This window comes from Maritimibacter sp. 55A14 (genome assembly GCF_003122205.1).
In the GTDB taxonomy this organism is placed as follows: domain Bacteria; phylum Pseudomonadota; class Alphaproteobacteria; order Rhodobacterales; family Rhodobacteraceae; genus QEYE01.
Window position 1 is genome coordinate 53,805 of the sequence record NZ_QEYE01000013.1, and the last position, 52,843, is coordinate 106,647.

53 protein-coding genes, 1 tRNA gene and 1 pseudogene (1 of these 55 running past the window's edge) are annotated in these 52,843 nt (G+C 67.0%); 30 read left to right on the forward strand and 25 right to left on the reverse strand.

Features of this window, described 5'->3' with window-relative positions:
* Positions 1 to 83: the 3' end of a hypothetical protein gene (locus tag DDZ14_RS12470; protein ID WP_146193134.1), read on the forward strand. The gene continues 172 nt to the left of window position 1, outside the view; only the last 83 of its 255 coding nucleotides appear in the window; its start codon lies beyond the left edge, outside the window; the stop codon is at positions 81 to 83.
* Positions 84 to 138: 55 nt separating this feature from the next.
* The gene (locus DDZ14_RS12475) at positions 139 to 618 is read left to right on the forward strand and encodes a copper chaperone PCu(A)C (protein ID WP_109425313.1); all 480 of its coding nucleotides are present in this window, start codon (positions 139 to 141) and stop codon (positions 616 to 618) included.
* A 20-nt stretch (positions 619 to 638) separates the two neighbouring features.
* Here DDZ14_RS12475 and DDZ14_RS12480 read toward each other — a convergent pair whose 3' ends face one another.
* Positions 639 to 1,343, reverse strand: coding sequence for an NAD-dependent deacylase (locus DDZ14_RS12480; RefSeq protein ID WP_109425314.1), 705 nt, complete (start codon positions 1,341 to 1,343; stop codon positions 639 to 641).
* An 87-nt stretch (positions 1,344 to 1,430) separates the two neighbouring features.
* On the opposite strand from DDZ14_RS12480, the gene DDZ14_RS12485 reads away from it, so the two are divergent.
* The gene (locus DDZ14_RS12485) at positions 1,431 to 1,901 is read left to right on the forward strand and encodes a low molecular weight protein-tyrosine-phosphatase (RefSeq protein ID WP_109425315.1); all 471 of its coding nucleotides are present in this window, start codon (positions 1,431 to 1,433) and stop codon (positions 1,899 to 1,901) included.
* A gap of 16 nt (positions 1,902 to 1,917) precedes the next feature.
* On the opposite strand, the gene DDZ14_RS12490 is transcribed toward DDZ14_RS12485, so the two are convergent.
* Positions 1,918 to 2,229: a hypothetical protein gene (locus DDZ14_RS12490; protein WP_233252567.1), complete on the reverse strand. Its 312-nt coding sequence runs from the start codon at positions 2,227 to 2,229 to the stop codon at positions 1,918 to 1,920.
* Between the two features lie 181 nt (positions 2,230 to 2,410).
* Here DDZ14_RS12490 and lepA point away from each other — a divergent pair, with 181 nt between their 5' ends.
* Both lepA and DDZ14_RS19395 read left to right on the forward strand, forming a co-directional pair.
* Positions 2,411 to 4,210, forward strand: coding sequence for a translation elongation factor 4 (gene lepA / locus DDZ14_RS12495; RefSeq protein WP_109425316.1), 1,800 nt, complete (start codon positions 2,411 to 2,413; stop codon positions 4,208 to 4,210).
* Between the two features lie 21 nt (positions 4,211 to 4,231).
* The gene (locus DDZ14_RS19395) at positions 4,232 to 5,278 is read left to right on the forward strand and encodes a hypothetical protein (RefSeq protein WP_146193135.1); all 1,047 of its coding nucleotides are present in this window, start codon (positions 4,232 to 4,234) and stop codon (positions 5,276 to 5,278) included.
* A gap of 176 nt (positions 5,279 to 5,454) precedes the next feature.
* Here the strand turns inward: DDZ14_RS19395 and DDZ14_RS12500 are convergent, their stop codons facing one another.
* The 12 genes from DDZ14_RS12500 to secG form a co-directional block, all read right to left on the reverse strand.
* Positions 5,455 to 6,819 (reverse strand): glutamine synthetase family protein, encoded by a 1,365-nt coding sequence (locus tag DDZ14_RS12500; protein ID WP_109425317.1) that lies wholly within the window; start codon positions 6,817 to 6,819, stop codon positions 5,455 to 5,457.
* 1 nt (position 6,820) lies between these two features.
* Complete coding sequence (locus tag DDZ14_RS12505; protein ID WP_109425318.1) at positions 6,821 to 7,519, reverse strand: type 1 glutamine amidotransferase; 699 nt, start codon at positions 7,517 to 7,519, stop codon at positions 6,821 to 6,823.
* Between the two features lie 109 nt (positions 7,520 to 7,628).
* On the reverse strand, positions 7,629 to 8,975 hold the full coding sequence (locus DDZ14_RS12510) for a glutamine synthetase family protein (RefSeq protein ID WP_109425319.1): 1,347 nt from the start codon (positions 8,973 to 8,975) through the stop codon (positions 7,629 to 7,631).
* A gap of 6 nt (positions 8,976 to 8,981) precedes the next feature.
* Positions 8,982 to 9,821 (reverse strand): ABC transporter permease, encoded by an 840-nt coding sequence (locus DDZ14_RS12515; RefSeq protein ID WP_109425320.1) that lies wholly within the window; start codon positions 9,819 to 9,821, stop codon positions 8,982 to 8,984.
* Positions 9,818 to 10,699 (reverse strand): ABC transporter permease, encoded by an 882-nt coding sequence (locus DDZ14_RS12520; RefSeq protein WP_109425321.1) that lies wholly within the window; start codon positions 10,697 to 10,699, stop codon positions 9,818 to 9,820. The genes DDZ14_RS12515 and DDZ14_RS12520 overlap by 4 nt, the downstream gene beginning before the upstream one ends.
* 48 nt (positions 10,700 to 10,747) lie before the next feature.
* The gene (locus DDZ14_RS12525; protein WP_109425322.1) at positions 10,748 to 11,476 is read right to left on the reverse strand and encodes a transporter substrate-binding domain-containing protein; all 729 of its coding nucleotides are present in this window, start codon (positions 11,474 to 11,476) and stop codon (positions 10,748 to 10,750) included.
* A 41-nt stretch (positions 11,477 to 11,517) separates the two neighbouring features.
* Positions 11,518 to 12,303 (reverse strand): ABC transporter ATP-binding protein, encoded by a 786-nt coding sequence (locus DDZ14_RS12530; RefSeq protein ID WP_109425323.1) that lies wholly within the window; start codon positions 12,301 to 12,303, stop codon positions 11,518 to 11,520.
* Between the two features lie 80 nt (positions 12,304 to 12,383).
* Positions 12,384 to 13,172 carry a PhnD/SsuA/transferrin family substrate-binding protein gene (locus tag DDZ14_RS12535; protein ID WP_109425324.1) on the reverse strand — a complete coding sequence of 263 codons (789 nt, stop codon included), beginning with the start codon at positions 13,170 to 13,172 and terminating at the stop codon, positions 12,384 to 12,386.
* Entirely contained in the window at positions 13,169 to 13,615 is a 447-nt protein-coding gene (locus DDZ14_RS12540) for a TerB family tellurite resistance protein (RefSeq protein ID WP_109425325.1), read from the reverse strand. The genes DDZ14_RS12535 and DDZ14_RS12540 overlap by 4 nt, the downstream gene beginning before the upstream one ends.
* Positions 13,616 to 13,662: 47 nt before the next feature.
* Positions 13,663 to 13,959, reverse strand: a complete 297-nt coding sequence (locus DDZ14_RS12545) for a DUF1330 domain-containing protein (protein WP_109425326.1) — start codon at positions 13,957 to 13,959, stop codon at positions 13,663 to 13,665.
* Between the two features lie 75 nt (positions 13,960 to 14,034).
* Complete coding sequence (locus DDZ14_RS12550) at positions 14,035 to 15,678, reverse strand: CTP synthase (RefSeq protein WP_109425327.1); 1,644 nt, start codon at positions 15,676 to 15,678, stop codon at positions 14,035 to 14,037.
* 167 nt (positions 15,679 to 15,845) lie between these two features.
* Entirely contained in the window at positions 15,846 to 16,208 is a 363-nt protein-coding gene (secG, locus tag DDZ14_RS12555; protein WP_109425328.1) for a preprotein translocase subunit SecG, read from the reverse strand.
* A gap of 262 nt (positions 16,209 to 16,470) precedes the next feature.
* On the opposite strand from secG, the gene DDZ14_RS12560 reads away from it, so the two are divergent.
* Entirely contained in the window at positions 16,471 to 17,763 is a 1,293-nt protein-coding gene (locus DDZ14_RS12560) for an adenylosuccinate synthase (protein WP_109425329.1), read from the forward strand.
* A gap of 3 nt (positions 17,764 to 17,766) precedes the next feature.
* Complete coding sequence (locus DDZ14_RS12565) at positions 17,767 to 18,000, forward strand: DUF2842 domain-containing protein (RefSeq protein WP_109425330.1); 234 nt, start codon at positions 17,767 to 17,769, stop codon at positions 17,998 to 18,000.
* A 92-nt stretch (positions 18,001 to 18,092) separates the two neighbouring features.
* Here the strand turns inward: DDZ14_RS12565 and DDZ14_RS19710 are convergent, their stop codons facing one another.
* Positions 18,093 to 19,673 (reverse strand): hypothetical protein, encoded by a 1,581-nt coding sequence (locus DDZ14_RS19710; RefSeq protein ID WP_158275520.1) that lies wholly within the window; start codon positions 19,671 to 19,673, stop codon positions 18,093 to 18,095.
* A gap of 307 nt (positions 19,674 to 19,980) precedes the next feature.
* Between DDZ14_RS19710 and DDZ14_RS12580 the strand changes: the two genes are divergently transcribed.
* On the forward strand, positions 19,981 to 20,661 hold the full coding sequence (locus tag DDZ14_RS12580) for a thiamine diphosphokinase (RefSeq protein ID WP_109425332.1): 681 nt from the start codon (positions 19,981 to 19,983) through the stop codon (positions 20,659 to 20,661).
* Here the strand turns inward: DDZ14_RS12580 and DDZ14_RS12585 are convergent.
* A complete protein-coding gene (locus tag DDZ14_RS12585; protein ID WP_233252568.1) occupies positions 20,624 to 21,571 on the reverse strand; it encodes a DMT family transporter in 948 nt (315 codons plus the stop codon). The genes DDZ14_RS12580 and DDZ14_RS12585 overlap by 38 nt on opposite strands.
* A gap of 92 nt (positions 21,572 to 21,663) precedes the next feature.
* The gene (locus DDZ14_RS12590) at positions 21,664 to 23,037 is read right to left on the reverse strand and encodes an L-serine ammonia-lyase (RefSeq protein WP_109425334.1); all 1,374 of its coding nucleotides are present in this window, start codon (positions 23,035 to 23,037) and stop codon (positions 21,664 to 21,666) included.
* Positions 23,038 to 23,211: 174 nt separating this feature from the next.
* On the opposite strand from DDZ14_RS12590, the gene rpiA reads away from it, so the two are divergent.
* From rpiA to DDZ14_RS12620, 6 genes are all read left to right on the forward strand, one after another.
* Entirely contained in the window at positions 23,212 to 24,000 is a 789-nt protein-coding gene (rpiA, locus tag DDZ14_RS12595) for a ribose-5-phosphate isomerase RpiA (RefSeq protein WP_109425335.1), read from the forward strand.
* Positions 24,001 to 24,005: 5 nt separating this feature from the next.
* Positions 24,006 to 25,361, forward strand: coding sequence for a glutathione-disulfide reductase (gene gor, locus DDZ14_RS12600; protein ID WP_109425336.1), 1,356 nt, complete (start codon positions 24,006 to 24,008; stop codon positions 25,359 to 25,361).
* A 63-nt stretch (positions 25,362 to 25,424) separates the two neighbouring features.
* Entirely contained in the window at positions 25,425 to 26,570 is a 1,146-nt protein-coding gene (gene hflK, locus DDZ14_RS12605) for an FtsH protease activity modulator HflK (protein ID WP_109425337.1), read from the forward strand.
* A complete protein-coding gene (hflC, locus tag DDZ14_RS12610) occupies positions 26,570 to 27,466 on the forward strand; it encodes a protease modulator HflC (RefSeq protein ID WP_109425338.1) in 897 nt (298 codons plus the stop codon). The genes hflK and hflC overlap by 1 nt, the downstream gene beginning before the upstream one ends.
* Positions 27,466 to 27,660: a DUF2065 domain-containing protein gene (locus DDZ14_RS12615; protein ID WP_109425339.1), complete on the forward strand. Its 195-nt coding sequence runs from the start codon at positions 27,466 to 27,468 to the stop codon at positions 27,658 to 27,660. The genes hflC and DDZ14_RS12615 overlap by 1 nt, the downstream gene beginning before the upstream one ends.
* 195 nt (positions 27,661 to 27,855) lie before the next feature.
* On the forward strand, positions 27,856 to 29,280 hold the full coding sequence (locus DDZ14_RS12620; protein WP_109425340.1) for a DegQ family serine endoprotease: 1,425 nt from the start codon (positions 27,856 to 27,858) through the stop codon (positions 29,278 to 29,280).
* A gap of 73 nt (positions 29,281 to 29,353) precedes the next feature.
* Here the strand turns inward: DDZ14_RS12620 and DDZ14_RS12625 are convergent, their stop codons facing one another.
* Positions 29,354 to 29,743, reverse strand: coding sequence for an OB-fold nucleic acid binding domain-containing protein (locus tag DDZ14_RS12625; RefSeq protein ID WP_109425341.1), 390 nt, complete (start codon positions 29,741 to 29,743; stop codon positions 29,354 to 29,356).
* A 129-nt stretch (positions 29,744 to 29,872) separates the two neighbouring features.
* Between DDZ14_RS12625 and DDZ14_RS12630 the strand changes: the two genes are divergently transcribed.
* Positions 29,873 to 30,196: a 2Fe-2S iron-sulfur cluster-binding protein gene (locus DDZ14_RS12630; RefSeq protein ID WP_109425342.1), complete on the forward strand. Its 324-nt coding sequence runs from the start codon at positions 29,873 to 29,875 to the stop codon at positions 30,194 to 30,196.
* A 173-nt stretch (positions 30,197 to 30,369) separates the two neighbouring features.
* Here DDZ14_RS12630 and purD read toward each other — a convergent pair whose 3' ends face one another.
* Positions 30,370 to 31,632, reverse strand: coding sequence for a phosphoribosylamine--glycine ligase (gene purD / locus DDZ14_RS12635; protein ID WP_109425343.1), 1,263 nt, complete (start codon positions 31,630 to 31,632; stop codon positions 30,370 to 30,372).
* A gap of 72 nt (positions 31,633 to 31,704) precedes the next feature.
* On the opposite strand from purD, the gene xseA reads away from it, so the two are divergent.
* Positions 31,705 to 33,243 carry an exodeoxyribonuclease VII large subunit gene (xseA, locus tag DDZ14_RS12640; RefSeq protein ID WP_109425344.1) on the forward strand — a complete coding sequence of 513 codons (1,539 nt, stop codon included), beginning with the start codon at positions 31,705 to 31,707 and terminating at the stop codon, positions 33,241 to 33,243.
* Between the two features lie 177 nt (positions 33,244 to 33,420).
* Here the strand turns inward: xseA and DDZ14_RS12645 are convergent, their stop codons facing one another.
* On the reverse strand, positions 33,421 to 34,860 hold the full coding sequence (locus DDZ14_RS12645) for a pyridoxal-dependent decarboxylase (RefSeq protein ID WP_109425345.1): 1,440 nt from the start codon (positions 34,858 to 34,860) through the stop codon (positions 33,421 to 33,423).
* Between the two features lie 196 nt (positions 34,861 to 35,056).
* On the opposite strand from DDZ14_RS12645, the gene DDZ14_RS19715 reads away from it, so the two are divergent.
* Together DDZ14_RS19715 and thpR are read left to right on the forward strand one after the other, a co-directional pair.
* Complete coding sequence (locus DDZ14_RS19715) at positions 35,057 to 35,209, forward strand: hypothetical protein (protein WP_158275521.1); 153 nt, start codon at positions 35,057 to 35,059, stop codon at positions 35,207 to 35,209.
* 9 nt (positions 35,210 to 35,218) lie between these two features.
* Positions 35,219 to 35,761, forward strand: coding sequence for an RNA 2',3'-cyclic phosphodiesterase (gene thpR / locus DDZ14_RS12650; RefSeq protein ID WP_109425346.1), 543 nt, complete (start codon positions 35,219 to 35,221; stop codon positions 35,759 to 35,761).
* Between the two features lie 10 nt (positions 35,762 to 35,771).
* Here the strand turns inward: thpR and DDZ14_RS12655 are convergent, their stop codons facing one another.
* A complete protein-coding gene (locus DDZ14_RS12655) occupies positions 35,772 to 36,755 on the reverse strand; it encodes a threonine dehydratase (protein WP_109425347.1) in 984 nt (327 codons plus the stop codon).
* Positions 36,756 to 36,953: 198 nt separating this feature from the next.
* Between DDZ14_RS12655 and DDZ14_RS12660 the strand changes: the two genes are divergently transcribed.
* The 3 genes from DDZ14_RS12660 (at position 36,954) to DDZ14_RS12670 (ending at position 38,754) form a co-directional block, all read left to right on the forward strand.
* On the forward strand, positions 36,954 to 37,337 hold the full coding sequence (locus tag DDZ14_RS12660; protein ID WP_233252569.1) for an MbcA/ParS/Xre antitoxin family protein: 384 nt from the start codon (positions 36,954 to 36,956) through the stop codon (positions 37,335 to 37,337).
* Positions 37,324 to 38,043 (forward strand): RES family NAD+ phosphorylase, encoded by a 720-nt coding sequence (locus DDZ14_RS12665; RefSeq protein WP_158275522.1) that lies wholly within the window; start codon positions 37,324 to 37,326, stop codon positions 38,041 to 38,043. Before DDZ14_RS12660 ends, DDZ14_RS12665 begins: the two co-directional genes overlap by 14 nt.
* A 108-nt stretch (positions 38,044 to 38,151) precedes the next feature.
* Positions 38,152 to 38,754: a methyltransferase domain-containing protein gene (locus DDZ14_RS12670; protein WP_109425349.1), complete on the forward strand. Its 603-nt coding sequence runs from the start codon at positions 38,152 to 38,154 to the stop codon at positions 38,752 to 38,754.
* Positions 38,755 to 38,787: 33 nt separating this feature from the next.
* Here DDZ14_RS12670 and DDZ14_RS12675 read toward each other — a convergent pair.
* Positions 38,788 to 38,861, reverse strand: a tRNA-Cys gene (locus tag DDZ14_RS12675).
* 133 nt (positions 38,862 to 38,994) lie between these two features.
* On the opposite strand from DDZ14_RS12675, the gene DDZ14_RS12680 reads away from it, so the two are divergent.
* From DDZ14_RS12680 to DDZ14_RS12695, 4 genes are all read left to right on the forward strand, one after another.
* Positions 38,995 to 39,648, forward strand: a complete 654-nt coding sequence (locus tag DDZ14_RS12680) for a protein-L-isoaspartate O-methyltransferase (RefSeq protein WP_109425350.1) — start codon at positions 38,995 to 38,997, stop codon at positions 39,646 to 39,648.
* A gap of 45 nt (positions 39,649 to 39,693) precedes the next feature.
* A complete protein-coding gene (locus DDZ14_RS12685; protein WP_109425351.1) occupies positions 39,694 to 41,058 on the forward strand; it encodes a TolC family outer membrane protein in 1,365 nt (454 codons plus the stop codon).
* Positions 41,059 to 41,129: 71 nt separating this feature from the next.
* Positions 41,130 to 42,194, forward strand: a complete 1,065-nt coding sequence (locus DDZ14_RS12690) for a hypothetical protein (RefSeq protein ID WP_146193136.1) — start codon at positions 41,130 to 41,132, stop codon at positions 42,192 to 42,194.
* Between the two features lie 48 nt (positions 42,195 to 42,242).
* Positions 42,243 to 42,815 carry a cobalamin biosynthesis protein CobQ gene (locus DDZ14_RS12695; RefSeq protein WP_109425353.1) on the forward strand — a complete coding sequence of 191 codons (573 nt, stop codon included), beginning with the start codon at positions 42,243 to 42,245 and terminating at the stop codon, positions 42,813 to 42,815.
* Here the strand turns inward: DDZ14_RS12695 and DDZ14_RS12700 are convergent.
* From DDZ14_RS12700 to DDZ14_RS12710, 3 genes are all read right to left on the reverse strand, one after another.
* Positions 42,802 to 43,833, reverse strand: coding sequence for a DUF2235 domain-containing protein (locus DDZ14_RS12700; RefSeq protein WP_369914992.1), 1,032 nt, complete (start codon positions 43,831 to 43,833; stop codon positions 42,802 to 42,804). The genes DDZ14_RS12695 and DDZ14_RS12700 overlap by 14 nt on opposite strands.
* The gene (locus DDZ14_RS12705) at positions 43,820 to 46,117 is read right to left on the reverse strand and encodes a xanthine dehydrogenase family protein molybdopterin-binding subunit (protein ID WP_199221339.1); all 2,298 of its coding nucleotides are present in this window, start codon (positions 46,115 to 46,117) and stop codon (positions 43,820 to 43,822) included. The genes DDZ14_RS12700 and DDZ14_RS12705 overlap by 14 nt, the downstream gene beginning before the upstream one ends.
* Before the next feature lie 71 nt (positions 46,118 to 46,188).
* The gene (locus DDZ14_RS12710; RefSeq protein ID WP_109425355.1) at positions 46,189 to 47,325 is read right to left on the reverse strand and encodes an alanine racemase; all 1,137 of its coding nucleotides are present in this window, start codon (positions 47,323 to 47,325) and stop codon (positions 46,189 to 46,191) included.
* 136 nt (positions 47,326 to 47,461) lie between these two features.
* Between DDZ14_RS12710 and DDZ14_RS12715 the strand changes: the two genes are divergently transcribed.
* The 5 genes and pseudogenes from DDZ14_RS12715 to DDZ14_RS12730 all read left to right on the forward strand — a co-directional run.
* On the forward strand, positions 47,462 to 47,893 hold the full coding sequence (locus DDZ14_RS12715; protein ID WP_109425356.1) for an Lrp/AsnC family transcriptional regulator: 432 nt from the start codon (positions 47,462 to 47,464) through the stop codon (positions 47,891 to 47,893).
* Positions 47,894 to 48,003: 110 nt separating this feature from the next.
* Positions 48,004 to 51,033 carry a valine--tRNA ligase gene (locus tag DDZ14_RS12720; protein WP_109425368.1) on the forward strand — a complete coding sequence of 1,010 codons (3,030 nt, stop codon included), beginning with the start codon at positions 48,004 to 48,006 and terminating at the stop codon, positions 51,031 to 51,033.
* Positions 51,034 to 51,144: 111 nt separating this feature from the next.
* The gene (locus DDZ14_RS12725; RefSeq protein WP_109425357.1) at positions 51,145 to 51,966 is read left to right on the forward strand and encodes an alpha/beta fold hydrolase; all 822 of its coding nucleotides are present in this window, start codon (positions 51,145 to 51,147) and stop codon (positions 51,964 to 51,966) included.
* Between the two features lie 75 nt (positions 51,967 to 52,041).
* Positions 52,042 to 52,653 carry a hypothetical protein gene (locus DDZ14_RS19400; protein WP_146193137.1) on the forward strand — a complete coding sequence of 204 codons (612 nt, stop codon included), beginning with the start codon at positions 52,042 to 52,044 and terminating at the stop codon, positions 52,651 to 52,653.
* A 77-nt stretch (positions 52,654 to 52,730) separates the two neighbouring features.
* A pseudogene (locus tag DDZ14_RS12730) lies at positions 52,731 to 52,843 on the forward strand (IS5/IS1182 family transposase); the annotation flags it as partial.

A 52,843-nucleotide genomic window follows, 5' to 3' on the forward strand; every position in this document is an offset into this window, starting at 1 on the left:
CGATCGTCTGGCCACATCTGCACCAGCGTGCGGTTTCGCGGGATAGGGCCTCGGTGCGCGTGCGGGGACCGCCGCTGGGCTGAGTGCCCGCCCTCCGGGCCAATGGCCTCGACCCGCGAAATTCCAAGGATTATCAAGATGATACGACCGCTTCACGTCGCCGCCGTTCTGGCGGCTGGTTTCTTTTCCATGCCCGCTCTTGCTGGCGATATCGCGATCAGCGACGCCTATGCACGCGCCGCGACGCCCACCGCGAAGACAGGCGCGGCCTTCATGACGATCGCCAATAGCGGGTCCGAACCCGACCGGCTGATCGGCGTGACGACCGAGGCCGCCGCGAAGGCGGAACTCCACACACATACCCAAACCTCCGACGGCATGATGCAGATGCGCGCCGTCGAGGACGGATTCGCGATCCCCGCCGGCGGCATGCACATGCTCGCGCGCGGCGGAGACCACGTAATGCTGATGGGCCTCACGGCGCCGCTGAGACATGGCGACGAGATCGAGATGAAGCTGCGCTTCGAGAAGGCCGGCGACATCGCCGTGACGATCCCGGTCGATCTGGAGAGGATGCCCGAGCACGGTGCGGGCATGGAGCACGGCAAGGCCGACTGAGCCGGCCAGGCGCGGGCGCCTCAGGGCTCGGCCTGCGCCAGCACCTCCGCCACCCAGGCGGGCACGAGGTCGCTGGCCTTGCCCAGGCGGGCCTCGTCGAAATCGCTGATGCCGGCCGAGGGTTCGAGATTGAGTTCCAGCGTACGCGCGCCCGCCCGCCCCGCATCCTGCACGAAGGCCGCCGCCGGATAGACCTGCCCCGAGGTGCCGATCGCCACGAAGAGCGTGGCGGCGCGCAACCGCTCCCAGATCTCGTCCATCCGGTGGGGATATTCGCCGAACCAGACGACATCGGGCCGCGTGGCGTGGGCCGCGCAGGCCGGGCAGGTGTCCTGCGGATCCATGAAATCGGGGGCGTCCCACCTGTACCCGCAGGCCGCGCAGAGCGCGCGCGCCAGGCGCCCGTGCATATGCCAGACGGCACGCGACCCCGCCCGCTCGTGCAGGTCGTCCACATTCTGCGTGACGACCAGAACGCGGCCCAACCCCTCCCGTTCCAGCCGCGCCAGCGCCAGATGCGCCGCGTTGGGCGTGGCGGCGCGGCAATTGGCGCGCCGGGTATTGTAGAATTCGTGGACCAGCGCCGGGTTACGGGCGAACCCATCGGGCGTGGCCACCTCCTCAAGATCGTAGCGCGTCCAGAGCCCGTTCACGTCGCGGAAGGTGCCAAGCCCGCTCTCGGCGGAAATACCCGCCCCGGTCAGTATCACGATATCCTCGGTCATGGGGCGAAGCCTAGGACGCGGCGGCCGCGATGGAAAGACAGGCCGTGCCCCTTGCATGGCGGCGGACCGCGAGGCAGGCTCCCGCCCATGACCGAACGCATCCTTTTCGTCTGCCTGGGCAATATCTGCCGTTCCCCCACGGCCGAGGCCGTGATGCGCCGGATGGCCGGGGAGGCGGGGCTGCGCCTGACGCTCGACAGCGCGGGCACCGGCGACTGGCATCTGGGCGAGCCGCCATATGGCGCGGCGCAGGCCGCCGCCGCGCGCCGCGGCTATGACCTCTCGCCCTTGCGGGCGCGCCGGGCCGTGGCGCAGGATTTCGAGCGGTTCGACCTGATCCTGGGCATGGACGCGGACAATGTCGCTGCGCTGGAACGGCTGCGCCCGCCCGGCAACGCCACGGCGCTGCGGCTGATGCTCGACTATGCGCCGCAGGCGGGGCTGCGGGATGTGCCCGATCCGTACCTGACGCGCGATTTTGACCACACGCTCGATCTGCTGGAGGCGGCTTCTCGCGGGCTGCTCGACCAACTCCGCGCTGCTGCACCGCCGGCCTGAGTCCCGCTCTCCCGCCTCAGACCTGCCGGACGCATCGGGCGGCGGCGGCCGCGCCGAAGGTCTTGTAGCGTTCCCAGAACCGCTCGTCGCCCGGCCGGTCAGACTGGCGCAATTCCTGGGACAGGTGCGGATCGGCGAAGAACCGGGCGGCACGGCGCTGCTCGGGCGGGCTGAGCATCCCGTCGGCCACGTGCTGAATGCAGCGGCAGAGCGCCGGGTCCACCTCCGTCCGGTCGGAGGCCCGGCAGGCGCGCTCCAGCGTCCCCGCATAGGCGCTCGCCGTCATGCCCAGCAAAAGCGCGACTGTGGCGGCATGAATTTTCGGCAAGGCGTCCACTCCCCGATCCGGCCCCGAAATCTCCTCGATCCCATTCTATGCCCGTCCGCGAGGCGGGCCGCAATCCGTCGCCGCGCCGCCGGAAAATTGATCGCGCGGCGGCGTAGGCCAGCGGCGTCTCGCACGCGCGGGGCATCTTGCTCTGGCTCTCGATCCGGGGCATATCCGGCGCATGACAGATCTCGCTCATATCCGCAATTTTTCGATCGTGGCCCATATCGACCACGGCAAGTCCACGCTGGCCGACCGGCTGATCCAGCTCACCGGGACGGTCAGCGAACGCGACATGAAGGAGCAGCTTCTCGACGCGATGGATATCGAGCGCGAACGCGGCATCACGATCAAGGCCAACACTGTCCGGATCGAGTACAAGGCGAAGGACGGGGAGACCTATATCCTCAACCTGATCGACACGCCGGGCCATGTCGATTTCGCCTATGAGGTCAGCCGTTCGATGCAGGCGGTGGAGGGCTCGCTGCTGGTGGTGGACGCCACCCAGGGGGTCGAGGCGCAGACGCTGGCCAATGTCTATCAGGCGCTCGACGCGGACCACGAGATCGTGCCGGTGCTCAACAAGATCGACCTGCCCGCCGCCGAGCCCGCGCGGGTGGCCGAGCAGATCGAGGACGTGATCGGCATCGACGCCTCGGACGCTGTGCATATCTCGGCCAAGACGGGGCTGGGCATTCCCGACGTGCTGGAGGCCATCGTCACGCGCCTTCCTGCGCCCAAGGGCGAACGCAACGTGCCGCTAAAGGCGATGCTGGTCGATAGCTGGTATGATGCCTATCTGGGCGTCGTGGTGCTGGTGCGGATCATGGATGGGGTCCTGAAGAAGGGCGACCGCATCCGGATGATGCAGACCGGCGCGATCCACAATGTCGACAAGCTGGCGGTGCTGCGGCCCGGCATGGTCGATGTGGCCGCACTGGGACCGGGCGAGATCGGCATTTTCACCGGCTCCATCAAGCAGGTGCGCGACACGCGGGTGGGCGACACGATCACCCACGAAAAGCACAGCGCGCAAAAGGCCCTGCCGGGCTTCAAACCCTCGGTCCCGGTGGTCTTCTGCGGGCTCTTCCCGGTCGACAGCGCCGAGTTCGACGACCTGCGCAACGCGATCGAGAAACTGGCGCTCAACGACGCCTCCTTCTCCTACGAGATGGAAAGCTCCGCCGCGCTGGGCTTCGGTTTCCGCTGCGGCTTCCTGGGCCTCCTGCATCTGGAGGTGATCCGAGACCGGCTGGAACGGGAATGGGGCATCGACCTGATCACCACCGCGCCCTCGGTCGTCTACAATGTCTACCTGAAATCGGGCGAGATGATCGAGCTGCACAACCCCGCCGACATGCCCGACCTGACCTATGTGGACCATATCGAGGAGCCGCGCATCACCGCGACGATCCTGGTGCCCGACGAGTTCCTGGGCGATGTGCTGAAGCTTTGCCACGACCGGCGCGGCATCCAGAAGGATCTGACCTATGCCGGCTCGCGCGCGATGGTGGTCTACGACCTGCCGCTCAACGAGGTGGTCTTCGACTTCTACGACCGGCTGAAGTCGATCACGCGGGGCTATGCCAGCTTCGACTACCAGATCGACAGCTACCGCGCCGACAACCTAGTGAAGATGCAGATCCTGGTGAACGACGAGCCGGTGGACGCGCTCTCGATCATGGTTCATCGCGACCGGGCCGAAAGCCGCGGCCGGGCGATGTGCGAGAAGCTCAAGGAGCTGATCCCGCGCCACATGTTCAAGATCCCGATCCAGGCGGCCATCGGCGGCAAGGTCATCGCCCGCGAGACGCTCGCCGCGCTACGCAAGGACGTGACCGCGAAGTGCTATGGCGGGGACGTGACGCGCAAGAAGAAGCTTCTGGAAAAGCAGAAGGCCGGAAAGAAGAAGATGCGCCAGTTCGGCAAGGTGGAGATCCCGCAGGCGGCGTTCATATCGGCGTTGAAAATGGATGGGTGAGGAAAAGGGTTAATTGGTGACGTGGTAAGGCGAATCACATTTGTAGTTGGTGCCGGTGCAAGCGCAGAATTTGGGTTGCCGACTGGCAGAAAGCTTGCAGAGCAGATTGTTAAATTTGCCGATATTAGGCTAGACGAATTTGGCGGAATTTCTAAAGGCGACAAGAAGCTTTTTGAGGTATGCAAACTTCTGGATAAATCTGCCCGAGGAGATGGTGCGGAACCTAATCCCAGTTACGAGATGCAGAGAATTGTATCTGGTGTGCCGCTTGCCCCTTCTATTGATAACTATCTACACGCGCATGCGAAAAATGAATTTCGCCTTAAATTTGGGAAGGCTTTAATATTGCGTTCGCTTTATCAAGCGGAAAGGGACAGCCAACTATTCTTCGATCCGGATAACATTTATAGGGAGTTTGAATTCTCTGAATTGGGGAATACTTGGTTGGCCGCCTTATTCAAAATTCTTGCGTCGGCTGGCACCTTGGAGACATTTTTGTCTCGATTAGAGAGTTTTTCCTTTGTCGTATTTAATTATGATAGAGTTATTGAGCGCTTCTTTTTTCTCGCGCTTCAAGTCTACTTTGATCTTTCTGAAGACGAAGCCGCGCAGAAATGTCACGAAAGTCTCTATGTGATACATCCGTATGGCGACCTTGGAGAGCTACAAGGCAAGAGAAATGATTCAGGTTTTGGTGCAGATGTCAGCTCAAGAGAAATTTTCTCAAAAATATCAAGAATCAGAACGTTTACTGAAGGAGGTGAAAAGAGAATTAAAAGCGCACTTGTTAAGTGCATTGATGACTCGCAGGCGATTTTCTTTTTGGGATTTTCTTTTCTCAAGATAAACATGGATTTACTACACCTGTCCCATCGATCTGATTTTGACGGTATGTTTGGCACATTGAGGGGCGTCTCGGATTTCAATGCGAGTCTTGCAATGCAGAGGTTGAAATCGTGGAGCTCCGATAGTGAACTTGGTCGAGTCAATGATTTTTCGCGCTGCGACTGTTGGGAATTAATTTCGAATTACTCCGGTTACATTGCCGGTGAAGATATGAGTTTTTAGAGATTTTGTAGCCATCCGCTATCTGTTCCCGCCCGGTGCCTCGCACCGGGCAGCGCCCGACCCGCCCCCACGGGGCGGGCGCTACTCGCCCACCCCTCGGGTCGGGCGCTGCCCTCTGTTTTGCTGATGTATCCTCGAACGGCTCCAGCCCATGCCCCGCCAAACGGGACACCCGCTCACACGTTCAGCAGCAGGTGCTCGCGCTCCCAGGGGCTGATGACCTGCAGGAACTCGGAATATTCCAGGTTCTTGACGATCCCGTAGACCCGGCAGAATTCCGGCCCCAGCGCCTCCTGCACCGCCTTGTCGGCGTCGAAGAGCGCCAGCGCGTCGCCCAGCCCGCGTGGGATTTCCTCGGCCCCGATATAGGCGTCGCCGCGGAACTCGTCCTTGGGCTGCGTGCCCTCCATCAGGCCCAGATAGCCGCAGGCCAGGCTCGCCGCGATGCCCAGATAGGGGTTGCAGTCCATCCCCGCCAGCCGGTTCTCCACCCGCCGCGCCTCTGGGTCCGAGATCGGCACCCGGATGCCCGTGGTGCGGTTGTCGCGGCCCCATTCCAGGTTGATCGGCGCGGCGAAGTCCGGCACGTAGCGGCGGTAGGAATTCACATAGGGCGCCAAAAGCGCGATGGCGCCCGGCAGGTGGGTCTGCAACCCGGCGATGAAATGCAGGAAGGCCGGCGTCTCGGCCCCGTCCGCGTCGGAGAAGATGTTCTGCCCGTTGGCGATATCGATGACCGAATGGTGTATATGCATGGCCGAGCCGGGCTCGCCCTCGATGGGCTTGGCCATGAAGGTGGCGAAACAGTCATGCCTGAGCGCGGCCTCGCGGATCAGCCGCTTGAAGAAGAAGATCTCGTCGGCCAGCTTCACCGGGTCGCCGTGGCGCATGTTGATCTCGACCTGGCCCGCGCCGCCTTCCTGGGTGATGCCGTCGATCTCGAAGCCCTGCGCCTCGGCGAAATCGTAGATGTCGTCGATCACCGGGCCGTATTCGTCCACCGCGCTCAGCGAATAGGCCTGACGCGCCGCCGCCCGCCGCCCCGAGCGGCCCATCGGCGGCTGGATGGGCTGGGTCGGGTCGATGTTGCGGGCCACCAGGAAGAACTCCATCTCCGGCGCGACGATGGGCGACCAGCCCTGCGCCTCATAAAGTCCGATCACCCGCTTGAGCACGTTGCGCGGCGCGATCGGGATCGGCACGCCGGCGCGGTCCATCACGTCATGGATGATCTGCAGCGTGATGTCGGCGGTCCAGGGCGCGGCGGTCGCGGTTTCGTAATCGGGGATCAGCGTCATGTCGGGCTCGGTGAAGCCCTGTTCGCCCGCGGCCTCGGCCCAGTCGCCGGTGATGGTCTGGAAGAAAATCGAATCGGGCAGGTGGAAGCGCGTCGACTTGGCGAATTTCGAGGCCGGCATGGCCTTGCCGCGGGCCACGCCCGCAAGGTCGGGTACCACGCACTCGATCTCGTCCAGCCGGCGCCCGTCGATATAGTCCAGCGCCGCCTGCGGCAGCTTCGCGGTCAGTTCCTCGTCGGCCATGTCACCGGCTCCCCTGTTTTGCGCGCGCCCGTTTGAAGAAGGCGGCGATCTGTTCACCGGTTTCGTCGCTTGCGATGGGCTTGCCGATCTCCTGCCTGGCCTGTTCCAGCAGCGGTTCGGGCACTACGCCCTTGCCGCGGGTGCGGATCAGCCCCTCGATGAAGGCGTCGTCGAATTCCGGGTGCCACTGGACGGAAAAGACCCGGTCGCCGTAGACCGTCGCGGCGTTCTGGCAGAAATCCGAGCGCGCGATCACCTGCGCGTCCTCGGGCAGGGCGGTCACCTGGTCCTGGTGCCAGGCGTTGTAGGCGCGCGCGCCCTGGCCCGAGACCTCATAGCTCTGCCGACCGACGGACCAGCCGCCGTGGTATTTCTCCACCTTGCCGCCAAGGGCCTGCGCGATGATCTGGTGGCCAAAGCAGATGCCCGCCAGCGGCACCTGTGCGGCATAGGCTTCGCGGATGAACGCCTCCAGCGGCGCGATCCAGGGCAGTTCCTCGTAGGTGCCGTATTTGGAGCCGGTGATCAGCCAGCCCTCGGCCGCGCGGATGTCCTCGGGGAAGACGTTGTCGAGCACGGGCCAGTTCTCGAAGGTGAAGCCATGCCCGGCCAGCAGACGCTCGAACATGTCGGGATACTCCCCGTGCGCCTCCGCCAGCTCCGCAGGGGCATAGCCGGTTTGCAGGATGCCGATTTTCATGAATGTCTCATCAGGTTGGTCGGGCAGAGACTAGCAGAGCCTTCGAGCCCCCGGCAAGTGGGCGCGCGGTCGGTCGAAATTCACGCGCGCCACCGAAACGCCTGCGGGGTCAGACAGTCTCCAGATAGGTGGCGAATTCGAAATCCGTCCAGCGTTCCTCGAACCGCTTCAGCTCCTGGCGTTTGCACACCACGAGGTTCGCCACCATGGTGGGGCCGAAAACCCGTTCCATCAGCGGGCTTTCCTCGAAGAGCGCGATCGCCTCGCGCCAACTGAAGGGAAGCTGCTCGAAGGGCTGGTCGTAGGCGTTGCCGGTCATCGGGGCCGGGGGCTCGGCCGCGTCCTCGATGCCGATGAGCGCGGCGCCGAGCACGCCGGCCAGCACCATGTAGGGGTTGGTGTCGCCGCCCGCCACGCGGTGTTCGACCCGGCGCGCCGCCGGGGCGCCGCCGGGGATGCGGATCGCGGCGGTGCGGTTCTCGTAGCCCCAGCAGATCTGCGTGGGCGCGTGGGAATTGGGCGTCGCGCGGCGGTAGGAGTTCTTGTGCGGCGCGAAGAGCAGCGCGCTGTCGCGCATTGCCGAGAGACACCCCGCAACCGCGTGGCGCAGCGTGTCCGAGCCCTTCTCGGTCCCGTCGTCGAAAATGTTGCAGCCCTCGGCGTCGAGCACCGAGAAATGGATATGTAGCCCGTTGCCGGCATGTTCGCCGTAGGGCTTGGCCATGAAGGTCGCGGCCATTTCGTGCTTGCGCGCCAGCCCCTTGACCGTCTGCTTGAAGAGCCAGGCGTCATCGGCTGCCTTCAGCGCGTCGGCCTCGTGCATCAGGTTGATCTCGAACTGTCCCTGGCCGCTTTCGGAAATTGCGCTGTCGGCGGGAATACCCATCGCCGCACAAGCCTCGTAGAGCTCGGTGAAATAGGCGTCGAAGACATCGAGCCCGTTGAGCGCCAGAACCTCGCGCGCCTGGACCTGGCGGCCGGAATAGGGATTGATCGGCGGTTCGGGACGCTCTGAGCCGTCATCGACCAGGTAGAATTCCAGCTCTGTCGCGACCACCGGCGTCCAGCCGCGGGCGCGGTAGCGTTCCAGCACCGCGGCCAGCGCGTGCCGCGGATCGCCCGGGAAGTGGGTGCCGTCCTCCTGGTACATCCACATCGGCAGCAGCGCCGAGGGCGCACCCAACCAGGGCATCGGTACCAGGCCGCGCTCGGTCGGGCGCAGCATTCCGTCGGCGTCGCCGCTCTCGAAGACCAGTGGGCTGTCCTCGATATCGTCGCCCCAGATATCGACATTGTGGGTCGAGAGCGGCATCCGCGCGCCGCCCTCCAGCGCCTTGCGCGCACTGGCCACGGGCAGCCGCTTGCCGCGAGGCTGGCCGTTGAGGTCCGACACCGCGATGCGCACGGTCTTGATCTCGGGATGGGCGTCGAGCCAGGCCTGTTGCTGCTCTGTCATGGGTCCTCAGCGGATGAATTGCGGGCGGTACCGGATGCGCCGCCGCGTCTCGACGGGAAGATGCCTGTTCAGACGGCGGTTCACCAGCCCGAAAAGCCCGATCACCAGCAGCGTCAGCACGATGAAATAGCCCGCCAGGATCGGGTAGGGCACGAACGGGTTGAAGGTCTTGTCGGCGAAGTAACTCGCGTAATAGAGCGCGTCGCCCTTCTGACGCCAGGCCGGGAAGCCCGAAAAGAAGACCAGCGTGGTGGCGTGGAAGAGGAAGATCGCCTCGTTGGTGTAGGACGGCCAGGCGAGCCTCAGCATGGTGGGCCAGACGATGCGCCGGAACTTCATCCAGCCCGACATCCCGTAGGCGTCCGCCGCCTCCACATCGCCCTTCGGGATCGAACGCAGCGCACCATAGAATATCTCGCCCGAATAGGCGGCGGTGTTGAAGAAGAGCACGATCAGCGCACCCAGCGCGGCCTTGGTCAGCATGTCGGTGCCGGCGGTGACGGTGACGACGCCCAGCGGGATCGACAGGCCCGCGTCCGGCAGGATCACGAAAAGCTCGTAGGCGAAGAAGAACTGGATGAAAAGCGGCGAGCCGCGGAAGACGAAGATGAACCATTCCGCCGGCTTGCGCATCGCGGGGTGTGCGCTGGCCTTGCCGAGCGCCAGCGCGGTGGCCAGAAAGAAACCCATCGCCAGCGCGAGCGCGCCGAAATAGACGTTCCAGATCATGCCCGAGCCGATCAGCACCACCTGATCGCAGAGTGTGAAGTCGGAGCGCGGCAGCAGCCGCTCGCCGATGCCCAGCGAGCGCAGCCCGTAGTCCTGAATGGTCTGCCAGCAGCTCATGCCGGCGCCTTTCGCTGGGCTTCGCCGCCCATCGTCGCCTGCCCGTGGGTGAGCCGCAGCATCAGCCGCTCGAACACCACTTCCGAGAGCTTGGTGAAGGCCAGGTAGAAGACCAGCAGACCAAGAAAATACCATAGCCGCCAGTCGCCGTGGGGATAGGCGAAGGCGCCGGTTTTCATGCCGCCCAACTCCCGCGCCCAGTAGACGATGTCGGTGATGCCGAGGATGAAGAGGAGTGGCGTGGCCTTGATCAGGATCATCCAGAGATTGGACAGACCCGGCAGCGCGTAGACCCACATCTGCGGCACCAGGATTCGCCGGAAAACCTGGGCGCGGGTCATGCCATAGGCTTCGGCCGTTTCGAGCTGGCCGTGCGGCACCGCGCGCATCGCCCCCACCAGCACATTGCCCGCGAAGGCGCCGAAGACGACCGAGAAGGCCACCACAGCCAGCGCGAAGCTATAGGCGTCATGGACGCTTTGCGGGCTCGACGAGAGCGGCAGTTTGGCCTGCGCGCAGACCACGAAATCGTTTCCCTGCCGGATCGGCGCGGTCCAGTCGGGGCAGAGCGTCTTGTGCCGCAGCCATTCCAGCGCCTGGTCGAGTGCGATCGGCACGAAGAGAAAGAAGGCGATGTCCGGCACACCGCGCACCATGGCGATATAGCCCTTGCCCAGCAGTCCGAGCGGCGGGAAATGCGACCGCGCCGCCATCGCGCCGGCGAAGCCGAACGCCATCGCCACCGGCGCGGTGATCGCCAGCAGCAGCAGCACCGTCCCGAAGGAGGCGTAGAAACCCATATGCTTGCCCGTCGTCAGGTAGCAGGCAAACCACTGCCAGTCCGGCAGGACGGATGGATCGGAGCAGAAGGAGAACATGCAGAAGGCGCGGCCGGGCGGGGCGCGTGGCCCCGCCCGAAACGGCGCTTATTCCCAGATCGTGGCGTCTTCGCCAAACCACTTGACGATCATCGGGTTGATGAGGTTCTCCTCCTTCATCTCCGAGATCATCGTGTCGAACGTGTCGCGCAGTTCCGCGTCGGATTCGCGGATGCCCATGCCGATGCCGTCGCCCATTGCCACGTCGTCGCCCAGGAACACGAACTCGCCGCCGGATTCGGCCACGATCGGCTCCAGATAGGCCTTGTCGGCCATCACCGCGTCGGCCTCGCCGTTGCGGACCGCCGCGATGGTTTCGTCGGGCGTGGCGAATTCGACAAGCGTGGCACCGATATCTGCAATGTAGCTGGCCTGGATCGTGCCCGCCTGCGCCGCGATCACGCCCTCCGCCACGTCGATATCGGTGCCGGGCAGCGCCATGAAGGCAGACGGATCGGGCGGCAGGTAGGGCTGGGTGAAGTCGATCACCTCGTCGCGTTCGTCGGTAATCGACATGCCCGCAATGATGGTGTCGTAGTTGCCCGAGACGAGGTTGGGAATGATCGAATCCCAGTCATTCGTCACCCATTCGCAGGTGAGCTGCGCGCGTTCGCAAAGGGCGTCGCCCAACTCGCGCTCGAAGCCGTCGACTTCGCCATCGTCGTTGATGAAGTTGTACGGAGGATAGGCGCCCTCGGTGCCCATGCGGATGGTCTGGGCATGGACCCCGCCGGCGGTCAGCGCCAATATGGCGGCGCCAAGGATCAGCTTTTTCATTTGTCGGTCTCCCTTGTTGTCGTTGGTCGAAGCGGTTTCGCTCAGGCGGCCTTGGTGGAGCTCAGAAAGCCCCGCAGCCGTTCTGTCTTGGGCTGCCCGAACAGTGTTTCGGGCGGGCCTTCTTCCTCGATGCGGCCCTGGTGCAGGAAAATGACATGGTCGGACACATCCGCGGCCAGCCGCATGTCATGGGTCACGATCAGCATGGTGCGGCCTTCCTCGGCCAGCGCCTTGATGACCTTGACGACCTCCTGCTCCAGTTCCGGGTCGAGCGCCGATGTGGGCTCATCGAAAAGCAGCGCGTCGGGCTCCATGCAGAGCGCGCGCGCGATTGCGGCGCGCTGCTGCTGCCCGCCGGAAAGCTGCGCCGGATAGGCATCGCATTTGTCGCCGATCCCGACCTTGTCGAGATAGCCGCGCGCGGCGCGTTCCACCTCGGCCCGGTCGCGGCCCAGGACCGTCACCGGCGCTTCCATCACGTTTTGCAGGATGGTCATATGCGCCCAGAGGTTGAACTGCTGGAACACCATCGAAAGATTGGTGCGGATGCGGATCACCTGCTGCTTGTCGCCGGGATGCCGCCCGGCGCCGGAGCCGCGCCAGATCACCGGCTCGCCATCGAAGAGGATATCGCCTTGTTGGCTGTCTTCCAGAAGGTTGGCGCAGCGCAGGAGCGTCGATTTGCCTGACCCCGACGATCCGATCAGCGAGACCACGTCACCGCGACGGGCGACCAGGTCGACGCCCTTGAGAACCTCCAGTTGCCCATAGGCCTTGTGAAGGTCCCGGATTTCTATGACCGGTGGTTCTGTCGTCTTTCTAGGCACGCCTTGGCAGCTTTCCCTGTTTCCCCGATGGCGGAGTAGGGCGCAAAAAATGGAGGATTGCAACGGAGAATCGGCGGCATTCACGGGTGCCGCAGGGGCAGATCGCCGCCCGTGCCGGGCAATTCGCCGGGTCCGGGCGGGATGGGCAGCGCCAGATAGGTGCGCGGCGAAAACGCCACGAAGCCCCGGATGCCGAGCGTCGCGCGGCTATCCGTGTCGAGCGTCTCCGCCGCTGCCTGCAGGGCCCGGCGCAGCGCGGGGGCCAGGTCCGGCCGGGCGGTGAACAGCGGCAGGCCCGGCGTGGCCGCGGTGCGCCCCACCGCGCCCAGGTCCGCCGCCGCCACGTCATGGGCGCGGATTGTGCGCCAGCTCACCGCGTCGATCGCGGCGATGTCGGCCCGGCCCGCCGCCACGGCGGCCACGCTCGCGGCATGGGCGCCGGTTGCCAGATACCGGGTGAACCGGAACCCGTGGGCACGGGCGGCCGGTTGCGGTGCGACCCAGCCGGATTGCGAGAGCGCATCGTTATAGGCCAGAACGCCGCCGGCGAACGCTTCCAGCCGCTCGGGCGCATCCCGGCCGGCGAGCAGCACGCTGCGATAATGGCCCGGCGGTGTGTCGTCGAGCCCGTAATCGAAGGCCCCCAAAAGCGTCACCCGGCGATGAAGCCGGGCGCGGTAGGGCAGGCCGCAGCTCTGGCCCAGCAGGAGGTCGGGATGTTCCCATATCCGCCAGGGATCGCCGCCGCGATGCAAGGTGTCCGGGGCCGCCACGCCTTCGGCGGCCAGCGCGTCGCGTATCCGCGCCCATAGCCTGTCATGCGCCGCCGCGGTCTCGGGGCGGTCGTACATCGGCAGGGCTGCGATCATTCCCCGTTGCGTGCCGCGACGCGCTGGCGCGCGAGCGCGCTGTCGCGGTCGCTGACGCCGAGCAGGCTCGCCACAAGCCGCATCAGCCCGTCTTCCTCATGGTCGCGGGTACCGTCGGCCAGCACCACGTCCCAGAGCGCCTCCAGCACGCCCTCGCGGTCCTCATGCGCCACGTGGTCCTTGATCTCACGGGTGAAACGCACCGTATCGGGGGCTTCGGCCTCCAGTGTCTCGGCGTCGGCGCGCAGGGCTTCCGCCTCATCCGGGTCTAGCCCGTAGCGCCGGGCGAGTATCCGGTCGATGCGCGCGATCTCGATGGCGGCATAATCCTGGTCCGATCGGGCGATGCGCACCAGAAGCGCGGCCAGGGCGAGCCGGGCGTCTTCGGCGGGCAGCGGGGCGGTGCCGGGCTGGGCGAGGCGGTTGAGAAGTCTGGCAAACATGCGTCTCGATATAATCCGCCGCGGCGGCGCTGCCAATGCCCTGCCGATCAGTCGCCGCCGAAGCCCTCCACGATCACGATATCGCCTGCCGAGACCGGGTCGCGCAGCGCCTTGGCGGCGCGGTATTCGGGGCTGTCATAGCAGGCCCGCGCGGCCTCGATGCTGGGAAACTCGATCACCACGGTGCGCGGGCGCAGCGCGCGCTCGACCACGTCGCCCTCGCCGCCGCGCACCAGGAACCGCGCGCCATGCGCCGCAAAGGGCGCGGCGTTGGCCTCGCGGTACTTCCGATAGACCTCGGGATCCTCCACGGTGACATGCGCCACCCAGTAGCCTTTAGGCATGTCTGCCTCCCTCACAATCCGTTCTGCCCTGAGATCAGACCACGGATCCGCAGGCGGGGCAAAGCGGATTCGCCGTCAGACCAGCCGGGATTGCGCCACCGCGGCGCGGATGAAATCGGCGAAAAGTGGATGCGGGGCGAAGGGTTTGGATTTCAGTTCGGGGTGGAACTGCACGCCGACGAACCAGGGGTGGTCGGGGATCTCCACGATCTCCGGCAGCTTGCCGTCCGGCGAAAGCCCCGAGAAGATCAGGCCGCATTCCTCCAGCTTCTCGCGGTACTTGATGTCGACCTCGTAGCGGTGGCGGTGGCGCTCGTGGATCGTCGTCGCGCCATAGATCGCCGCCGCGCGGCTGCCCTCGCGCAGCTTCGCGGTGTAGGAGCCAAGCCGCATCGTGCCGCCCTTGTCGTCCTCCACGCGCCGCGCCACCTTGGTGTCGCCCTGCACCCATTCCTTCAGGTGATAGACAACCGGCGTGAAGCGCCGCGCGCCGGCTTCGTGGTCGAATTCCTCCGACCCGGCGTCTTCGAGATGGGCCAGGTTGCGCGCCGCCTCGATCACCGCCATCTGCATGCCCAGGCAAATGCCCAGATAGGGAATGCCGCGGGTGCGCGCGAAAGTCGCCGCCTTGATCTTGCCCTCGGTGCCGCGTTCGCCGAAACCGCCGGGCACCAGGATGGCCTGGAAGCGTTCCAGATGCGGGGCCGGGTCCTCGCGCTCGAAGATCTCGGCGTCGATCCATTCGGCCCGCACCTTGACGCGGTTCTGCATCCCGCCATGGGTCAGCGCCTCGGCGATGGATTTATAGGCGTCCTCGAGTTGCGTGTACTTGCCGACGATGGCCACCCGCACCTCGCCCTCGGCGTGGAAGACGCGATCATAGACATCTTCCCAGCGGTGCAGGTCGGGCCGCGGCGCCGGACTGATCTGGAATGCGTCGAGCACCGCCTGGTCGAGCCCCTCGCGATGATAGGCCAGCGGCGCCTCGTAAATGGATTTCAGATCATAGGCGGCGATCACCGCGTCGGGCCGCACATTGCAGAAGAGCGCCAGCTTGTCGCGTTCCTTCTGCGGGATCGGTCCTTCGGACCGGCAGACCAGGATATCCGGCGCGATCCCGATCGAACGCAGCTCCTTCACCGAATGCTGGGTCGGCTTGGTCTTCAGCTCGCCCGAGGCGGCGATAAAGGGCAGCAGGGTGAGATGCATGAACAGGCACTGCCCGCGCGGCTTGTCCTGGCTGAACTGGCGGATCGCCTCGAAGAAGGGCAGCCCCTCGATATCGCCCACCGTGCCGCCGATCTCGCAAAGCATGAAATCGACCTCGTCCTCGCCGATGGCGATGAAGTCCTTGATCTCGTTGGTTACGTGCGGGATCACCTGAATGGTCTTTCCCAGGTAGTCGCCCCGGCGCTCCTTCTCCAGCACGTTGGAATAGATGCGCCCTGAGGAGACGCTGTCGGTCGCGCGCGCCGCGACGCCGGTGAAGCGTTCGTAGTGGCCCAGGTCGAGGTCGGTCTCCGCCCCGTCATCTGTAACGAAGACCTCGCCATGCTCGAACGGGCTCATGGTGCCGGGGTCCACGTTGAGATAGGGGTCGAGTTTCCTCAGCCGAACCGAATAGCCGCGGGCCTGCAGGAGCGCGCCCAGTGCGGCGGATGCCAGCCCTTTCCCAAGGCTGGAGACGACCCCGCCGGTGATGAATACGAAACGCGCCATGTGGTGCGGAAACCCCCGTGATCATGATGTATTCCGGCCGCACGAATCTCTATCCCGCGGCACTTATCACGGGATTTGAGATATAGAGCATTTGGCCGATACGATCAACCCGGAAACCGCAATATGCTGTAATCCGCCGGGTCGGCAACTCAAGCTGTTGTGGTCTTTTACTCCGCCCGTGGCGGCGGGGCCGGGGCATCGCCGGTGCTGGGTGGAAGCAGGTTCTCGCCCAGTGGCGTGGGTGCCGGGGCCTCCTGCGTGGCGGGCGCGTCGGTGCCCAGCCGCTCGATTACCGAATCGCCGCGCGAATTGGCCGCTGCGATGATCGTCAGCGCGATGGAGGTGCCCAGGAAGGCGATGGCCAGTGCCCATGTCGCCTTGCCCAGCGCGGTCGCCGCGGCGCGGCCGGTCATGGCGCCGCCGCCGCCGCCGCCCATTGCGCCCATGCCGCCTTCGGACCGCTGCATCAGCACCACGCCGATCAGGCAGAGCGCAAGGATCAGGTGGATGGTCAGAATGACGTTTTCCATTGGGTTCCGGTCCGTTTCTTCGGGCGTGGCGTTCGGGTGTGGGCGTCGTCGGGCTACTTAGAACCTAAGCGCCTGCGCCGCAAGGTCTACTCGTCCATATCGTCCATGTCCACCTGGCCCGATAGCGGACACCGCCGAAGGCCCGAGGCGCGCGCGGCGGACACGCGGCGCGTCTCAGCCCGGCCCGCGCGTGAATTTGCGGTTTCCGCGGCGCGCCGGGGCCGCTATACCGGCGCGGGTTTTGACCAAGGAGATATCGGGTATGGCCAATGTCGTGGTTGTCGGCGCGCAATGGGGCGATGAGGGCAAGGGCAAGATCGTCGACTGGCTGAGCGAACGCGCCGACGTGATCGCGCGCTTCCAGGGCGGCCACAACGCGGGCCATACGCTGGTCATCGACGGCAAGGTCTACAAGCTGAACGCGCTGCCTTCGGGCGTGGTGCGTGGCGGCAAGCTCAGCGTCATCGGAAACGGCGTGGTGCTCGATCCCTGGCATCTGGTCGCGGAGATTGAGCAGATCCGCGAGCTGGGCGTGACGATCTCCCCCGAGACGCTGATGATCGCCGAGAACACGCCGCTGATCCTGCCCATCCATGGTGAACTGGACCGCGCCCGCGAGGCGGCGGTGGGGGTGGCCAGGATCGGCACCACCGGCCGCGGCATCGGCCCGGCCTACGAGGACAAGGTCGGGCGGCGCTCGATCCGCGTGGCGGACCTCGCGGACCGGGAGACGCTGGAGCGGCGGGTGGACCGGGCGCTGGCCCATCACGACGCGCTACGCCGGGGCCTGGGGCTGGAGCCGGTGGACCGCGCCGCGCTGATCGCGCAACTGCTGGAGATCGCCCCGGCTATCCTCGAATATGCCGCGCCGGTCTGGAAGGTACTGGGCGAGAAGCGCCGGGCGGGCAAGCGTATCCTCTTCGAAGGCGCGCAGGGTGCGCTTCTGGATATCGATTTCGGCACCTATCCTTTCGTCACCTCATCCAATGTCATCGCCGGGCAGGCGGCGACCGGCACCGGCATTGGCCCCGGCGCGATCGACTTCGTTCTGGGCATCGTCAAAGCCTATACGACGCGCGTCGGCGAGGGACCATTCCCGACGGAACTCGATGACGCGGACGGCAAGCGGCTCGGGGAACGCGGCCATGAATTCGGCACCGTGACGGGGCGCAAGCGCCGCTGCGGCTGGTTTGACGCGGTGCTGGTGCGCCAGACCTGCGCGACATCGGGCGTGAACGGCATCGCGCTGACCAAGCTCGACGTGCTGGACGGGTTCGAGACACTGCGCATCTGCGTGGGCTACGAACTTGATGGCAAGCGGCTCGACTACCTGCCTACGGCGGCTGATCAACAGGCCCGCTGCGTTCCAGTCTACGAGGAGATGCCGGGTTGGTCGGCCTCCACCGAGGGCGCGCGGCGCTGGGCCGACCTGCCGGCCGAGGCGATCAAGTATGTCCGCCGGGTGGAGGAGTTGATCGACTGCCCGGTCGCGCTACTCTCCACCTCGCCGGAACGTGACGACACGATCCTCGTGACCGATCCTTTTGCGGACTGACCCATGGCTCTGAGCTACAAGGCCCGGCGGCGGCTGTCGCTTCTGATCCTGCTGGTGGGGCTGCCGGCCTATGTCGTGGTGGCCGTCACGCTGGTCAACTGGATCGACCGGCCGTCGCCGCTGGTGGAACTCGTCGTCTACGTGGTGCTCGGGATCGTCTGGATCCTGCCTTTGCGAGCAGTCTTCCGCGGCGTCGGTCAGGCGGACCCGGAGGCGGGCGAAGACGACCGGGACTGACGGCATGGCCCCAAACGGAACCGGAGCGGCCCTTGCGGACCGCTCCGATCTCCCAAATCAAGCGAGCGTTCGGGACGTAACGACACCCTGACTTATCGGGTGCCGGTCCGCGCTTCCTGCACGAAGCGCGAATCCTCCGTGATGACGAACTGGCCGTCCTGCACCCGCCGGATGCGGCCCTCGCGCAGGAGCTTGCCGAAGGAGCGCAGACCGGCTTCGCGGGAAAACTCTTCCCCCGCCTTGAGCCGCGCGATCTTCGACATGACCTGCGCGCGGGAGAAGCGCTGACGCCCTTCCACATGCGAGGTATAGGCAGCCGCTGCTTCCAGAAGCTCGGGCAGGGAGCCCGCGCCGATCCGCTCGGCGAATTCCTGAAAGCTGTCGCTGTCGGCCAGCGCGTCTTCAGTTTCGGCTTCGTCTTCCAGCACCAGGATTTCGGTGGTCACGCGATGGCGACGCGGCGCTGCGGCGGAAGGGGCGGCGACGGCGTCATCTTTGTCGGCCTCGTCGGCCTCGTCGTCCTTGTCGATCCGCTGCTCCGACACCAGCACGAGCGGCGACGCGTTCTCGGCACGCGGCTGCTCGTCCTCGCCTTGAGGCGCGGCGGCGTGTGCCGGCGCGGTCGCTTCCGCAAGGTCGGCGCGGTAGGCGTCGGTTGCCCCATCGGCGTCGTTGGCCGCCTTGCCGGTCCCGCCGAGCTGGCGTTCGGCCCAGGTCGCCGCGACTGCGGCCTTGAGCTGTGCGAAGGCGTTCTGCTTGCGTGTCGTCTCGACCCCGCGGAGCTTGGAGTTGGTCGTCTCCAGGAGACGCTCCAGCGCCGCATCCTCGTCTTCCGCGCCGTCGCTGGTGAAGGCATCGCGGCCATGTTCGGCCTCGGCCTCTTCGGCTTCCTCGGCCTCGACTTCGGTCTCCGCCATGGCGGCGACCGCCTCTGCTTCGGCCTCCGCAATCGCGGCCTCGGCTTCGGCCAGATCCGCGGCCGCCATTTCGGCTGCCGCCTCCTCGGCCTCGCGGTCCGCCGTTTCGATTTCCTGTGCGGTTTCTTCCTGTGCGGCGGCTTCCACCTCGGCTTCCACTTCGGCTTCGGCTTCCACTTCGGCTTCGGCTTCCACGTTGGCGGCGGCTTCCGCTTCGGCTTCCACTTCCGCTTCGGCTTCCACCTTGGCTTCGGCTTCCTCGTCCGCCTCCGCTTCCAGTACGGTTTCCCGTTCGGCTTCCGCTTCTACTTCGGCCTCGGGTTCCGCAGCGAAGTGTGCCGCAATCTCCTCGCCGGTTGCCTCGGGTTGAGCGTCGGCGACGTCGGTGTCGTCCTGCTCCACTCCGGGTTCGCCCGCAGCCTTGCGGATGCGCTCCAGCTTCTCGGCGACAGAAGGCTCCTGGACCGTGGCGGACGCCGTGTCCTCGGCCGTGTCCTCGGTTGCTTCCGCGATGCTCTCGGACATGTCGCCCATGGCTTCGGCCGCCGTGGCGGCGGCCGCCGGGCGCGGCAGCGGAACGGACGTGTCAGGCGCCTGGAAGAGCGAAGGTTTGCGCGCCGCCACGGCTGCGGTTTCGGTCGCGGCTTCGGGCGCAGCTTCGGCCTGACCCTTCGCCTGGCGCAGGATCACCCCGTTCGTCTGCGTTTCCGCGGCCACGCGCCGGGAGATCGACCTTTCGGCGATCTTCTGGAGCATTTCCGCGTCAGGGACCGGCGGTTCACAGCCAAAGTACCGGTCATCCGCGGCCAGATCACGAAAGTATTCCGCGATGTGGCGCATGGTTGTAAAAGGATCGTCAAAACCTTCAAGTGTGCAGGCGAAGGTTCCATAGGATACGGTCAGGATTTTACTCGCACCCACCATAACGTGCTCGCTTTCTCCCCGACCCAGCGAAGATAAAATATCATCACGGGTTTGGGATCGACAAATGAAATCGGGCCTTAACCCCCCAATACAGGGTCATTTCATTGCCGTTTGTTTCCCGATGCGACAGTAATACCGCATGTCCGGCTTGATTGTTCAATCTGCGCTAGGTGTCACCCTGATCGGCGGATCCGATTGCGACTCGGACGATCTGGCACTTGCCCTGCGCCTTGCCCCCGATCTGGTGGCCGCCGACAGTGGCGCCATGACGGCGCTGCGGCTGGGGCGCCGGCCCAAGGCGGTGATCGGCGACATGGATTCGCTCGACACGCTCACCGCGGCCGGGCTGGACCGCCGGACCATCCACCGGATCGATGAGCAGGATACCACGGATTTCGAGAAATGTCTTTTGCGGATTGGTGCGCCGGTGATCCTGGCGGTCGGCTTCAGCGGCGGGCGGCTGGATCACGAACTGGCCAATCTGAACATCCTCAGCCGCTATCCGCAGAAGCCCTGCATCGTGATCGGGGTTGCGGATATCTGCTTTCACTGTCCGCCCGCGCTCGGCCTCGATCTGGCGGCGGGCACGCGGGTCTCGCTCTTCCCGATGGCGCCCTGTACCGGGCGCAGCACGGGGCTGCGTTGGTCCATCGACGGCATCGGCTTCGCGCCAGGCGGGCGCGTCGGCACCTCGAACGCGGCCGAAGGCGGGCCGGTTTCGCTGGAGATGGATGCGCCCGGCATGCTGGTGATGTTGCCGCGCGACGAGCTGGCGCAGGCGGTCAGGGCGGTGGCATCGGCAGCCGCGCGCGACGGCTGAGCCGGCGTTCGCGCAGGTAGACGAAGAGCCCCGATCCCACGATGATCGCGATGCCGAGCATCGTCAGCAAGTCAGGGAAATCCCCGAAGACCCAGAAGCCCAGCAGCGTGGCCGAGACGATCTCGATATATTGCAGCGGCGCGATCGTGGCCGCGGGCGCGAATTTCAGTGCAAAGCTGATGAAGAGATGCGCCACTGTGGCCGCCACCCCGATGCCCAGCAGGTAGAGCCCGCTCCGCAGGTCCGGCCAGACCGGGTCGATCGGCGCCAGCCCGCCGGCATTGCCATAGCCCAGCACCGGCAGGATCAGCGCCATCGCGGCCACTGCGGTATAGGCTTGCAGCGTCAGCGGATGCATCGCCACCGCCATGCGCCGGGTCAGGATCATGTAGAAGGCAAAGCAAACCGCCGTGCCCAGCGGCAGGAAGGCCACTGCGCCAAAATCCGAGAAGCTGGGCTTGATGATCAGCAGCGCGCCGCCGAAGCCCACCGCGCAGGCCAGGTAGCGCCGCCAGCCCACCGCCTCGCCCAGCAGGACGCCGCCCAGCAGCGTAAGGATGAAGGGCTCCACGAAGAAGATCGCGATGGCGTCGGCCATCGGCATCACCGCGAGCGCCGCGAAGAAGCAGCCCGTGGCCAGCAGGATCAGCGCGGCGCGCAGGAAATGGCGGATCACCTCGGCCCGGCCCGGACGGTGCAGCCCGCCCAGCGCCGCAGCGACCGGCAGCAGCAGCAGCGACTGCACGGCGAATCGCGCGGCCACCGCCTGACCCACCGGGATGGTCTCGGAGGCGAGCTTGGCGAAGACGTCGATCACCGGCCCGAAAAGCGCGAAGACCGTCATCAGGAAAATGCCCAGCAGGGCCCGGTCCGGCGCCAGGGCAGGGCGCATGTCAGCGGATTGTGTCATGGACCCTGTCAAGCCCGGACGGGCGGTCCCGTCTCATCCGTTTGCGACATTTGCGGTCGGGTGGGTAAGCGGCTCGGCCGGGCCGGCCCCGGTCAGCAGTTCGGCACGTTGACCGCCAGCCCGCCCAGCGAGGTTTCCTTGTACTTCTCGCTCATGTCCGCGCCGGTCTGGCGCATCGTCTCGATACAGGCGTCGAGCGGCACCAGATGCGTGCCGTCGCCCCGAAGCGCCAGCGAGGCCGCCGAGACCGCCTTGATGGCGCCCAGCCCGTTGCGCTCGATACAGGGCACCTGCACCAGGCCCTTCACCGGGTCGCAGGTCATGCCCAGGTGATGCTCCAGCGCGATTTCGGCGGCGTTCTCCACCTGTGCGGGGGTGCCGCCCAGCACCGCGCAGAGCCCGGCCGCCGCCATCGCCGCCGCCGACCCGACCTCGGCCTGACAGCCGCATTCCGCCCCCGAGATCGAGGCGTTGTGCTTGACGATGCCGCCGATCGCTGCCGCGGTCAGCAGGAAGTCCTGCACACCCGCCCTGCGGGCGCCCGGCACATGGTCGAGCCAGTAGCGGATCGTGGCCGGCACCACGCCCGCGGCGCCGTTCGTGGGGGCGGTGACGACCTGCCCGCCGGCGGCGTTCTCCTCGTTCACGGCCATCGCATAGGTGCTGATCCAGTCGTTGATGATATGCGGCGGCGTGACGTTGAGCCCCTGTTCCGCTTTCAGCTTCTCGTGGATCGCATGGGCCCGGCGCTTGACCAGCAGCCCGCCGGGCAGGGTGCCTTCGCCCGCCAGCCCGCGGTCGATGCAGTTCGTCATCACCTCCCAGATCCGGTCGATACCGGCCTTGAGTTCGGCGTCGCCGTGGCGCACCAGCTCGTTGCGGCGCTTCATCGCCGCGATGGAGATGCCCGATGCCTCGGCCATCTGCAGCATCTCCGCGCCGTTGCGGAACGGGAAGGGGAAGTCGCCCTCCGGCGTGGGCGCACCGCCCTGGGCCAGTTCCGCTTCGGTCAGTACGAAGCCGCCGCCGATGGAATAATAGGTCTCCCGCTCGATCACGTCGCCCTGTGCGTCGAGCGCATAGAGGATCATCGCGTTGGCATGGCCCGGCAGCGGGTGGTCGTAGTCGAAGACCAGATCGGTCGCCGGGTCGAAGGCCAGCACCGGCAGGCCGGCATTCTCGACCTGCCGGGTGCGGAAGATCGTCTCATAGGCCTCGGCCGCCTTGTCGGCGTCGAAAGCGTCGGCGCGGAAGCCCGCGAGGCCCAGGATCACCGCGCGGTCTGTGGCGTGGCCGCGACCGGTGAAGGCCAGCGATCCGTGCAGAGAACAGCGCAGCGCGGCGGCCGTGAACGGGCTCGCGCGCAGCCGGTCGAGAAACCGCGCCGCAGCGACCATCGGGCCGATCGTGTGCGACGAGGACGGGCCAACGCCGACCTTGAAGATGTCGAAGACGCTGAGGAACATGGCGGGCCTTTCTGTACTGCCGCTAATGCAATGGCGGAAAATCCGGCGGCGCACTGTTCTGAATGCGACTGTTGTGAACGGCAAAGGCGTCAGCGTCAAATCGAGGCGGGATTTACACTCGCTCCCCGGCAGCAAACTTCCTATAAGCGGGATGCAGTTTTCAGGAGGTGCGGCATGGGCGGTCATCTTTCGCCGATGGAAAAGGCCAAGTTCGTCGCGGCGAAACGCGCCGTCGACTATGTCGAGGACGGCATGCGGCTGGGTCTCGGCACCGGGTCCACGGCGGCCTGGATGGTCCGCATCCTGGGCGAGATGGTGCGCGAGGAGGGGCTCAACATCACGGGCGTTCCGACCTCCAGCCGGACCGCCGATCTGGCGCGTGAGGTCGGCGTGCCGATCACCACGCTCGACGAGGTGAAATGGCTCGACCTGACGATCGACGGGGCCGACGAGTTCGACCCGGACCTCAACCTTATCAAGGGCGGCGGCGGGGCGCTTCTGCAGGAGAAGATCGTGGCCACCGCCTCGGACATGATGGTGGTTGTTTCCGACGCCTCCAAGCAGGTCGAGACGCTGGGCGCCTTTCCACTGCCGGTGGAGGTGATCCCCTTCGGCTGGCAGACTACCAAGGCGCTGATCGAGGAAAGCCTGACCGGGCTCGACGTGATGGGCCGCTCGGCGTCGCTGCGGCTCAACCACGATGCGCCCTTCGTCACCGACGAGGGCAACCATATCCTCGATCTGCACCTGCGCCGCATCGGCAATCCACGGCAGCTCTCGATGGTGCTCAACCAGGTCCCCGGCGTCGTCGAGAACGGCCTTTTCATTGACATTGCCGACGCGATCGTGATTGGCCACGGTGACGGTCTTGTGGAAGTCCGCGACATCAATAACGGCACCGTCGAGCGCGAGCGCATCGGCGTGGTCGAGGATGACAACCTGTTCACGGATATAGCGGACTGAGGATTATGGCTTTCGACTACGACCTGTTCGTCATCGGCGGCGGTTCCGGCGGGGTCCGGGCGGCCCGCGTCGCCGCCGAGACCGGCGCCCGCGTGGGATTGGCCGAGGAATACCGTATGGGCGGCACCTGTGTGATCCGCGGCTGCGTGCCCAAGAAGCTGATGGTCTTCGCCTCAGGCTTCTCTCACGCCTTCGAGGATGCCCGCGGCTTCGGCTGGGATGTCGCGGAGGCGGCGTTCGACTGGCCCGCCTTCCGCGCCAAGAAGGATGCCGAGATCGCCCGGCTGGAAGGCATCTACCGCGCCAATCTGGACCGCGCCGGGGTCGAGGCCTTCGATGCGCGCGCCACGCTTGCGGGCCCGCATGAGGTGACGCTCTCCACCGGGCAGAGCTTCCGCGCCAGACATGTCCTGATCGCCACCGGCGGCGCGCCCTTCATGCCGGACCTGCCGGGGATCGAGCATGCCATCAGCTCTAACGACATATTCGACATGGAGGTGCTGCCGGGCCGCGCGCTGGTCGTGGGCGGCGGCTTCATCGCCTGCGAATTCGCCTGCATCCTCAACGGGATGGGCGTGGCGGTCACGCAGCTTTACCGGGGCGAGCAGATCCTGCGCGGCTTCGACGGCGAGATGCGCGGCCATCTGGCCGAGGCGATGTGCGAGCGCGGCGTGGACCTGCATGTCGGCACCGATGTGGAACGCATCGACAAGGCGGACGGGGCACTGCGCGTGACCCGCAACGACGGCCATTTGCACGAGGTGGACTTGGTGCTTTACGCCACCGGGCGACGGCCCAGCACCGCCGGGTTGGGGCTGGAGGAGGCCGGGGTGGATCTGGCCCGCGGCGGTGCGGTGAAGGTGGACGAATGGTCGCAAAGCAGCGTGCCGTCGATCTATGCGGTGGGCGACGTGACCGACCGCGTGAACCTCACGCCGGTCGCGATCCGGGAGGGCGCGGCCTTCGTGGAGACGGTCTTCAAGGCCAATCCGGTGGCGGTGGACCATTCGGTCGTGGCCTCGGCGGTCTTCACACAGCCGGAATTCGGTACCGTCGGCATGACCGAGGAAGCCGCCCGCGACGCCGGGCCGATCGAGATCTATTCCGCCGCCTTCCGGCCGATGCAGAATATCCTGGCCGGGAGCGAGGAGCGGGTGCTGATGAAGCTCGTGGTCTGCGCCGAAACGCGCCGCGTTCTGGGCGTACATATCATCGGGCCCGGCGCGGGCGAGATGATCCAGCTTGCCGGTGTCGCCGTGACGATGGGCGCCACGAAGGAAGATTTCGACCGCACGGTTGCGGTTCACCCCACGATGGCGGAAGAATTGGTGACCATGAAGACACCGACGCGCACGGCTTGAAATTCACGCCCGCGTGTACAGTTAGGACCACAGGGAACCTCAGCAGAGGAGAGGAAAGACCATATGGCCAGCAACAAAGGCGGACCCTGGGGCGGCGGAGGCGGCCGGGATAACGGCGGCGACGACCGGCGGCCCGGCGGGCAGCGCCCCGGCGGCGGCGACCAGCCGCAGATCCCCGAGATCGACGAGATCGTGCGCAAAGGGCAGGAGCAGTTGCGCGTCCTGATGGGCGGTCGCGGCGGCAAGCGTCCCAACGGGCCGGGTGGCGGATCGGGCGGACCTGGCTTCAACCGCGGCTCGATCACGCTGATTGTGCTGGCTGCGGTCGGGCTGTGGCTCTGGGCTTCGGTCTACGCCGTGAAGCCAGAGGAACAGTCGGTCCAGCTCTTTCTGGGCGAATACGCTTCGACCGGGCAGCCGGGCCTGAACTTCGCGCCCTGGCCGGTGATGACCTATCAGAAGGTCAACGTGACCAGCGAACGGGTGGAGGCGATCGGCACCGGCGGTTCCGGTCGGATGTCCCAGGGGCTGATGCTGACCGGCGACGAGAATATCGTCGATATCGACTTCCAGGTGGTCTGGAACATCACCGACCCGGCACAATTCCTGTTCAACCTGCGCGATCCGGATGAAACAGTGAGCGCGGTGGCAGAATCGGCAATGCGCGAGATCATCGCGCAATCGCAGCTCGCGCCGATCCTCAACCGCGACCGGGGCGCCATTGCATCCCGGCTGGAGGAGCTGATCCAGGGGACGCTCAGCAGTTATGGCGCGGGCATCAACGTGGTGCGGATCAACTTCGACAAGGCCGACCCCCCGAGCGAGGTGATCGACGCCTTCCGCCAGGTGCAGGCGGCCGAGCAGGAACGCGACCGGCTCGAGAAGGAGGCCGACGCCTATGCAAATACCGTGTTGGGCGCCGCGCGCGGCGAGGCCGCGCAGCTTCTCGAGGAAGCGGAAGGCTACCGCGCCCGCGTGGTGAACGAGGCCGAGGGTGAGGCAAGCCGCTTCACCGCGGTTCTGACGGAATACCAGAAGGCGCCGGAGGTCACCCGGCAGCGTCTCTATCTGGAGACGATGGAGCGCGTTCTGGGCGATGTGGACAAGATACTTCTGGAAGGCGGCCTTGGCGGCGAGGGGGGTATCGTGCCCTATCTGCCGCTCAACGAATTGCGCCGCAGCCAGACCGGGCAGGGGAGCAGCAACTGATGGGACGTTCCGCAATTATACTGCCGATCGTGGTGATCGTGCTGGTCGCCATCCTGTCCTCGATCTTCGTGGTGGACGAGCGCGAGAAGGCGCTGGTGCTCCAGTTCGGCCAGATCAGGGACGTGAAGGAGAATCCCGGCCTGGGCTTCAAGGTGCCGCTGATCCAGGAGGTGGTGCGCTATGACGACCGCATCCTCTCGATCGACACCAGCCCGTTGGAAGTCACGCCGCTCGACGACCGGCGCCTCGTGGTGGACGCCTTCGCGCGTTACCGGATCGAGGATGTGGTGCGCTTCCGCCAGGCCGTCGGCGTGGGCGGCGTGCGCAGCGCCGAGACCCGGCTGGAGCAGATCCTCAACGCCATGACGCGGGAGATTCTGGGTTCGGTCACGTCCGACGACATCCTGTCGGCGGATCGGGCCGCGCTGATGGAGCGCATCCGCTCCGGCGCCTCGCGGGAGTCGGAAAACCTCGGGCTCGAGATCGTCGATGTGCGGCTCAAGCGCACCGACCTGCCCGAGCAGAACCTGGAGGCGACTTTCGCCCGGATGCGCGCCGAGCGCGAGCGCGAGGCCGCAGACGAGATCGCCCGCGGCAAGGAGGCGGCGACCCGCATCCGCGCGCAGGCCGACCGCACCAAGGTCGAACTGGTCTCGGAGGCCGAGAAGAACGCCAACATCACCCGCGGCGAGGCGGATGCCCGGCGTAACGCCGTCTATGCCGATGCCTTCGGCAAGGACCGGGAGTTCTTCGAGTTCTACCGCTCGCTCTCGGCCTATGAGAAAGCGCTGGCGGGAAGCAATTCGTCGATGGTCATGTCGCCCGACAGCGAGTTCTTCAAGTACCTGAAGTCCGAACACGGGGGCAGGCCCTCCAGCGGTGAAGTGGGGCAGTGATGGCGGAACTGGTCCTTGCCCTCGGGTTTGTGGCCGTGATCGAGGGGCTGGTGCTCGCACTGGCCCCTTTGCGTTTCGAAGAATTGCTGGAATGGCTCCGCAGCCTCGACGCACAGGTCCGCCGGACGCTGGGGCTGGGAATGGTGGCCTTCGGCGTCGCCCTGATCTGGCTGGCCAAGTCCGTTCTCGGATGAGGCGACGGAATACGCGGCGCTTCACGTATTTGTGATGGCCGTATCGGCATTTGAATTTGAAATGTGTCTTTTGGGCCAAACATGGGGTGGGAGAAGGCAAGTTCCGTCCCCACATGTCCCGAGGACGCAAGACCGCAGGAGGATATTGACGTGACTTCCCAGACTATTTCGCTCCCGGCGGCGCCCCGGCCCGCCATGCGCTATGCGCTCGGCCTGCTTCTGGGGCTGGCGCTGGTCCTGACGCAGGCGATCGCCGCGCAGGCGCGTTCGGCGCCCGAAGGCTTCGCCGATCTGGTCGGCAAGGTCGGCCCCGCGGTGGTCAACATCACCACATCGACGACCGTGGAGGCCAGCGACGGCCCACGCCCGATGGTGCCCGAAGGCTCACCGCTGGAGGATTTCTTCCGCGATTTTATGGACCGCCAGCGCGAGGGGCAGCGGCCACGCCGCTCCAACGCGCTCGGCTCCGGTTTCGTGATCTCCGAGGATGGCTACATCGTCACCAACAACCACGTGATCGCCAAGGCCGACGAGATCTCGGTGGAGTTTCAGTCCGGCATTACGCTCGATGCCAAGCTGATCGGCACCGACCCGAAGGTGGACATCGCGCTCCTGAAGGTCGAAAGCGACGAGCCGCTGCCCTTCGTGAGCTTCGGCGACAGCGACGTGATGCGCGTCGGCGAATGGGTGCTGGCGATCGGCAACCCGCTGGGCCAGGGTTTCTCTGCCTCCGCAGGCATCATCTCGGCGCGCAACCGGGAGCTTTCCGGCCCCTATGACGACTTCATCCAGACCGACGCGGCGATCAACAAGGGCAATTCCGGCGGTCCGCTCTTCAATATGGATGGCGAGGTCGTGGGCGTGAACACCGCGATCCTCAGCCCGACCGGCGGCTCCATCGGCATCGGCTTCTCGATGGCGTCGAACGTGGTGCAGAATGTCGTCAACCAGCTCAAGGAGTATGGCGAGACCCGCCGCGGCTGGCTCGGCGTGCGCATCCAGGACGTGACCGAGGACGTGGCCGAGGCGCTGGGGCTCGAAGCCGCCGGCGGCGCGCTCGTCACCGACGTGCCCGAAGGCCCCGCGCGCGAGGCCGGGATGGAAGCCAGCGACGTGATCACCTCCTTCGACGGCACAAAGGTCGAGGATACCCGCGCCCTGGTGCGCATGGTGGGCCGGACCGAGGTCGGCAAAGCGGTGCGTGTCGTGGTCTTCCGCGACGGAGCGACCAAGACGCTGAAAGTGACGCTTGGCCGCCGCGAGGAGGCCGAAGGCAGCGTGCCCGCCGCGATGCAGACCCCGGACGGCGCCCCCGAGAAGACCGAGATGCTGGGCATCTCGCTCTCCGCTCTCAATGACGAGCTGCGCCAGCAGCTTGGGCTCGACGGCGAGGCGACCGGGCTCGTGGTCACCGATGTCGCCCCCGAGAGCGAAGCCTACGAGAAGGGCCTGCGCGCCGGCGATCTGATCGCCGAGGCCGGCCAGCAGGAGGTCTCCAGCGTCAGCGCCTTCGAGGAGCGCGTCGAGGCGGCACGGGAGGCCGGCCGCAAGTCGCTGCTGCTCCTGGTGCGCCGGCAGGGCGACCCGCGCTTCGTGGCGCTCTCTCTCGACGAAGGCTGAGCCGGCGCGGCCCGCACGACCGGGCGAACGGGGCGTCTTCGGGCGCCCCTTTTCGTTCCGGGCGGCCGGGGTCTCAATCCCCGTCCTGCCGGTCCAGCAGCCGGTCGAGCAGGGCCGAGATGTCTTCCACCTGCTCGGCGATCACATGCGCCACCCCCGCCTGGCGTTCGAGCCGGCCCGTCACCCGCAGCATCCGTGCCGCGATCACCGCGCGGCGGAAGCGTTCGAATGTCCTGGCCCAGACCACCACATTGGCGATACCGGTCTCGTCCTCCAGCGTCAGGAAGACCACACCGCGTGCGGTGCCCGGCCGCTGGCGCACCATAACCAGCCCCGCCACGGTCACCCGCGCGCCGTTGGGTGGCTCGTCGAGTCGGGCATGGGGCAGCGCTGCGGGCGGCTGCGGCCATCTGCCGGGGCGCGATGCGGCGGGCGATCTGGGCGGGCGGGTTGTCGCGGGCATAAGAACAAAAATAGAACATTCTACATGGCAGACAAGAGTCGCCGGCATCTCTGGCAAAAGCCGTCCAGTTCGATTATGTGGCGGGTTCAGACCCGGCGCGCGTCCGGAACAGGTGCATGAGGGAAAGACATGGCGAAGATCACCTATATCGAGCATAACGGCACGGAACATGTGGTGGACGTGGCGAATGGCCTGACGGTCATGGAAGGCGCGCGCGACAACAACATTCCGGGCATCGAGGCCGATTGCGGTGGCGCCTGCGCCTGTTCCACCTGCCATGTCTATGTCGATGCCGCCTGGGTCGACCGGCTGCCGCCCAAGGACGACATGGAAGAGGACATGCTCGATTTCGCCTATGAGCCCGATCCCGAGAAATCGCGCCTGACCTGCCAGCTCAAGGTCACCGACGAACTTGAAGGCCTGATCGTGCGGATGCCCGAAAAACAAATCTGAACCGACGCGGGCGGGGCGCTCACCGCGCGCCATCGGAGGTCAAGCCGAACGCCGCCGGGATCGACCGGGCCATACCTGCGGATGACTTTCATCTTTCCCGAAATACTCTGGGGGTGCGGGGGTGAAACCCCCGCCCCGGTCGGGTTGCGCTCGCGCAACCCGAAATCGAAGGATCAGAGCGCCCGCCAACCGATGTCGCGTCGGCAGAACCCGCCCGGCCAGTCGATCGCAACGATCATCGCATAGGCCCGGTCGCGGGCCTCCGCCAGCGTGCCGCCGCGCGCCGTGACGTTCAGCACCCGCCCGCCCGCGGCCACGACCTGCCCGCCGACGCGCGCCGTGCCGGCATGGAACACCATCTCGCGGCTGGTCTCGGGCAGCGCCTCCAGCCCGCCGATCGCGCCGCCCTTCTCATAGGCGCCGGGATAGCCTTGCGCAGCCATCACCACGGTCATCGCGTGGTCGTCGGCCCAGTTGACCGACATCTCGGCCAGCCGGCCCTCCGCGGAGGCCAGCATCAGGTCCAGCGCCTGCGCGCCCAGCCGCATCATCAGCACCTGGCATTCGGGATCGCCGAAGCGCACGTTGTATTCCACCAGCCGCGGCCGGCCCTCTTCGATCATCAGCCCGGCATAGAGCACGCCGCGAAAAGGCATGCCGCGTCGCGCCATCTCCGCCAGGGTGGGCCGGACGATCTCCTCGAGCGCCCGCTGCGCCACCGCCTCGGTCATCACCGGGGCAGGAGAATAGGCCCCCATCCCGCCCGTGTTGGGGCCGGTGTCGCCCTCGCCGGCACGCTTGTGGTCCTGCGCGGTGCCGATGGGCACCGCCGTCTCGCCGTCGCAAAGCACGAAGAAGCTGGCCTCCTCGCCCGCCATGAACTCCTCGATCACCACCTCGGCGCCGGCCTGCCCGAACTCGCCGCCGAACATGTCGTCGACCGCCGCACACGCCTCCTCCACGGTGCCGGCCACGATCACGCCCTTGCCGGCGGCCAGCCCGTCGGCCTTGACCACGATCGGCGCGCCGCGGCTGCGGATGTAATCGCGGGCCGGCCCGGCCTCGGTGAAGCGTGCCCAGGCAGCGGTGGGCGCTCCCACCGCGTCGCAGATCTCCTTGGTGAATGTCTTGGAAGCCTCCAGCCGCGCTGCCGCCGCCGAGGGGCCGAAGGCCAGCACGCCCGCCTCCCCCAGCGCGTCCGCGACCCCCGAAGCGAGCGGCGCCTCCGGCCCGATCACCACGAAATCTATGGCGTTCTCGGCGCAGAATGCCGCCACGACCCCGCCATCGCAGATGTCGATATCCGCGCATTCGGCGATCGCCTCCAGGCCGGCATTTCCGGGCGCACAGATCAGCCGGTCGCATTTGGGGTTCTGCAGAATGGCCCAGGCGAGGCTGTGCTCGCGCCCGCCGCTTCCCAGCACCAGAATATTCATCGCGTCCCCCGCTTGGCCAAGCCTCCCGCGCGTTCTAGGATGCACCCCGACCAGACGCAAGCGAGGCGATGCATGTCCGACCTGATCGAAGACGCCCAGCCGGGAATGAACGCGCCCGAATTCTCGGTCTCCGAGATCTCGGGCGCGGTGAAGCGCGTCATCGAGGGCGAGTTCGCCCATGTCCGGGTGCGGGGCGAGATCGGGCGCATTTCGCGGCCGCGTTCGGGCCATGTCTATCTCGATCTCAAGGATGACCGCGCGGTGCTGGCGGCGGTAATATGGAAAGGCGTGGCCGCGCGCATGAAAGTGGCCCCCGAGGAGGGGATGGAGGTCGTGGCCACCGGCCGGCTGACCACCTTCGCGGGCCAGTCCCGCTACCAACTCGTGATCGAGGAGATCGCGCCGGCGGGCATGGGCGCGCTGATGGCGATGCTGGAAAAACGCCGCAAGGCGCTGGAGGCCGAGGGGCTTTTCGCACCCTCCGCCAAGACGCCGCTGCCCTATCTGCCCGAGGTGATCGGGGTTGTCACCTCGCCGTCAGGGGCGGTGATCCGTGATATCCTGCACCGGTTGCGCGACCGGTTCCCGCGCCGGGTGCTGATCTGGCCGGTTGCGGTGCAGGGCGAACGCTGCGCACCCGAAGTGGCCAACGCGATCCGCGGACTCAACGCGCTGGCCCCGGATGGCCCGGTGCCGCGGCCCGACCTGATCATCGTGGCCCGCGGCGGCGGCTCGATCGAGGATCTCTGGGGCTTCAACGAGGAAGCGGTCGTGCGCGCGGCCTTCGAGAGCGCGATCCCGCTGATCTCCGCGGTTGGCCACGAGACCGACACGACGCTGATCGACCATGCCGCAGACCGGCGCGCGCCCACACCGACGGCCGCGGCCGAGCTTGCGGTGCCGGTCCGTGCCGAGCTTCTGGCCGCCCTTGCCGGGCTGGAGGAACGCCGGCGGCGCGCGCTGGCGCGCGGGCTGGAATTGCGCGGCCGGGGGCTGCGCGACCTGGCGCGCGCGCTGCCGCGTCCGGTCGAACTGGTAGAGGCTCCGGCGCAACGGCTCGACTATGCCGCCGGGCGGTTGCCGGCGGCGCTCCGCGGGCTGGTGCAGGGCAAACAGATCGCGCTGGGCCGGGTGGCTGCGCGGCTGCGTCCGTCGGATCGGGTCGCGCAGCAGGCGCGCCGGCTGGACCGGCTTGCCGGGCGCTTGCCGGCGGCGCTGCGACTGGTCACGTCGCAGAGGCGCGGCCGGCTCGATGCGGCGGCCGCGGGGCTGCGGCCCGGCCTGCTTGCGCGCAGCGCACGCGACCGTGCCGTGAGGCTCGACGCGCTGGCGCGGCGCTTCGGCCGCGCCACCGCCGCGCAGGCCGCGGGCTGGCGGACCCGGCTCGACGCCCTGGAACGGCTGCGCCAGACGCTGGGCTACAAGGAGACGCTTCGGCGCGGTTATGCTGTGGTGCGCAGCGGCGCACGGGTGCTCACCACCCGCGCGGAGGCAGAAGGAGCGGGCGCGCTGGAGATCGAGTTCCGCGATGGCCGCCTGGCCATCGGCGGCGCCGCGCGGGCACGCCGCGACGGGGGGCAGGAGCCGCCCGGGCAGGGCAGCCTCTTCTGATCCGGCGTGGCTTTTGCGCGGGCCGCCTGAGAAGGGGGCGCTGCCCCCTCGGCCTGCGGCCTCACCCCCGGAGTATTTGGAGAAAGATGAAGATCGGAGCGTCCGCGCGTGTCTCCATCTTTCCGAAAATACTCCCGCCGGAGGCGGTCTCCGGGGGGACACCGGGCGCGCGGGCGGTCAGGCAAGCTCCGCGCCCAGCCGCAGGATGTCGCCCGCCAGTGCGTCCATGTCCGCCATGCGGGTCCGGTGGTTGGTCAGATTCACCCGGATCGCGAGCCGTCCGCCGATCCGGGTGGTCGAGGGCACCGCCAGCCCGCGTTCCTGGAGGGCCAGCACGATGGCGGTGTTGAGCGCCTCCGCGGCGGTCTCGTCCGGCGCGCGGTAGCGCAGGCAGACGATGTTGAGCGGCGCGGGGGCCATCAGTTCCAGGTCCGGCGCGGCCTCGACCAGCCGGGCCAGATGTGCGGCCTGCGCGCAATTGGCCGCGATGCAAGCGCCGAGCCGCGCCGGGCCGAAGCGCAGCATCTGGTACCAGACCCGGAGCGCGCGGAAGCCGCGCGAGAGTTCCGGTCCGAATTCGGTGAACCAGGGATCGCCCGCGGCCGGGCCGCGCTCGGCGCCCGCCAGGTAGTCGGGCCGGTCGGCAAAGGCGTGGCGGAGTGCGCCTGCGTCGCGTATCAGGATCATCCCCGCGTCATAGGTCACGTGGAGCCATTTGTGGAAGTCGAAGGCGATGCTGTCCGCGCGTTCGATGCCCGCCAGCCGGGGCGCAAGCGTTGGGGCCAGCCGCGCCATCGCCCCGAAGGCGCCATCGACATGGAACCAGAGCCCTTCGGCGGCGGCGATCCCCGCGAGCCGGTCCAGCGGGTCGATCGCGCCGGTGTTCACGCTGCCGGCGGTGCCGATCAGCGCAAGCGGCGCGATGCCCGCCGCGCGGTCCGCCGCGATCATCGCCTCCAGCCGGTCGGTGCGGATGCGAAACTCCCCGTCCACCGGCACGCGCCGGAGCACCCCGCGCCCGAGGCCCAGGATGTCGAAAGCCCGCGCCACGCAGCCATGCGCCTCCTGCGAGGCATAGGCTGCCACCGGGCCGGGCAGGGCGGCCAGCCCGCCGTCGCGCAGCGCCGTGCCGCCGTGGCGGGTCAGCGCGGCCTTCATCGCCAGCAGCGTGGCCATCGACGTGCCCGAGACCATCAACCCGCCCGCCCCGGCGGGGAAATCGAATATCTGCCGCCACCAGCCGATCACCTGGCGCTCGACATAGACGGCGGCGTGTTCGCGGCCACCCAGATTGGCGTCGAGCGCGGCCTCGAACATGGCCGGGATCAGCGCCTCGGGTGTGCCCGCGCCATGCACCCAGCCGTGAAAACGCGGATGCAGGTTGCCCAGGTCATGGGCGGCGATCTCCCCGACCATGCGGGAGATCAGCTCAGGTGTATCGGAGGGTGCGTCGGGTAGCGGGGCGGAAAGCGCCTCCTTCACAGGCTCCGGAACGGGCTGCCAGACGGGGCGCGCCGCGCGGCCCTCGACATGGTCGAGCGCGGCGTCGAGCGCGGCATGGGCGTCGCGCCGGAAGGCGGCCCAGTCCTCGGGGTCGAGCGTGCTGCGGTCGTTCATGGCATTCTCCGTCTGGCGCCCTCTGGCTTGCGCGCCAGTTTGCAGCCCCGGCGCGCCCGCGCAAGCGCGATGCTTGACCGGAACCGCGGGCGCGATAGCTTCTGCACCGTTTGCAAGGTGCTCCGCCGATGTGCCGCATCCTCGCCCTGACGGCATTCCTTTTCGCCCTGCCGGGCCTGCCGGCGGTGGGGCGGAGGTGCAGGCGTTCCGCGCGCTGAATTGCGGGCCCGCCCTGTCGATGACCGGGATCACACCGGTGCGCGGGCCGCAGGCGCATCCTTGCCGTGCCTGGCTGCGCGAGGCGCATGACTTCACGCCGGGCTGGAACGGAGCGGGGCGGCCGCGTTAGTCTGCGGTCATGATACGCGCCTTCGTTGCCATCGCCCTGCCTGAAGAGGTGCTCGACCGGCTGGCCGCCGTGCAGTCGGAATTGCCGCTGGCGCGCGTCGCGGCGCGCGAGACGCTGCATCTGACGCTGGCGTTTCTGGGCCAGGTGCCCGAGCCCGACCTGGAGGACGCCCACCGCGCCTTCTCCGAAATCGAAGCGCCGGAATTCGATCTCAGGCTCTCGGGCGTCGGGGTCTTCGGCGCGGACCCGCCGCGGTCGATCCATGCCGGATTGGCGGAGAGCGCGGCACTCAGGCAATTGCAGGGCAAGGTCATGCGCGCGGCGCGGGCGGCCGGGCTGCGCCCGCCGGCGCGCAAGTTCGTGCCGCATGTCACCCTGGCCCGTCCTCGCCCGGCAGAGATCGACCCGCCGCGGCTGGAAAAGGCGCTCGCCGATCTGATGGGACTGGACGGGCCGGCCTTCGCGGTGCACGATTTTCGGCTCTACCGGTCCGATCTCTCCAAATCCGGTGCCCATCACGCCGAGCTTGCGCGCTACCCGCTGGCGGGCTGAGCCGCCGCACTCACGCCGGGACCGGCGTGCCGCCGCGCAGAACCTCCACCGCCCAGCCGGTGTCGATGTTGCCGCCCGAGAGGATGACGCCCGTCTTGCGCCCCTGCATCCGGCCGCGTTCCTGCATCAGCCCGGCCAGCGCCGCGGCCCCCGCTCCCTCGGTCAGGTTGTGGGTGTCGCGGAAATAGACGCGGATCGCCTCGGCCACCTCGTCGTCGCTGACCGCGAGGATCCGCGCAGCACCCGCGGCGTAGATGTCATAGGCCGCCCGCACCGGAACCCGCACTGCCATGCCATCGGCGAAGGTGCGCGCGCTGGGCGTTTCCACCAGATGCCCCGCCGCGACCGACAGAAGGGCGCATTGCGCGGCCTCGCTGACCACGCCCACGACTTCGGTCTTCAGCCCCAGCGCGTCGCGCGCGGTGATCACCCCGCAGATGCCCGAGCCGCAGCCGATCGGCACATAGACCGTGTCGAGATCGGGACAGGCGGTGAGAAACTCCAGCGCATAGGTGGCCACGCCGCGCACCAATTCCCGGTGATAGGGCGGTACCATGAAGAGCCCCTCGGCCTCGGCCAGCCGGGCGGCTTCCAGACGGGCCTCGTCGAAATCCGCGCCATGCTCCACCAGTTCCGCGCCAAAGGCGCGCATCGCCGCATTCTTCTCCACCGAGTTGCCGAGCGGCACGACGATCTTGGCGACCAGCCCGGCCGCGGTGGCGGCGCGGGCCTGGCTCTGACCGTGGTTGCCTCGGGTGGCCGAGACCACGCCGGGCGCCTCGGGATGGGCGCGTCTGAGCCAGTCGATGAAGGTGATCCCGCCGCGCACCTTGAAGGCCCCGGTGGGGCCGTGGTTCTCATGCTTGACCCAGACCTCGGCCCCCAGCCGCGCCGAAAGCGTGGGCCAGCGGTATTGCGGGGTCGGCGACATCTGGGCATGGACGAGCCGGGCGGCGTCCTGAAGCTCGCCGCGGGAGAAGATGGGACGGGTCATGGGGGCCTCGCATCGCATTGCACTGGAACGCGCGCAGTATAGCGGCCCCGGCGCGGCGCGAAAGCGGGGGTGCGCGGGCCGGTACATGGGAATTTCGCGGCTTCGCGTCAGAATGCGCTGGGCCGGGTGGGACCGGCTCTGTGGTCTATATTGCTTTCATGGGAAAGAAACACTATATTTCTTGCGTGAAAGGGGCGCATGATGAAAAACCTTGCCACCAAGCTGCCGGATGTCAGCCACGATCCGGGTCGCGTCATGGCCAAGGCCGCCTTCAATGCCGGGCGCGAGCTTGGGCTCACGCAGCGCGAGATCGCCGCGGCGATCGGGGTGAGCGAGGCCACGGTCTCGCGTATGCGCGATGGCGGCTACGCGCTGGCCGGCAAACCTTATGAACTGGCGGTCTGCCTGGTACGCGTCTTCCGGTCGCTCGACGCCATCGCGGGGGGCGATCCGGACACGATCCGGGGATGGATGAGGCATGACAACGCCGATCTGAACGGCGTGCCGCGCGCGCTGATCGCGACGGCGCCTGGGCTGGTGTCGGTGATGGCCTATCTCGATGCCGCCCGTGCCCCGACCTGAACTGCCCTGCGGACCCTATCGCGGCAACCTCTGGCGCATGATCGAGGGCCAGTCGAAGCTCTCGACCATGCGTATCGTGGACACCAATGCCGAACAGGACCTGCTGGAACATCTGCTCGAGGAGGCCAAGCCGCCGGTTCCCGTGCCGTGCCGGCACCTCGACTACCGCCTCTGGTCGCCCTTCCGCTATGGCCGCTATCCGCGCGACTCGCGCTTCCGGCGGGCCGGGCAGACGCCGGGGGTCTGGTATGGCGCCGAACATGTGCTGACCGCGATGATCGAGGCGGCCTGGGGCGCGCTGCGCTTCTTCGCGGCCTCGCCCGGAACGCCGATGCCGCGCCGCCCGGTGGAACACACCGCCGTGCAGGCCGATATCAGGACGCCGCGCGCGCTCGACCTGACGGCGCCGGAGATGTCCGGTCAGGGGTGCTGGACCGACCCGGAGGACTATGCCGACTGCCTGGCGGTCGCCGAGCGCCTTCACGCAGAGGAGGGCGGGGCGATCCGCTATGCCTCGGTGCGCGACCCGCTGCACCGCGCCAATGTGGCGGTGCTTGACTGCGCTGCCTTCGCCCAGCCCGCGCCGATCGCGTTGCAGACCTGGCACCTGCTGCTCAGCCCCGTCTCTGTGCGCGCGCATTGCGAGACGCTGCGCCAGCGCCACATGTTCCGGGTGGGGGAGACCGGGCTGATTGCCGCCGACTGACCGGGGGTCTTGCGGCGCGGCGCGCGGGGACGCATATGATCTGGCCATGCTGCCGCACCTCTCTTCTGCCTTGCGCCCGCATCGCGCCGCCCCGGCACGTTGGCCGGCATGACGACCCATCTGCATGCCGAACGCCTGGCCGCGGTGCGTGCGGCACTCGCCGCGGCGGGCGCGCGCCGGGTGCTCGACCTGGGCTGCGGACGGGGCGATCTGCTTTTCCCGCTGGCCGAAAGCGGCGCGGTCGCGCAGATCACCGGGCTGGAGCCGTCCCCAACGGCGCGCGGCGCGCTCCGCGCGCGGCTGGCGCGTAGCAGCCCGCAGGCGCAGCGCCGCGTCACGCTGCTGGCGGGGTCCGCGCTGGACCTGCCGCCGGGGCTGGAGGGCCATGACGCGGCCGTTCTGGTCGAGGTCATCGAACATCTTCCGCCGGAGCGGCTGTCGCAACTCGAGCAATCCGTATTCCGCCGCCTGTCTCCGCCGCTCGTCGTGCTGACCACCCCGAATGCGGAGTTCAACGCGCTGCTCGGCGTGCCCGCCCACCGCCGCCGTCACCCCGATCACCGTTTTGAGTGGGACCGCTTAAAATTTCGCACCTGGGCGCGGGGCGTGGCGGGGCGGATGGGCTACGACGTGGGCTTTCGCGACATCGGCGGCGCGCATCCCGACTTCGGCGGCGCCAGCCAGATGGCGGTCTTCGCGCGCGGGGGTTGATGCCGGGCGAAGAAGGTGGGGATTTCGGAGTGATGGAGGCGAGTACCGGAATCGAACCGGTGTACACGGATTTGCAATCCGCTGCGTCACCACTCCGCCAACTCGCCGCCGTGGTGGGGCCCCTCATACCAAGGCTCCGGGGGGCGTGCAAGCGGGCATCGGCCGATGGCGAGTTGCCGTGCCCGGCAATCTGTGGCAAGAGTGAGCGCGATCCGATGCAGACAATTGGCGAGCCTTTTCATGACAGATTACGCTGCCCGACGTACGGCCATGGTCGATGGTCATATCCGGCCTTCGGACGTGACCAAGTTCCCCATCATCGACGCGCTGCTCGACGTCCCGCGTGAGCGTTTCGTGCCGGCCGGCCAACGTGACGTCGCCTATATGGGCGACCATGTCGATCTGGGTGGCGGGCGCGTCGTTCTGGATGCGCGCATTCTGGCCAAGATGCTGGACACGCTGAATATTCAGGCCAACGAGCTGGTGCTCGATATCGGCGCGGCGCTGGGCTATTCGGCCGCGGTGATCGGCCGGCTGGCCGAGGCCGTCGTCGCGCTGGAGGAGGACGCAACCATGGCCACCGAGGCCGAGGGCGCGCTCAGCGACGAAGGCGCCGACAACGTGGCCGTGATCGTCGGCCCACTGGCCGAGGGCGCCGCCAAGCACGGCCCCTATGACGTGATCCTGCTGGAAGGCGCGGTGGAGCAGGTGCCTGACTCGATCCTCGACCAGCTCAAGGAAGGTGGCCGGATCGGCGCGATCTTCATGGAGGGCGCTCTGGGCCGTGCGCGCTTCGGCATCAAGAGCGGCGGCCGGGTGAGCTGGCGCTTCGCCTTCAACGCGACGGCGCCGCTGCTGCCGGGTTTCGCGGCGGAGCGCGCCTTCGAACTCTGAACGCGGCGAATGGTTATTTCAGTGATTCATTCAGTCGGGGATCGCATGGCGCAGAGAAGTTTCCGGTCGGTTTTCCTGGCGCTGGCGCTTGCCGCCGCGCCGGTCCAGGCGGCGGTGGCCGACACACTTTCAGATGTTCTGGTAACCGCCTATCGCAACAGCAATCTTCTGGCGGCAAACCGGGCGGTGCTGCGCGCCCGCGACGAGGGCGTCGCGCAGGCGCTGTCACGGCTGCGTCCGGCGCTGAGCGCGTCCTCCCGCCTGACCGATTCCGACGAGGTTGGCCTCGACAACACGATCGGGCTGACGCTCGACCTGCTGGTCTTCGATTTCGGACGCACACGGCTGGGCGTCGCATCGGCAAAGGAAACCGTCCTGGCGGCGCGCTATGCGCTGGTCGATGCCGAACAGGAAGTGCTGCTCGACGCGGTCACTGCCTATATGGACATGCGCCGCGAGCGCCAGACCGTGGCGCTGGCGGAAAACAGCTTGCGGCTCAATCAGCAGGAATTGCGCGCCGCACGCGACCGGTTCGAGGTGGGCGAGATCACCCGCACCGATGTCAGCCAGGCCGAGGCCGCCGTGGCCGAGGCGCAGAGCACGCTCGCCGCCTCGCGCGGCCAGCTCGAGATTGCGCGCACGCTCTTCAACCTTGCCGTAGGGGTCTATCCCGGCGATCTCCAGGTCGCTCCGCCGATGCCCGAGATCCCCGGCAATCTGGAGGCCGCGACCCGGATCGGCGTGCAGACCCATCCGACCATACGCCAGGCGCAGCATCTGGTGCGCGCGGCGGATCTGAATGTAGAGGGCGCCCGCGCCGCCATGCGGCCGCGGCTCGACCTTCAGGGCACGGTCAGCCGCTCCGAGGACCGCGATTTCGATGGCGGGCGCAATGACGCCACGGCGTCGCTCAACCTCAACGTGCCGATCTACCAGGGCGGGCAGCTTCGCTCGATCCTGCGCGAAAACATCGCCAATTCCGAGGAATCCCGCGCCAACCTGCTCCAGAACACGCTGTTGATCGAGGATGAAGTGACCCGTGCCTGGGCGCAACTTCAGGTTGCTCGGGCTTCGATCGCCGCCCGGCGCCAGCAGATCCGCGCGGAGGAACTGGCCTTCGAGGGGGTGCGCGAGGAAGCCAAGCTGGGCGCGCGCACCACGCTCGATGTGCTCGACGCGGAACAGGATCTGCTGGAGGCGCGCAACAACCTGGTGGGTGCGCAGCGCGATGAATACGTGGCGGTCTACACGCTGCTCTCAGCGATGGGCCTGCTGACGGTGGAGCATCTGGGCCTCAGCATCGAGGGCTACGACCCCACGGTGAACTACAACAAGGTGCGCAATGCGCCCGCGCGATCGGTGCGAGGCGACCGGCTGGACCGTGTCATCAAAAGGACAGGCGGTAACTAGGTTTCATTCAACCCGTTGTGCGCAGGCCGGGCTGGGGCTAGACTTTCGCCCAAAAGATGTACGAGGTTGCGATGTCGAAATCCGTCTCCCCCCTGGACGTTGAGGATGTCCTGTCCTCTATTCGTCGGCTGGTATCCGACGACACGCGCAGCCCTGCGGTTGCCGACAAGCCGGCCTCCCCGGCGGCGGACGTGCCCGCAGCCGGGGAGAAGCTGATCCTTACAGATGCGCTGCGCGTCCCCGGCGAACCGGAGGAAACCGGCCTTGCGGGTTCCGCCGGGGCGGAAGGCGGCGACGATATGGAAGAGAAGGGCGCAGCCGAAGCAACCGCAGCCGATGACAGGCCGGCGCGCACTTCGGCGGATATGGCGGCGGATGACAGTGCATCCGGGACCACCGAGGCGGTGGAGACCGAAGACCCGGAGGTGGTTGCCGATGCCGGGGATGGTGATGCCGGAAGCGGCGCGGCAGCGTCGGAGCAGGATGCCGAGAAAGACGAGGAGGCGCCGCAAGGGACGCTCGAAGACGCGGTCACGGCCGACGATGGACTGGCCGACGAGCAGGATGCCGCGGACGCCGCGGCGACGGCGGATCCCGACTGGGATGCGGTTGAGGTGCCGGCAGAGGACGACTCTGCCGATGAGCCTGCCCAAGAGACGCCGGATACGGAGGATCGCATGGCCGATGATTATGCCAAAGATGCCGGGGACATGGAGGCGGATGTCGCGGAAGCGGCCGATACGCCCCCCGAGGCCGCGACGGACGAGGGCGGCCGGGAAGTGGATATCGGGCTGACGCGCCGCCTTCATCTGACCGCGATGATCGTTGATGAGCCGGATGCCGGGGGCGACCCGGCCGGGGACGCCGCGACTGAAGAGTCCCGCGCGGCGGACGACGCGGCTCTGTTCGGCGAGGAGTTGGACGAGGGTGAGGATGCGGAGGACGAGGAGGAGGAGATCGGCCTCTTCGACGAGAACGGCGAGAGCATACTGGACGAGGAGGCGCTGCGCGAGATGATCGTCCAGACGGTCCGCGAACAGCTCACCGGCGAGTTGGGCGAGCGGATGACCCGCAATGTCCGCAAGCTGGTGCGCCGGGAAATCCAGCGGGCGCTGGCGAGCCGCGAATTCGAGTGACGCCGCGCCCCGTGCGTCCGCGCCGCATATGGCTGCCGGACTAGGCAGGTGAACACACCGGCACATCTGATCCTCGGCGCGACGCTCTTTGCGCGCCCGGACGCACTGCGCGTGACCACGGCGGCGTTGGCCGGGGCGCTCGTACCGGACCTCTCGCTCTATCTCCTGTCGGTTCATGCACTCTATGTGCAGGGGCTCCCGCCGCATCTCGTGTTCGGGGAGATGTACTTCTCGGACGCCTGGCAGGCCGTCTTCGCCGTGGACAATTCGATCATTCTCTGGGCGGCGCTGGCCGGGCTGGGGCTGTGGTTGGCTCGTGCGCCGCTCCTGGCCTTCGGCGGGGCGGGGCTGGTTCATGTCCTGACCGACCTGCCGCTTCACCACGATGACGGGCGGCCGCATTTCTGGCCCCTGACGGATTGGGTCTATCGCAGCCCGATCAGCTATTGGGACGGCACGCGGCACGCCGATATCGTCGGGCCGCTGGAAGGCGTACTGGCGCTCGGGCTCTGCCTGCTGCTCTGGCAGCGGTTCCGGCGCTGGCCGGCCCGCGCGGGAATCGCCGTGCTGGCGGTGCTGGAAATGCTGCCGACGCTTTTCTGGGGCTTCATTTTTTCCTGAGTTCGGCCACCGTGGGATGGATGCGTTCGGACCGGTCGATGCCGATCACCCGCTTGCGCCGCCACAGGAAGAGAATGCCGAAGCCTCGCCAAAAGCCCAGCGACGGTGCGTTCACATCGCAGGGGAAGCGGTCGCGCCAGCCTTCGGGCAGCTTCAGGTTGCAGCCCTCCAGCTTCTCCAGCATCCACACCAGCGGGATATTGGCCAGCGGCCGCGCGGGCTCGAACCCGCAGAGATGGCCGCCCACATCGCCATGCGTGCCGCGGAACCACATCTGCTCGGCCATGCCGTCCCAATTCTCCGGCGTCTCCCACAGGACCGGCGTATAGGCCACGCGGCGTTCGTCAATTGCCAGCGCGTGATAGCCGTGCCGGATCGTCGGGCCCAGCCGGTGGGAATGGAACTCGGTCGCCATCGGCGAGATGCGCCACAGGATCGGCAGGCGGATGCCCAGCGCCTTCACCGTGTCCCAGACCCCGATCATCTCGATCTCCGCCGTCTCGTGGCAGTAGAGCCGCGCGAAAGCCTGCGCCGACTCGCCGCCCGGCGTGGCCTGGTAGTGGCGGAAGATTTCCCGGATATTGCGTTCCGTCGCGTGCTTCGCCTTCAGCAGGCCGATCTGGTCGATCATCCCGGCCAGCGAGCGTGCCGCATAGGCGCCGCGCGAATATCCCAGCAGGAAGATGCGGTCGCCGGGCCGGTAGCGCGAGGCAATGAAGCCATAGGCGCGCCGGATGCGACGGTTGATGCCGCGGCCTGCGATCACGTTCACCGCGTTGCGCCAGCCGTCCCAGGGAATGCCCGCCTCGTACCAGAGCGAGACATGCCGGTTCGGCGCAAGCTCGCAGAGCAGCTTGTAGGTCTGCCCGGCGTTTGTCTCCAGCCCTGCTTCCAGCGTGCTCATGGTGCCGTCGAGGATCACGACATGGTCGATCGGCCCGCGCGATGTGGCCGGACGCGAGGCCCCGAACCAGCGGTTGAGGCCCAGCCAGTCCCTTATGCGCCTATTCAGCCGCAAGCGCCGCTCCGCTCAGCCAGGACCAGACCCGAAGCGGCGTGCAGGGCATGTCCACCTGCCGGACGCCCTCATCCCAGAGCGCATCCTGCACCGCGTTCGCCACGGCGGCCAGGGCGCCCACGGTTCCGGCCTCGCCACAGCCCTTCATGCCCAGCGGGTTCGCGGTCGAGGGCAGCGGTTCGGAATGGAAGTCGATGAAGGGCGCGTCCGTAGCGCGCGGCATGGCGTAGTCCATGAAACTGCCGCTCAGCAACTGGCCGTCGGCGTCATAGCCCACCTCTTCGCAGAGCGCCTGGCCGATGCCCTGGGCCACGCCGCCATGGACCTGCCCCTCGGCCAAAGCCGGGTTCATCAGCACGCCCAGATCGTCGACCACCGTGTAGCGCAGAACCGCGGTGCGGCCGGTCTGCGGGTCGATCTCGACCTCCGCGACATGCGCGCCATTCGGAAAGGAACGTCCGGGCAGCGTGGCCTCGGCCTGCGTGATCAGCAGGTCGTCGCGCCCCGCCTCGCGCGCCGCCGCCGCCGCATCGACCAGTGAAAGGAACCGGTTGGAGCCGCGCGCGTGGAAGGTGCCCTCGGCGAAGCTGATATCCTGCGCATCGGCCTCCAGCAGGCCGGCCACGAAGGGCCTGAACTTCTCGAGCATCAGGCCGACGTTGTGATGGATGGAATTGCCCTGCGTGGTGACCGAACGCGACCCGCCAGTGCCGCCGCCCTCGGCGATCCGGTCGCTGTCACCTTGCACGATTTCGATACAATCCGGGTCAATTCCGGTGAATTCATGCAGAATTTGAACATATGAGGTCTCGTGCCCCTGTCCGTTGGACTGGGTCCCGACATAGAGCCGTACCGTGCCCTCGGGGGTGAATTCGATCTTCGTGGTCTCGTTGGGCGCGCCCATGATCGCCTCGATGTAATAGCAGAGCCCGACGCCGCGCAGCCGCCCTGCCGCATGCGACGCCGCCCGGCGGTCGGCAAACCTGTCGAGCCCCGCCTCGCGCGCGGCCCGCGCCTGCACCTCGGCAAAGGCGCCGACATCGTAGAGCTCGCCCGACACGGTCTTGTAGGGAAAGGCGTCGCGCGGGATGAAATTGCGCCGCCTGATGTCCCACGGATCGACGCCCAGACGGCGCGCGGCATGGTCCATCAGCCGTTCCAGCACATAGATCGCCTCGGGCCGCCCGGCGCCGCGATAGGCATCGACCTGCGTGGTGTTGGTATAGACGCCGCGCACGTTGAAATAGGCGGTGTCCACTGCATAGGCGCCGGTCAGCACGCGCGCAGCCAGGTTGGTCTGGATGTTCTGGCCGAACCCGGAATTGTAGGCGCCCAGGTTGTTGACCGTATGCACCCGGTAGGCCAGCAGCCGGTACTCGGCGTCGAAGGCGGCCTCCGCGCGCGAGGTCAGGTCGCGGCCGTGATTGTCCGACAGCATCGCCTCGGACCGGTCGGCGATCCAGCGCACCGGGCGTCCCAGCGCGCGCGCCGCCGCGGCGGCGAGGAAATATTCCGGGTAGGGAAAGGCCTTCATGCCGAAGCCGCCGCCCACATCGGGCGTGCTCACATGAACCGCTTCGGGGGCGAGCCCCAGCTTCTTGGCCAGTTGCAGCCGCAGCCCCCAGACGCCCTGTCCGCCATATTGCAAATGCAGCCGCGTGCCGTCCCAGTCCGCGATGCAGCCGCGCGGCTCCAGCGGGTTGGCGATCACACGGTTGTCGTCGATCTGAAGCGCCACGGTATGGGCGGCGCGGGCGAAGGCGGCTTCGGTCGCGTCGGCATCGCCGAACGCCCAGTCATAGGCCAGGTTGTCGGGGGCTTCCTCGTGGATCGCGGCGCCACCCGGCGCAAGCTCCAGCCAGACCGGCAAGTCTTCGGTCTCCAACTCCACCAGTTCCGCCGCGTCGCGGGCCTGGGCCTGTGTCTCGGCCACCACCAGCGCCACAGGCTCGCCCGCGAAACGCACGCGCCCTTCGGCCAGGATCGGCCGCGCGGGTTTGGCGCCGGGACTGCCGTCGCGGTTCCTGACCACCAGCGCATCCATCCGGTTTGCAAGCCCCGCCGCCTCCAGATCCGCCGCCGTCAGAACCAGCCGCACGCCGGGTGCGGCCCGCGCCGCGCCGGTCTCCAGCGCTGTGATCCGGCCATGCGCGATCGGCGAGCGCACGAGGACCGCGCAAAGCGCGTCACGCGGGGCCAGATCGTCGGTGTAGCGGCCGGTACCGGTCAGGAAACGGGTATCCTCGATCCGTTTCACTGGCTGGCTGATGCCGAATTTGGCCATGATCCTCTCCGCTCGGGGCTGCCTCCCGGCGGACGATAATACCTTGACGCGAAAGGTCCAGCCCGGTCAGATCACAACTGCCGGACCGAGGCGAGCGCCGGGGCGCCATATCCGTTGAAGCCGGTTGCGATGGCCAGCGAATAGGCCCCCATTCCGGCGAAGAGAAGATAATCGTCCTCGGCCAGGTCCTCGGGCAGGGCGGGCGCGCCCGGCAGCCGGTCGAGCGAGTCGCAGGTCGGCCCGAAGACCGTGCGCGGGCGCGTCGCGCCGCATCGGGGTGTCCCGTCGGGGCCGAGCGCGGTGATGCGGCCGGGCTCGCCCATCGACGGCAGTTCGGCCAGCGTGCCGTAGATGCCGTCATTGAGAAAGACCGACCCGTCGGGGCGCAGCGCCTTGACGCGCGCCGCCAGGGTGAACGCCTCGGCCACCATCGCCCGGCCGGGCTCGCAGACCAGCGCCGGGCGCGCCGCGCCGAATGCGATGCCGGTGGCGGCGTCTATGGCCTCGAAGATGGACTCCAGCCGCGGCGCGTCGGGGCCGTTGCGATGGCTGGGGAAGCCGCCGCCGACATTGAGCCGGGCCAGTGTGACGCCGGCGCGCCGCGCGACATCGGCGCTGGCGGCGACATAGGCCGACCAGGCCGCGGCGTCGGTGCATTGCGTACCGGGATGGAATGTCATCGAGGGTGTGAAGCCCAGACCTGCGGCCCGCGCCAGCAGCGCCGCCGCCATCTCCGGATCGGCGCCGAACTTGGTACCGAAATCATAGGCCGCGCCGGCGACCGGAAGCCGCAGCCGTACCGAGATCTCGCTGTCCGCGGGCAGCCGGGCGGCGAGCTTGTCCAACTCCGCCGGGCTGTCGACCGACCAGGACGCCACGCCCCGGTCGGCGGCCTGCGCGATCTCGCGGGGCGAGCGGACGGGGTTGTGGTAATGCAGTGCGGCGTCGGCGGCCACGGCGCGTACCCGCGCGATCTCGTCGGGGGAGGCCACGTCGAAGGCCCGGATGCCCGCGGCCCGAAGGTTTTCCAGCACCAGCGGCGCGGGGTTGGCCTTGACCGCATAGGTCACGAGACCGGGAAATCCCGACAGGAAGCGCCGGGCGGTGGCCTGAAGCACCTCGGCGGAAAAGAAGAGCACCGGATGATCCGGCGCCTCGGCGCGCAGATGCGCGCGCGGCGATGCCCAGAAGGATTTGCCAAGCCCCATTCTCGTCTCCCCTCTCTTTATGTCGGGTTGCTACCTGTCCTCTTAGAATGGGGAAGAAATCTGTCGATTTCCCCGGAGAATTCGATAAGTTGGAGTCCGAACAGAACAAATTTGACGAAAGAGCGGGCGGTTTGCCATGGATGACCTCGACCGGCGGCTTCTGAGCGCGCTGGCCCGCGATGCCCGCGCGCCGGTTTCGACCCTCGCGCGGGACCTCGACGTGGCGCGGTCCACCGTGCAGGCGCGCATCGAGCGGCTGGAACGCTCGGGCGTCATCGCGGGCTACACGCTGCGGCTGGGGCGCGAGGCGCTGGAAGGGCGCATCCGCGCGACGGTACTGTTGCAGATCGAGCCGCGCGCGACGCCCGGCGTGCTGCAACGGCTGCGCGGCATGAGCCAGGTGGAACGCGCGAACACCACCTCCGGCCGGTTCGACCTGACGCTGGAGGTTTCGGCCGAAACCACGGCGGAGCTTGACGAGACGCTGGACCGGATCGGGGCGATCACCGGGGTGCGTTCGTCGGAGAGCCTGATCCAGCTCGCCACCAAGATCGACCGTGCGCCCTGAAACGCCCCGCGTCGGGGCGGCCGCGGCGAATGCGCGCCTGCCTCTTTTCCTTTCGCATGGCATTCGCTAGACCGGCCTGCGATCAGCTTGTCATGCAGGACCCAAACGCGATGGCCATGGAAAAGACATTCGACGCGGCCGCGGCCGAGAGCCGCCTCTACACGGCGTGGGAGGAGGCCGGCGCCTTCAGGGCCGGCGCCAATGCGTCGCGGGACGAGACCTTCTGCATCATGATCCCACCACCCAACGTCACCGGCAGCCTGCATATGGGGCACGCCTTCAACAACACGTTGCAGGATATCCTGGTGCGCTGGCACCGGATGCGCGGCTTCGACACGCTCTGGCAGCCGGGGCAGGATCATGCGGGCATCGCCACGCAGATGGTGGTGGAACGCAAGCTCGCGGAGGAAGGCAACCTCTCGCGCCGCGAAATGGGGCGCGAGAAATTCCTCGAAAAGGTCTGGGAGTGGAAGACCCATTCCGGCGGCACGATCATCAATCAGTTGAAACGCCTCGGTGCCTCCTGCGACTGGTCGCGCAATGCCTTCACCATGTCCGGCGCGCCCGGCGCGCCCGCGGGCGAGGAGGGCAATTTCCACGACGCGGTGATCAAGGTCTTCGTGGACATGTTCAACAAGGGCCTGATCTATCGCGGCAAGCGGCTCGTGAACTGGGATCCGCATTTCGAGACGGCGATCTCGGATCTGGAGGTCGAGAATATCGAAACGCCGGGGCATATGTGGCATTTCAAGTACCCCTTGGCTGGCGGCGAGACCTATGAGTATTTGGAGAAAGATGAAGACGGCAACGTGATCCTGCGCGAGGAGCGCGACTATATCTCCATCGCCACGACGCGGCCCGAGACGATGCTGGGCGACGGCGCGGTTGCGGTGCATCCGTCGGACGCGCGCTATGCGCCCATCGTCGGCAAGCTCTGCGAGATCCCGGTGGGGCCGAAGGAGCATCGCCGCCTGATCCCGATCATCACCGACGAATATCCCGACCCGGATTTCGGCTCCGGCGCGGTGAAGATCACCGGCGCGCATGATTTCAACGACTACGAGGTCGCCAAGCGCGGCGGCATCCCCATGTACCGGCTGATGGACACCAAGGCGCATATGCGCGACGACGGCGCGCCCTATGCGGACTGCGCGCGGCGCGCGCAGGCGATCGCGGAAGGGGCGTCGTTCACGATCGAGGGGGTGGACACGCTCAACCTGGTGCCGGACGACCTGCGCGGGCTGGACCGGCTCAAAGCGCGCCTTCGCGTGGTCGAGCAGATCACGGCCGAGGGGCTGGCGGTGATGGTGACGAATGACGCGGGCGAAGACGTGCCTTTCGTCGAGTCAAAACCGATCATGCAGCCTTTCGGCGACCGCTCGAAAGTCGTGATCGAGCCGATGCTGACGGATCAGTGGTTCGTCGATACGAAAAAGATCGTCGGCCCGGCCATCGACGCGGTGCGCTCGGGCGAGGTCACGATCCTGCCCGAGGCCGACCGCAAGGTTTATTTCCACTGGCTGGAGAATATCGAGCCGTGGTGCATCTCACGGCAATTGTGGTGGGGGCATCAGATTCCGGTTTGGTATGTACCCCATCCCGAAGACATTCCATTGTTGGATCCGGACTGCCTCGACCCGAAGCCGGTTCGAGTCGTTTCGATTTGCGCAGAGTCTGAACAGGCGGCAGCAGAGAAGATTCGCGAACTGTACGGACTACCGCTCGACGTCCGGTTCACGGTTAAGGCGGGAGAATACTCCGGCCAGACAACACAAAAGGACTTGTATGGTGTCGGATTCTCAAATGGTCGCCTGACTCATATTGATGCTCAACGCGACCCCGACGTGCTCGACACCTGGTTCTCCTCCGGGCTCTGGCCCATCGGCACGCTGGGCTGGCCCGAGGACACGCCGGAGCTGAAGAAATACTTCCCCACCTCCGTCCTGATCACTGGTTTCGACATCATCTTTTTCTGGGTCGCCCGGATGATGATGATGCAATACGCGGTGGTGGGGCAAAAGCCGTTCAATGATGTCTATGTCCACGCGCTCGTCCGCGACGAGAAGGGCAAGAAGATGTCCAAGAGCCTCGGCAATGTGCTCGACCCGCTGGAACTGATCGACGCATACGGCGCCGACGCGGTGCGCTTCACGCTGACGGCGATGGCGGCGATGGGGCGCGACCTGAAGCTTTCACCGCAACGTATTGCAGGCTATCGGAATTTCGGCACCAAGCTCTGGAACGCCGCGCGCTTTGCCGAGATGAACGACTGCAAGCCGGTGCCGGGTTTCGACCCCGCCGCCTGCACGCAGACCGTCAACAAGTGGATCGTGGGCGAGACCGCGAAGGCGCGCGAGGCGACGGACGCGGCGCTGGCCGCCTATCGCTTCAACGACGCGGCCGGGGGGCTCTATGTTTTTGTCTGGGGCAAGGTCTGCGACTGGTTTGTGGAGTTCGCCAAGCCGCTCCTGTCCAGCGAGGACGCGGATGTGGTGGCCGAGACCCGCGCCACGATGGCCTGGGTGATCGACCAGTGCCTGATCCTGCTGCATCCGATCATGCCCTTCATCACTGAGGAGCTCTGGGGCCAGATCGCGGCGCGCGACACGATGCTGGTCCATGCCGACTGGCCGGAATACGGCAGCGGATGGGTCGATCCGGCGGCCGACCGGGAAATGAACTGGGTGATCGGGCTGATCGAGGAGGTCCGCTCGGTCCGTGCCCAGATGCATGTTCCGGCGGGGCTGAAGATCCCGATGCTGCGGATCGAGCTGGACGCGGCCGGCCAGGCCGCCTGGGACCGCAATGCGGCGCTGATCCGGCGCCTGGCGCGGATTGACAGCCTGACGCCGGCCGACGCGCCGCCCAAGGGGGCCGTGACCATCGCGGTGGAGGGCGGGACCTTCTGCCTGCCGCTCGCCGAGGTGATCGACGTCGCCGAGGAGAAGGCGCGGCTGGAGAAGACGCTGGCGCGGCTCGGCAAGGAGATGGGGGGGCTGAAAGGGCGGCTCGAAAACCCGAAATTCGTCGAGAGTGCGCCCGAGGATGTGGTCGCGGAGACCCGCGATACCCTGGCCCAGAAGCAGGAGGAGGAGGCCCGCCTGACCGCCGCGCTGGCCCGGCTGGCCGAGATCGGCTGACGGGCGGGGCGCGGGGGCCTGCACGGGATTTCCACAAGTCGGCCATAATCGCGCCGCACGGGGCGCGACAATCCCCGGTTGTGCGTAACCAGGAATCGAGTGGCCCCGGCGATGACATTTCCCCGATTTCTCCTGCTGATACTGATCGCGGCGCTGGCGCTGCCCTGGCTCTCGTTGGAAGTGGTCCGGGCGACAACGCCGATCGCCGCCGCGTTCGAGGAGCGTACCGACGCGCGCCGCTATGTCCTGCGCACACCGAATTTTCGCTACTGGGCACCGACCGATATCGGCCGCACGCGTTCGGTCAGCTTGCCGATGTTCGGGCTTGCCGGGCCGCAGACGACGCGCCTTTACCACAGCCTCGGGCCGACCAGCGGGCCGGAGCGACCCGCTATCGTGCTGCTGCACGGCGCCGGGCGAAGCGGCCGTGCGATGCTCGACATGTGGCGCGGCCTGGCGGAGAAGGAGGATCTGGTGCTGCTCGCGCCGGACGCCGCGCGCTCGCGCGGGTGGTCGCTTGCCGAGGACGGCGTCTTCGTGGCCGAAGCCCTGATCGAGGACGCAAGCCGCCATCACCCGATAGACCCGGAGCGGATCTATCTCGTCGGGCATTCAATGGGCGGCAAAATGGCGCTGCGGCTGGCCAATCTCGGCTACGGGCCCTGGCGCGCCGTGGAGGCACATGCCGCGAGCCTCTGGGTCAATACCATCCTGCCCGCGCGCAGCCCCGTCCCGATCCAGATCCATGTCGGGGAACGCGACACGATCTTCTCGCCGGATGCCGCGCGGGCGACCGGGAAGCGCCTCTCGGAGGCCGGGCATGACGTGAAGTTCACCGTGATACCGGGGCACACGCATTGGTACTATGCCATTGCACCGCATCTCGCTCCGGTCATCTGGCAGACTTTCACCGAGGCCGAGGCGCCGGTGTAGATCGGTGGCAGGCCGGGGGGCGGCCAAATGCTGGTGACTTGAGGAACCTTCGGGCTGCCGGAAAGATGCTTGCAGGTGGCGACGAACGAAATGGAAACCGATGCCGGGAAGATTTGGCACCCGAAACCGAAGCTATATTCTACCCAGGCGCGTATATTTGTGGATTCGTGTATGAAAAAAACGCACTTTGCACTTGCACTTTCCGTGTTCATCGTGGCGGTCGTATTTTCGGCAGTCATGGCCGTTGAAAGAATACCTTTCAAGAGCACGGAAGATCTGGATCAGTTGGAATCCAGGGTTATAGCAGCCGCTAGAAACGCATACACGGAGACTCGTTTCGATTCCGTGGCTGTCGAGCTGAAAAACGGAATTCTGGAAACCGAGGTTATTGACGACGATGCGTGCCGTGATGGCGCAACGGTTCGATCAATCAAGCGAGTAATAGACCTGTCCCACCACCGCCTGGATCCAAATATTAATTATGGGGATAGTGAGGGTGGCGAGACTAACTTTATACTAACCTTTTCCGCTGTGGGCGCGTGGAAAAACAAGAGACATGAGCTCCGGGAAGAAGCCAAAACCATTCTGCGTCAGGCACAAGCAGAAGTCGGAAGGGGCGCTGAGGCGGCAGATTTGGCTTCCGAGAGATTTCTAAGGAAACACCCAATTAATACTCTCTATGCTTAGGTTCAGGACCCATTAATTTGGTTGCTGCGGACTCGGCGGCGTGATTCAAACCCCTGAACTTCAGGGGGGGGGGGACGATGAGCAATCTATTCTGGTTGACCGACGCGCAGATGGCGCGGCTTAGACCTTACTTTCCAAAGAGCCATGGCAAGCCAAGGGTCGATGACCGGCGAGTGCTGAGCGGGATTAT

Excerpts from the sequence above, each read along its gene's own strand:
- DDZ14_RS12475 (WP_109425313.1), top strand. The coding sequence starts at position 139 with ATGATACGACCGCTTCACGTCGCCGCCGTTCTGGCGGCTGGTTTCTTT.
- DDZ14_RS12480 (WP_109425314.1), bottom strand. The coding sequence starts at position 1,343 with ATGACCGAGGATATCGTGATACTGACCGGGGCGGGTATTTCCGCCGAG.
- DDZ14_RS12485 (WP_109425315.1), top strand. The coding sequence starts at position 1,431 with ATGACCGAACGCATCCTTTTCGTCTGCCTGGGCAATATCTGCCGTTCC.
- lepA (WP_109425316.1), top strand. The coding sequence starts at position 2,411 with ATGACAGATCTCGCTCATATCCGCAATTTTTCGATCGTGGCCCATATC.
- DDZ14_RS12500 (WP_109425317.1), bottom strand. The coding sequence starts at position 6,819 with ATGGCCGACGAGGAACTGACCGCGAAGCTGCCGCAGGCGGCGCTGGAC.
- DDZ14_RS12505 (WP_109425318.1), bottom strand. The coding sequence starts at position 7,519 with ATGAAAATCGGCATCCTGCAAACCGGCTATGCCCCTGCGGAGCTGGCG.
- DDZ14_RS12510 (WP_109425319.1), bottom strand. The coding sequence starts at position 8,975 with ATGACAGAGCAGCAACAGGCCTGGCTCGACGCCCATCCCGAGATCAAG.
- DDZ14_RS12515 (WP_109425320.1), bottom strand. The coding sequence starts at position 9,821 with ATGAGCTGCTGGCAGACCATTCAGGACTACGGGCTGCGCTCGCTGGGC.
- DDZ14_RS12520 (WP_109425321.1), bottom strand. The coding sequence starts at position 10,699 with ATGTTCTCCTTCTGCTCCGATCCATCCGTCCTGCCGGACTGGCAGTGG.
- DDZ14_RS12525 (WP_109425322.1), bottom strand. The coding sequence starts at position 11,476 with ATGAAAAAGCTGATCCTTGGCGCCGCCATATTGGCGCTGACCGCCGGC.
- DDZ14_RS12535 (WP_109425324.1), bottom strand. The coding sequence starts at position 13,172 with ATGATCGCAGCCCTGCCGATGTACGACCGCCCCGAGACCGCGGCGGCG.
- DDZ14_RS12540 (WP_109425325.1), bottom strand. The coding sequence starts at position 13,615 with ATGTTTGCCAGACTTCTCAACCGCCTCGCCCAGCCCGGCACCGCCCCG.
- DDZ14_RS12545 (WP_109425326.1), bottom strand. The coding sequence starts at position 13,959 with ATGCCTAAAGGCTACTGGGTGGCGCATGTCACCGTGGAGGATCCCGAG.
- DDZ14_RS12550 (WP_109425327.1), bottom strand. The coding sequence starts at position 15,678 with ATGGCGCGTTTCGTATTCATCACCGGCGGGGTCGTCTCCAGCCTTGGG.
- secG (WP_109425328.1), bottom strand. The coding sequence starts at position 16,208 with ATGGAAAACGTCATTCTGACCATCCACCTGATCCTTGCGCTCTGCCTG.
- DDZ14_RS12560 (WP_109425329.1), top strand. The coding sequence starts at position 16,471 with ATGGCCAATGTCGTGGTTGTCGGCGCGCAATGGGGCGATGAGGGCAAG.
- DDZ14_RS12565 (WP_109425330.1), top strand. The coding sequence starts at position 17,767 with ATGGCTCTGAGCTACAAGGCCCGGCGGCGGCTGTCGCTTCTGATCCTG.
- DDZ14_RS19710 (WP_158275520.1), bottom strand. The coding sequence starts at position 19,673 with ATGCTCCAGAAGATCGCCGAAAGGTCGATCTCCCGGCGCGTGGCCGCG.
- DDZ14_RS12580 (WP_109425332.1), top strand. The coding sequence starts at position 19,981 with ATGTCCGGCTTGATTGTTCAATCTGCGCTAGGTGTCACCCTGATCGGC.
- DDZ14_RS12585 (WP_233252568.1), bottom strand. The coding sequence starts at position 21,571 with ATGACACAATCCGCTGACATGCGCCCTGCCCTGGCGCCGGACCGGGCC.
- DDZ14_RS12590 (WP_109425334.1), bottom strand. The coding sequence starts at position 23,037 with ATGTTCCTCAGCGTCTTCGACATCTTCAAGGTCGGCGTTGGCCCGTCC.
- rpiA (WP_109425335.1), top strand. The coding sequence starts at position 23,212 with ATGGGCGGTCATCTTTCGCCGATGGAAAAGGCCAAGTTCGTCGCGGCG.
- gor (WP_109425336.1), top strand. The coding sequence starts at position 24,006 with ATGGCTTTCGACTACGACCTGTTCGTCATCGGCGGCGGTTCCGGCGGG.
- hflK (WP_109425337.1), top strand. The coding sequence starts at position 25,425 with ATGGCCAGCAACAAAGGCGGACCCTGGGGCGGCGGAGGCGGCCGGGAT.
- hflC (WP_109425338.1), top strand. The coding sequence starts at position 26,570 with ATGGGACGTTCCGCAATTATACTGCCGATCGTGGTGATCGTGCTGGTC.
- DDZ14_RS12615 (WP_109425339.1), top strand. The coding sequence starts at position 27,466 with ATGGCGGAACTGGTCCTTGCCCTCGGGTTTGTGGCCGTGATCGAGGGG.
- DDZ14_RS12620 (WP_109425340.1), top strand. The coding sequence starts at position 27,856 with ATGCGCTATGCGCTCGGCCTGCTTCTGGGGCTGGCGCTGGTCCTGACG.
- DDZ14_RS12625 (WP_109425341.1), bottom strand. The coding sequence starts at position 29,743 with ATGCCCGCGACAACCCGCCCGCCCAGATCGCCCGCCGCATCGCGCCCC.
- DDZ14_RS12630 (WP_109425342.1), top strand. The coding sequence starts at position 29,873 with ATGGCGAAGATCACCTATATCGAGCATAACGGCACGGAACATGTGGTG.
- purD (WP_109425343.1), bottom strand. The coding sequence starts at position 31,632 with ATGAATATTCTGGTGCTGGGAAGCGGCGGGCGCGAGCACAGCCTCGCC.
- xseA (WP_109425344.1), top strand. The coding sequence starts at position 31,705 with ATGTCCGACCTGATCGAAGACGCCCAGCCGGGAATGAACGCGCCCGAA.
- DDZ14_RS12645 (WP_109425345.1), bottom strand. The coding sequence starts at position 34,860 with ATGAACGACCGCAGCACGCTCGACCCCGAGGACTGGGCCGCCTTCCGG.
- thpR (WP_109425346.1), top strand. The coding sequence starts at position 35,219 with ATGATACGCGCCTTCGTTGCCATCGCCCTGCCTGAAGAGGTGCTCGAC.
- DDZ14_RS12655 (WP_109425347.1), bottom strand. The coding sequence starts at position 36,755 with ATGACCCGTCCCATCTTCTCCCGCGGCGAGCTTCAGGACGCCGCCCGG.
- DDZ14_RS12660 (WP_233252569.1), top strand. The coding sequence starts at position 36,954 with ATGATGAAAAACCTTGCCACCAAGCTGCCGGATGTCAGCCACGATCCG.
- DDZ14_RS12670 (WP_109425349.1), top strand. The coding sequence starts at position 38,152 with ATGACGACCCATCTGCATGCCGAACGCCTGGCCGCGGTGCGTGCGGCA.
- DDZ14_RS12680 (WP_109425350.1), top strand. The coding sequence starts at position 38,995 with ATGACAGATTACGCTGCCCGACGTACGGCCATGGTCGATGGTCATATC.
- DDZ14_RS12685 (WP_109425351.1), top strand. The coding sequence starts at position 39,694 with ATGGCGCAGAGAAGTTTCCGGTCGGTTTTCCTGGCGCTGGCGCTTGCC.
- DDZ14_RS12690 (WP_146193136.1), top strand. The coding sequence starts at position 41,130 with ATGTCGAAATCCGTCTCCCCCCTGGACGTTGAGGATGTCCTGTCCTCT.
- DDZ14_RS12705 (WP_199221339.1), bottom strand. The coding sequence starts at position 46,117 with ATGGCCAAATTCGGCATCAGCCAGCCAGTGAAACGGATCGAGGATACC.
- DDZ14_RS12710 (WP_109425355.1), bottom strand. The coding sequence starts at position 47,325 with ATGGGGCTTGGCAAATCCTTCTGGGCATCGCCGCGCGCGCATCTGCGC.
- DDZ14_RS12715 (WP_109425356.1), top strand. The coding sequence starts at position 47,462 with ATGGATGACCTCGACCGGCGGCTTCTGAGCGCGCTGGCCCGCGATGCC.
- DDZ14_RS12720 (WP_109425368.1), top strand. The coding sequence starts at position 48,004 with ATGGCCATGGAAAAGACATTCGACGCGGCCGCGGCCGAGAGCCGCCTC.
- DDZ14_RS12725 (WP_109425357.1), top strand. The coding sequence starts at position 51,145 with ATGACATTTCCCCGATTTCTCCTGCTGATACTGATCGCGGCGCTGGCG.